The sequence below is a fragment of the Natribacillus halophilus genome, assembly GCF_900100185.1.
In the GTDB taxonomy this organism is placed as follows: domain Bacteria; phylum Bacillota; class Bacilli; order Bacillales; family Marinococcaceae; genus Natribacillus; species Natribacillus halophilus.
Genome location: NZ_FNEN01000015.1, coordinates 1 through 55,451, shown reverse-complemented (window position 1 = coordinate 55,451; position 55,451 = coordinate 1). Strand labels below are relative to the sequence as shown.

The window sequence follows — 55,451 nt, the reverse complement described above, 5'->3', positions numbered from 1 at the left end:
TGACCGACTGGATGACCGACGAAATCGACGAAGGCAACGAATCCTTAACGGAATTGTTTATGGATTCGTACGATTATAAGGAACTTGAACGGGAAGAGTGGCTGAATCTGCTCCCATTAATCGCCTATATTATTGAGTATAATTCCCAACTGGAACATATCGACCGCTTGATGGAAAGTTACTTTACTTACCATCAAGACGAATAAACTGCTCATACCAATACGCAACGAATTGTGGATCAAAAGGCCCTTCCCCTTGATCGATCCAGCTTTTAAGTTCATTAACCCCCTCGGCGATTTTTTCCTCTATCGCTCGGGGGTATTGCATTTCCTCGCGGTTTTGTTCGTATTCGTCCTCATCGAGCATCTGTATACGGCGCTCGGGCGTAACCTTGATATCGAGATCGTAATCAATATATTTCAGTACTTCAGAGTCAATGACGCATGGAGAGCTGATGTTGCAATAAAAATAAATGCCGTCCTCGCGGAGCAAAGCAATCGTGTTAAACCACTTGTGCCGATGGAAATAAAAGATGGCCGGTTCTCTCGTCCGCCAACGTTCGCCACTCGCTTCCTGCACAAGCACACGGTCGTTGCCGCCAATAATTTCCGTTGACGTTTTTTGTAAAATTGTTGACGTTTCCCAAAGACGATGAAGCTTGCCATTGTGTTTATAACTTCGTATTTCCAAGCGATAAACGCCCCCTTACAATGACATTATATCATGCATAAAAAAGGTGGGAACGATCCGTTAATGGACGTTCCCACTACTCTTTTTACAGAGTTACTGATTGTTGTTGTTTTGTTGGTTTTGTTGTCTGTTTTGTTGTTGATTTTGCTGGTTCTGCTGGTTCTGCTGCTGCTGGTTGTTCTGTTGCTGGTTGTTCTGTTGGTTCTGGTTCTGCTGATTGTTCTGTTGCTGGTTTTGGCGTTGTTGATTTTGGTTTTGGTTTTGGTTTGCCATTTCATCATCACCTCCACGTTTCTTAACATGCCCGTGCGACGTGAGAATATACATAAAAAATTCCTGATTTACCCTGAGCGTAAAAGGGAAAAGAGATCGAAAGGATATATGGAGGTGTAAACATGGAACGGAAGACATTTTATGTTACCCTGGATCAAGCGATGATGGGCATATCAGAAGTGAAAACAGAGGATAACAAGATCCAGTATGAAATCAGGGTAACCGAAAACGAAAAGGAAGAACTCGAACAATTACTGGGAAGGATCGAAGGAGAAGATATGGAAGCGCAGGAAATTTTGATACGGCCTTTTAATGAGGAGGCTGCAGATGAAGATAAAGAAGAAACGAGCGGCGACATCCAAAAGCTTTATTCCTATCTTTATGACTTCGGGACCGAGCGCACGCGATCCTTTCTCGAACAATTGCGGGAGCAAAGTTAAGCAGGCAACCTGCCATTTTTTTCAGTTATAAACCCCCTCGTGCTTTCACATCCTAAGGAAAGTCACAATGAGGGGGTATTCCAATGTCTAAAAAGACTTATTATGTCAATCTCAACCCGACGAGCATGGAGGATATTTCCACCACTAAGATCGATGATCATGAACTGATTGAATACGAAATTGAGGCGACGCCGGAAGAAGTCCAGCATTTACAACAATTGATGATGGATGTGCAAAAGCATGACATGGAGCTGGCGGATTTATTTACCTTCCGGCATTTCAATGAAGAATTCACGACGGCGGACAGCGATCGTTTCCAGCATGGTATGAATGACGTGTACCGAAAGATCTATGAGCTCGGCACGAATGACACCAGGACAAAGATGGACAGCATGCATCCTTCCCCGTTAACCAATGATGAATAACAATCAGAGCTGCTGTTGCCAAATTTTTTGATGGGAGACGGGGAATGCTAACTGTGCAGCCTCTGTTCGTGTCAGCCACCGCCCGGCTCTAGTAGGCGTTCGTGAACGGACGTGCACGCGATAGACGTGAATGTGCCAGATGAGATGGGTGAATACATGAGCAAACGTTTGCCCGGTTTCGGCCGGTTCCGCCTCGACATGATGCACATCTTCCAGGTAATCCTTAAGGGCGGTCCTTTGTGAAGCCGGTAACGCCTCGACCATGGGAAATTGCCACAACCCCGCAAGCAACCCTTGTTTCGGACGCTGTTCAACGAGAATATCTCCATCTTCATTTTCCACGACGGCGGCCGCCAGTGTCTGTTGCTTCTGCGTTTTCTTTTTGGCCTTTATCGGCAACGCATCGACCATTTCATGGTTATAAGCCCGGCACATCTGCTTTAACGGGCAGTTCGGGCAGTCAGGGTTCTTCGGGGTACAAACCAATGCCCCCAGTTCCATTAAAGCCTGATTAAATTCGGCGGGCGGCGTACCGGCCATAAGCTCGCGTACATCAGCTTCGATTTGTCGGCGCGTGCTCTGTTTTCCTACATCTGCTTCGATCAGTAACACCCGCGCGAGTACACGCATAACATTACCATCAACAGCCGGTTCCTCGCGGTCATGGGCAATACTCATGACAGCCCCTTTGGTGTACGGCCCGACCCCTTTTAAGGAAGCAAAATCTTCGGGGTCCTTCGGGACTTCGCCTCCGTAAGTGTGCATGACTTCTTTTACGGCCGAATGTAAATGACGGGCTCGGGAGTAATAGCCCAAACCTTCCCAGGCTTTCATCACCTCGTCCTCTTCTGCTTCGGCCAGGGCTTCCGGTGTCGGGAATTGCTCCATGAATTGTTCGAAATAAGGCTTTACGGTCTCCACTTGCGTTTGTTGCAGCATGATTTCGGACACCCAAATACGATAAGGATCTTTACTTTCCCGCCATGGCAGTGAGCGTTTATGTTTTTCATACCACGTTAACAATTGTTTACGAAAGGCTCGAATGGGGAAATGGGTGAGCTTCATGTTTCACTGTCTTCCTTTTCCGTTCGGTCTCGAAACGCCCAGCAGTTGACTTCCTCCAGTGGTTTGTGCATCCATTTGGCCAAATCGCCGAATACAGGATGATCCTTCGTTCGGCGAAGGTCTTTAATCTGTTCATATGTTTCCAGCGAGGGGACCGTGAACAATTCCACATATAAGCCGGGTTGATCCCAAGCCTCGAACCAACTGAAATCCCGGGCTCCGTACCGAACCAATTCCTTCGGCACTTGCTTCATCCACGCTTCATACGCGCGTTCATTACCTGCCAGTATTTTGTACTCCATAAAGACTTGCATACGTTCTGCCATGTATAAACCAACTTTCATTCGTGTATATCTAAGGCTAAACTCGTTTACTATTTAGCGAAAATTTGCTACGCTATTTTATATGAACAAAGAAATTAAAAGGAGGCAATGACCGGGAATGGACACAGCTTCCCATGTGGCTATGGGCGTCGGCATTACCGGCCTTGCCACGCTGGACCCCGGGGCTGCCGCAAGCACGGCTACGATGCAGGCCGTCGCTTTAGGCGCTATCATCGGGTCACAGGCACCTGACTTCGACACCGTTTTGAAAATGAAAAATAACGCAACGTATATTACCAATCACAGGGGAGCCACCCACTCAATTCCCGCGGTCATCTTATGGTCTGTGCTGGTCACAGCCGTCATTTACCTGTTTTTACCTGAGGCGAGTCTGTTTCATCTCTGGTTATGGACATTTCTGGCCATTGTCGTGCACGTGTTGGTTGACATTTTCAATGCCTACGGCACGAAAGCACTGGCCCCCATAAAAGATCGCTGGATTGCGATAGGCGCCATCAATACCTTTGATCCGTTCATTTTCATGCTGCATATTGTCGGCGTGGTATTCTGGATCGCAGGCGCTCACCCCGGGTATACGTTTCTGATCATTTACAGTATTATCGCTCTCTACTATGTGTGGAGAATGAAAGCCCGCAACAGGGTGATTCGTCATGCCCGCAGACTCCATCCGTACGCAACGCATATATTCGTCTCCCCGACGTATCAATGGTCGGAGTTCCATCTCGTCATTCGCACCCTGGATTATCTTCATGTCGCTACCTGGAAAAAGAACAATATACGCTATCTGGAAAGTTATCCCTTTGAACCTATTCCAGACGATCCGATCATTCAGGCCGCCCGTGACGATCATAATCTAGCGGCTTTTCTTTCTTTTTCCCCAACCTATCGGTGGGAAGTCCACCAACGGCCTTTCGGCGGTTATGACGTCGTCTTCACCGATTTGCGCTACCGCGCGGCCGGGTACTACCCGTTCGTATCAGTCGTCAGACTCGATCGCGATCTTTGTATCGAAGGCTCTTACACCGGTTGGATATACGACAAGGAAAAGCTGGAATACAAACTAAAAATCTCCCGGGATTCCAAAAAAAGAAAAAGGGCACGACTGCTGAACGCAACGTGACATCAGCGTTGTAAAAGGGCGATGGGGACTGATGTCAACGAGGTGTTCTCATCCCGGTATCCCCAGGCAAACACCCCATTCATATAAGAAATGACGAAATGACTCTCGTTCTCATCCTCCGCAATCGTATAGCGCTCGCCCGCCTTGAAATCATCGGGGTTCAATAAATACGATTGCGCGATCAGCTTTTTCCGTTCATGAATGGCGAATTCGCTGACCATTCCTTTTTGCTCGGCTTTTTTCGCCTGCTCGTTTAAGCGGGCTACCTCATCATTCAGTTCCTGCCTGCTCATGTGGCCATAGCGCTTATTATTCATTCTGCTCCTCCTCAAGATACCGGTCGATCATGGATAGTGAAAACCCTTTTTGGTAAAGGTGCTTTTTCAGTTTTTGTTTGACCACTTCATCTTCGTATTTTTTTCGCCATTTACTCGCTGCCTTCTCCGCCTGGAATTGCAAGGCCTGCCAGTCTTCATCGGTACGGTCGGCAAAGTCATGCGCTTCAAAAGCGGCGTTGATGAGCGAATAGCTAAATCCCTTGCGCAACAATACGTCGGTCAGTTTTTTCTTTTTCATGACTGCGCTTTCTCTCGGCATGGCTTTTTTGGCGATTATTCCTGTCATCGTTTCGATTTGCTTTTGCTCGTCATATTGTTCCAAAGCGTCGTTAATGAAAGCGTCCTGAATGCCTTTTTCCTGCAAATACTGCCGGATGCGGCCCGGCCCCTTGTCTGTCGTGCTCATGGTGACGCGCGTGTAGGTCTGGGCGTATTCGGCATCATTGAGGTATCCTTTCTCGGCCATCGTATCAATAACTTCTTCGATATGCTCAGCGGGCACGTCTTCTTCCCGGAGTTTGTCGCGCAGTTCTTTTTCCGTGCGCATGCGTTTCGACAAAAACTGCAGCGCCTTTTTTTTCGCCTTTTCCAGCTCGTCCTCCCGTGTCATATCGGTCAGTTCGGCGGCCGTGATCGCTTTTCCCTTCGCCAATCCCCACCGCACCAGGACCGCTTCATGCACCCCGCAAGCAAAACGTTCTCCCTGCTCATCTTCTACATACAGATTGTAGCGCTCTGCATCTTTTTTCTGCGTCGTAATTCTGGAAATATGTATATGGTTAACCCCCTTGTTTATAAAAGGTTCATGAAAGGGAATGAGTATTAAAAACAACGAAGGAGCGGATCCCGGACATGCATATCGTTATTACAGGAGGGACAGGCCTTGTCGGCAAAACGCTTACGAACAAATTGCTCGCCGACGATCACTTCGTCTCCATTCTAACAAGAAATGCGCAAAACAAACAGAATGACACCCACTTGCAATATATCGAATGGCTGGGGGACAACGAACCTGAACGGGAACTTGAACATGTCGATGCCATCGTCAATCTGGCAGGCGCCTCCATAAGTAGCCGCTGGACAAAAAAGCATAAAGAGCGCATAAAAAACAGCAGAATTGAGGCGACGAGAGAGTGTATACGTCTGCTTCAGAATCTGCCGGGCGAACGTCCGAGCGTATTCGTGAGCGCTTCAGCCATGGGATATTACGGCACATCGGAAACGGATGAATTTACTGAGGAAAGTGCTCCCGCGAATGAAAATTTTCTGCAGAAAGTGAGCGCCAGGTGGGAGGAAGAGGCTGCGCCTGCCGAAGATTTGGGGGTAAGGACGATTTATGCGCGATTCGGCCTGGTCCTTGACGCTAATGAAGGTGCATTGCCACTGATGATGCTGCCTTATAAACTAGGGGCCGGCGGCCCGGTCGGCAACGGCCGGCAATGGTATTCCTGGGTGCACCATGAGGATGCCGCCGGCGTTATCGTTCATGCCCTGGAAAATGAACATGTCGAGGGCGTTTACAACGTCACAGCGCCCGCGCCGGAACGTATGCGCGATTTCGGAAAGAAACTTTCCTCGGCATTGAAGCGCCCCCACTGGCTGCCCGCCCCTGCATTTGCCGTACGCGGTGCCCTCGGAGAAATGAGCGTGCTCGTCGTCGAGGGACAGAAGGTAATTCCGGCACGCACCGAGCAATCGGGCTATGCGTTTCAGTATGCCAGGCTGGAGCATGCGCTGGATGATCTGTTGCGGGATGATTAGAGGGGGGCGTGCTCGTTTATAGAAGGGATCGAGGAGCCAGATTTGGGTTATGGCGCCTTAACGCGTGATCGCGGAAGTCGTTAGGTCGTCAACTCTGCGTTTTGACGACCTAACGCATGACCACGGGTGGCTTTAAGGCGTCAACCCCGCCGTATGGCGACCTAACGCTAGTCTACGGCTGGGGTTAGGGCTTCAACTTCGCATTATGGCGACCTACTAGTGCGGGCGGCACTACACCGCCCGCCCGCAAATCTATTAATACAATTTCCCGTGCTTATATAAAAGCGTGATCAGTCGCTTAAGTGCAAGTTTATAGCATAAAACGCGCGCCGTGTCGTGCGTTTCGGCATAAAAATAGTGGTCATAGACCCGCGAACTTATGTGTTTCATTTTCTCGCTCATTTCCGAAATAACTTCCTCTTTTGTGAAGGGCTTGGGCATATTCGTTTGTATCCACTCCAGATAAGACACATGCACGCCGCCGGCATTGGCCAATATATCGGGGATAACCATAACGCCGTTTTCTTCAAAATATTTATCGGCGCCCATCGTTATCGGTGCGTTCGCCCCTTCCACCAGGATTTTAGCGGAAATGTCCTTCATATTGTCCTCGGTGATTTGATCTTCCACCGCGGCCAGAATGAGTACGTCACATTCACTCGTTAAGACAGCCGCCGGATCCTCTGCAATCACGGCTTCAACGCCGGCTTCAGCCAATCCCTCCTGGCTTTCCGGTAACTGCCCGTGCACGTCATGATAGGTAATGAGCTTCTCTATATCCAGGCCTTCCTCATTGCCAAGGGACACATACTTATCGGAGACGGCCACGACCATATGCTCATAATCACAATGAATCGCTTCTTCAGCCGCTATGCTCCCGACATTTCCAAACCCCTGGACAGCGACTTTAATCGGTTGCTCCCCCGTTCTTAAAGCTTCGATGTTCTGCCAGCTTTTCTTCCGCGTTACTTTTTCGGCCTCGGCCTCCTGAAACCAGCGACTGATAAGATGATAATAAGTTAAAAAAGTCCCGATTCCCGTGGCTTCTCTGCGACCGGTGACCCCGCCGTTGACGTCACTTTTCCCCGTAAATGAGTTAATATAAGATTCGCCGGGAGTGATCGTTTTATATTCGCCGACCATCCAGTCGATGATCGTTTCGTTCGTCCCCAGATCGGGGGCGGGAATGTCATTGGTCGGCCCTAAATCGGGTTTTAGGCGCTGCACATATTTTTTGCTGACCATATTCAGCTCTTTTTGGGAAAATTTCTTCGGATCGACGTAAACACCGCCCTTGGCGCCTCCGAAGGGCAGTTCATGAAGGGCGTTTTTGATCGTCATCAGAATCGCGAGGTTTTCCACTTCTTCCTCGTTAACCGCGTCGCTAAAACGGATGCCCCCTTTATAGAAGCCGCTGATATTATTGTGCTGCACACGATAGGCCGGGATGCGAGAGATGCTGCCGTCATCCCTGGCTACCCGAATGTAGCTTTTGATAATTTTATCCGTCGTTTTTAAAATCTCCGCCGCCGAATCAAAAACACCCCCGTTTTCATTCTTCTGGAATTCAGCGCTAAACGACTCCTTTTTCAATTGATTGACAACGTCCTGAATGAATCGACGCGTGTCATCGCGACTCATGTCACATCATCCTTCCTTGCTACAGTCCAATCTATAGGTCCCATTCCCATTTGCCTAGGTTATAAACCTCTTTTTTGACGAAATGATGAACTATAATATCATTAGCAGAATCGTTACCGTTGGAATGCTGATGAGCGTCGACACCAGTGTGGCACTCGATACCAGGCGCGGTTGCGCATTAAACTGGACGGCAAAAATAACGATATTCGCGGCTGTCGGCATCGCCGCCGTTAAAATGAGCACATTCGCCAGTAACGGTTCCACCGGCAGAATGCTCGTAAGGCCGACGGCAATCAAGGGAGATATCAACAAGCGGAGCGTCACACTATAGTTTATTTTTCCCCATTCAAACCCTCGCAGCGGAATTTGCGCCAACTGCATGCCGAGGATAATCATCACCGTGGGGATCGTAGCCGTACCCACAATCTCGGTGACGCCCGTAATCGCCTGCGGCAGCGCATAAGGAAGAAGCTGGGCGAGTAATGCAGCGAACAGCGCCCAGGTAGCCGGCATCGTCACGACCACTTTCAACGCCTGCCTACTTCCCTTGGAGGCGTAATACACCCCGAAACTATTCATGAACACGGACTGAATCACCATAAGCGACACCGCATAGGCAAATCCTTCTTCCCCAAAGGCGAACAGCACGATCGGCGCCCCGTAGTTACCCGCGTTCATAAATGACGTCGACAGAATCATCCCCGTCTCCGTCTCCGGGGATAACTTCAAGAAAAAAGAAATCACCTTATTGAGCATAATAAGAATAAATAAAAGCAAAAGAGCGAAGACGAGCATATACACGTATTGCATATTGAGTGTTGCATGATAAATCGTATCAAAGACTAAACAGGGCGTCATGACGTAAATGGCCACGGTCGATACCGCCTTGATATCCACCGGTTTCCATTTTTGAATGATGAATCCGAGAGAAAAGACAAGGACGACTGGAAGAACAACATCGAAAAAGATTTGCAAGCTTCTTCTCCTTTCACGTGTACATCGCTCATTTTATCAGTTCTTCTTCCCGCTGTGACGAAATATGCTGAATGATTCCGTTATTTTTACATATAAGATGCTACGCTGCCAAATAGGTTAGGAATCTTCGCTATCTCCTTATGCAAATAAAGCCAACTCGGCCTTAGCTGCTCACATCAACTTTAATCACTTTTAAAGCGATTTGAATTTTCTCGGGAGCATGCTATTATAATACACATGGTTGCAATAGCCATGAATACGTACCTGCCCTTTCTTTTAAAAAAGCAGTTTGAATTTTGCTTACACAGGGAAAAGTCAAAGGTACGTAAATACTTCAAAGGTGTGATAGGATGAGTGCAACACCAGTGTTGCATAAAGAGAAGCTTGAATTTGACAAACCAGCCGTACAAGATGGGAGTAAAATGTGGGAGCTTGCCAAAAAACTTGGCCTGGATCTCAACTCCTCCTACAAGTATTTGATGATGAGCGAATACTTCTCCGAAACTTGTGTGGTGGCCAAAGAAGAAGGAGAACTCGTAGGGTTCATAACCGCGTTCATCCTACCTGAACAAGATGATACCGTATTTGTATGGCAAGTCGGTGTCGATAGCTCGCAGCGCGGCAAAGGTTTAGCCTCGCGGATGCTGGATGAATTGCTTGAACGCAATGCTTGCCAGGAAATTAAATTTCTTGAAGCAACGGTCACTCCGTCGAACGACGCTTCGCAAAAGCTGTTCCGGCGACTTGCCCGTACCAATGGAACCGCCTGTCACGTGTCGGAATGTTTCTCCGAAGAATTGTTCCCGGAAGATCACCATGAACCGGAGCTCTCTTTCAGAATCGGCCCAATGGATCATCGCTAACTTCAAGCACTAAGGGGAGAATACCATGGCATCAACCAATGTAATGAGCGTATTTGAAGAATTGGAATCAGAGGTGCGAAGCTACAGCCGTAGCTTCCCCACCGTCTTCCATAAAGCTAAAGGCTATCAGTTATGGGATGAATCGGGCCATGAATATATTGACTTTTTTTCTGGCGCAGGTGCGCTGAATTACGGCCACAATGATGATCGTATGAAGGAAAAGTTAATCGAGTATATTCAGGAGGATGGCATTACCCATTCATTGGATATGGCTTCTAAAGCGAGAAAAGAATTCCTGGAAGCCTTTCATGAAAAAATATTGAAACCCCGTAATATGTTTTATAAGGTTATGTTCCCCGGTCCAACCGGAACGAATACCGTGGAAAGCGCCCTGAAACTCGCCCGTAAAGTGACGGGACGAACGAACGTCGTCAGTTTCACAAACGGTTTTCACGGCATGACCCTCGGCGCACTTGCTGTAACGTCCAACGAGTCCAAACGTGAAAGTGCCAGGGTTCCCCTCGAACATTCAGTCAAAATGCCTTTTGACAAGTTCATCGACGAATCCGTTGACACACAGATGAAGTATCTCCGCAGCTTCCTGGACAAGGATGGAAGCGGCATAGACAAACCTGCGGCCATCATCCTGGAAACCGTCCAGGGTGAAGGCGGCCTAAACGCGGCAAGCTTTGAATGGATCAAGGAGATCGAGCAATTGGCCCGCGACATCGGCGCCCTGCTTATCGTCGACGATATCCAGGCCGGGGTTGGACGCGCAGGCACATTCTTTAGTTTTGAACCGGCCGGTATTACACCGGATATTGTCTGTTTATCGAAATCGATCGGAGGATACGGATTGCCATTGGCTCTTACCCTCGTCCGTCCCGAACTGGACATCTGGTCCCCGGGAGAACACAACGGAACATTCCGCGGCAATAATCCGGCCTTCGTAACGGGCAAGGCTGCGCTGGAATACTGGGAAGACCCTTCCTTTGAAAAGGAAATCGCGCGAAAATCGGATAAAATCACCGACTTTCTGCAAAAGATGATCGAGAAATACCCTGCCCTGGAAGGAAGTTTACGCGGGCGCGGCTTTATTCAAGGCATTCGTTCCGACGTTCCGGACCTGGCAGAGAAAGTGTGTGAGAAATCTTTTCAGAATGGTTTAATCATGGAAACCGCAGGACCTAATGATGAAGTCTTTAAGCTTTTTCCACCGCTCATTATTGATGACGAGGGGCTGGATGAAGGCTTGCGGCGTCTCGAACTGGGTATTCGTGATGCAGTGCAATAAATCAACACCATGACATTAACTGGACACGGAGGAAAACAATCATGAAAATCGTTAATCTCGAAGATATTAAAGGATCCGACCAGGAAGTAGACGCCGGAAACTGGACGAGTCGCCGCCTGATCATGAAGGATGATGGCATGGGATACTCGGTGAATGATACGGTCATTCGCGCCGGTACCGAAACCCACATTTGGTATCAGAACCATCTGGAATCGGTCTACTGTATTGAAGGAGAAGTCGAAGTCACGACGCTCAAGGACAATAAAACATATCGGATTACACCAGGCACCCTTTATGCCCTTGATGAACATGACGAGCACCTGTTACGAGGCATTAAGGATGCACGGTTGGTATGCGTATTCAACCCGCCCTTAAGTGGGCGTGAAGTGCATGACGAGAACGGTGTTTATCCTGCTGATTTAGATTAAAAACGCAAGAGCCCCTTGATCATGTCATGACCAAGGGGCTTGTTAAATGTCGTTATTCACTTTCTGTCGTATAAAGTTCAGGTTTCTCCCAGTACTCCTCCGTGATATCCTCTATATTTTCAACCTCTACCTCATTCCATTCCACATCTTCCAATGTGTCCTGCTCCGCTGTCATGTCCATAATCGTATCGAATTCCCCGGGGCCTGATTCAGGTTCAACATAAATATCCCAGACTAAATGAATATAGTTCAGTTCATTAATTTCCGCCATCCTTTGCAAAACATGAGCGGATCGGTTTAACGTAGACGTTCGAATGAGATCGGTCGTCACGTTATCCTCAGTAATCAATTGCGCCTCCAGCACTTCTGTCTCATCATCATAGGTAATGTCCTGGACGACGTCATGATTGGTCGTTGTTACCTGACCCAGTTCGGACGTAATATGCCATTGTGCTCTCTCTTCGACCGTTTGCACTGATTCCGGCACCTCATAAGAATCGTTGGCGGTAATGGTGCTGGATGTATCCGACAACATTAAAAAAGTTCCCAGCGTAATGATGGCCGCTGCAAAACTGGCGGAAAAATATTTTGCGTGTTTATAGCGATTTTGTTTGCGTTCCGGCCAGGTGACCAACATGAGAAAAGCGGTGAATACGGAGAGTATGCCGGCAATCACAAAGGCAGTGAGTAAAACGATCGCCACTTTATTTCCCCCTGTTATACCTCATCTTTTCTCCAGTGTACACGCTGCTAAAGCTTCACTAAAGCATAAAATATGAACGTTTCATGACCAACTTATGTCTATTTTGTAGAGGAATGGAAAGGATTTTCAAGTGTATACATATCGAGCCACTGCTTTCGTTTAAAAACCGTGCCTTGCTTTTCCATGCCGAGATGACGGGCAATTCGTATGGACGGTGCATTAGCGGGATGGATTAATGACGTCAGCGCAGGAACGCCCAAATGGTCAAAGACGAATGTTCGGCAGGCCTGGGCGGCTTCTTTGCCGTACCCTTTTCCCCAATAGGAGCGGGCGATGAGATAACCGAACTCCACACGCACTTGGCCTTGAATTTTTCGCGGACGGATCCCGCATTGACCCACACATTCACCGCTGTCTCGTTTTTCGGCCATCCAAAAGCCTATGCCGAAACTTCGATAGTCCTGTATCGTTCGGTTCAGCCATTCCCCGGTTTCTGCAAATGTTTTTGTGCCCTCGGCAAAACGCATCACGGCCGGATCGGAAAACATCTCGTGTAATGATTCCCGATCAGCCTGAACCATTTCCCGAAATTGTAAACGCCCGCTGCGGAACACGTTTTCACCTCTGTTCTTTTATCGTTCACTAATCAATGGGAAAAAAGCTTTTTCCGGTTAGATGATCCAACGACTGAAATTGGTAGCCATCCGCCTCCAGGTCATCGATGACATCTGCGAGCGCCTCGGCATTATCCCGGGATACCGAATGTAACAAGAGGACTGCTCCGGGGTGAACGCGATCCAGGATACGCTCATACGCATACGACTTGCCTTTTTGCGTATTCGGGTTCCAATCGACATAGGCAAACGACCAAAAAATATGTTGATAACCTTCATCTTTTGCGATGTCCATCGAGCGATCGTTAAACGTACCCTGGGGAGGGCGTAAGTAATCCATCTCCTTCCCCGTCAATGACTCAAAAGCGTCATTGACCTTCGCCAACTCGGTCACGACGTCCTCATCTTTTAATTCCGGGAGGCTGGGGTGGTTCCAGGAGTGATTGCCGACGATGTGGCCCTCATCGTCCATTCGTTTGATTAACGCTTCCTGCCTCTCGAAGTAATAACCGGTCACAAAAAAGGCCGCGGGCACATTCTTTTCTTTTAGGACATCCAGAATGATATCCGTACAGCCATTTTCATAACCGCTGTCAAACGTTAGATAAAGGTTTTTTTTGTCCGTATCACCAATATAGTATCCATCATGGCGATCAAGCAACTCAAGGTAGTGGGGTTCAGTCGTCGGGGGTTCGTTATTTTTGGCCGGTTTGAAATTCCATTCATACACTTCCTCGCTATGGGCAAGGTTGCTCGCGAAAATAAAACAAAGCAGCGCCATGGCCATGAGCTTCACTCCTCTTCCCACGATCCGGACACCTCCTTTCAACTCCGTAAGCAACCTTTAAATCGCGAAAGTTTTAGCCGTTGCTATACTTTAACGCCACATGGTCTTTCACGGGAATCCAGCCATCAACCGCCTGCTTCTCGATATTTTTGACCTCGAGGGAGCGTTTGGTCCCTTTCACTTTCACATACACTTCTCCGTAGGTGACCGTGCCTTCTTCATGGACGGCAGGCACATAGCCGTGCAAGACGCCGAGTTTTTTGCCTTCTACCTGGTAGTTGGGGCCGACTTCTGTGCCCTGTCCGATCGTTGCGTTAAAAGAAAGCGGCAAAGACGTTTTATCAGTGGCCTTCATTCGCATCAAGTTTTTAACACCGTCGATTTGTGGTACATCGCTGTTCAATTCACCGGCGACTTCCTTGTTTTGGCCTTGCTTATACTGGAGCGAAACGACGCTGTCCCCTCCGCGGTTGTCCTGTTCGTTGGCATTAATGTTCTCGTATTCCCAGTTCACTTCCGTGTGCCCGGAATCGTAATTGAGCGCCCAGGTGCCTAAATAAATGGAAGCATTAACGCCAAACGGGATTTTCGAATCCTTGATGGTCGATTCATTCAACAATGAAACAAGCTCGGGGTTATCGATGTTTACGTCCGCTGTTTCCTGCAAATCTTTCGTCAATTCCGAAGGCTCGAGCTCAGGCAGCTCGCGGTCCGTGTGGCTGTACGTGTTCTCTCTGGTAATGTTGTAGACATGGTCCGGTTTCGTAAACGAATCGCTGTCCTCTTCAGTTTCAGCAGCCTGAATATCACCTGTGAGGACTGAAGATATACTCAAAAGCATGATTGTAGCTATGATGGCAAAGCCTTTCATTCCTAAAGCCTCCCTTGATCATTTTCGCTTATTGTTATCTGCAGGAGGCGTTTTTATCCATGGCTCGAGAAAAAACAGTGCCTCTGCACGGAAGCACTGCCTTTGACTACATTATTCCAATGTGAAAGATTCGCTGACTTTAATGGCGGGCTCGACCGATTGGACGATGGTGCAATTCTTCTTGGCAAGCTCCACCATTTTCTCCATTTGTTCCTCTTTAACGCCCGCTGCCCGGACGGTGTAATGAAGGTGGACGGTTTCGACTTCATGAGGTTCTTCGTCGTTGCGGGTAACGTCGGCACTAATGCGAATATCTCCGATATCAATACGTCTTTTCCGCATAATTTTTCGCAATACACTCCCGCTGCACCCGGCAATCGCCGAGACGAGCAGTTGATACGGACGAAAGCCGTGTTCATCCTCGCCGGAAATTTGCAATAATCCGAACGGGGCCTCTGTGCTGAATGCTTCTTCATTTTCGATCCGAAATTCCATATCATTATCCCTCCCATTTCCATTTTACCGTATAGGGCGGATTTACACAGTTGTGGCGCATTATAATCTCAGTGGAAGGACAGGGACACACGATCTTATGTAACAATTTGCGCTATGTAATCATAATGACATTCGTATCCACCCACATCTCCGATAGCATTATATGTTCCCCTCATTTCTCCTCTTTTCTAATCGCTCTTTTTTCGATTTCTCCAAGATTTCTTCAAAATCACGCTCATTCTTTTCGTGCACCGGCAAAGAACCATACAAGTCCATGATATCTTCTTCTTTCTTTACTGCGACCACGACCTCGCCTTTTTCATTCACAGACCATTCTAATTGGTCCCCGTCATGAGCTTCTAAATACTCTCGAAATTCCTTAGGTATAACCGTTTGTCCTCGTTCTGAAATAGCTCCAGCAATTTCTTCTGCGGGAGGACGTTTATTTTCGGAATCTCTCTTTAATAATGCCATTGGAGTCACCTCGCTTATAACTATAATTCTTATTCATCATCTTATCATATCTTTTCACACAATTCATACTCAGTGTCCGAACCGATTCCTCTTCCATACAGAGCTAATTTTTGTCTGTTTACTTTTACAGGAATATACATTGCGGCGGGTGAGGCCATTACAGTCAGGATATCGTTAATTTGTGGCTTCACCTATGGCCGGGTGACGCCATTGTAGGCAGGAGATCGCTGGTTTATGGCTTCACTACCCCCGAGTGATGCATCACCTGCTTACGCGTCCGGTGATTCCTCTCATTTTTTCTTCACTAAAAAGAGAGCACCCCTCAAGTGAAAAGAGCTGCTCTTGGCTTTCAGGTATCAGGAATCATTCCGTATATCATCGATAAGGTCCTGAAACGATTCGGATGTTTCGTCGCTGGCGTTATTATCCAGGCGTTTAGTGATCTCTTCGCTGTCCGTAACAAGGATTTCTTTGTCCGTCATCTCGGCTTGTAGCCATTTTTCAATCTCCTCCAGCGGTTGTCCTTGCTCATCCGTATCGGTTCGAACCCCGACCAACACGTGATGATTGTCAACGAAAACTTGAGCGTCTTCTACGTGATCCATGGTCTCAATCTCTTGCGCAATATCTTCGGATTGAGAGCCGTTTTCCACTTCATAGCGGTGGGCACGTTCTTCATTTGCCCGCCGTTCTTCCGCTGTATACGTGTCCTTATCCACGACGTCCTGAGGATTGTTATAATAAAATGAACCGCGGCCATCTCTCATATTACGGGCACCGTGACGTTCCCCTCTTTCGACGCGGTCGTCAATGGTGAACTCCGATTCATCATGTTCCCGGCTTTGATCATTCACTTGATTGATGTCTGCCGAATCGATCGGGTCTCTGCCCGGATCAGCAGCATTTTCATCCGTTGTTCCGCATCCGGCAACACTTGCTGTTACAACGAAAAACACAGCTGTCGCTACTGTAATTTTTTTCATAACTAAGATCCCCCTCTTTACACATTAAGATGTAAACATCAGGGGAATCTTACTCCTGCCATTTGCAGGAAACCGCTTATTCATGCCAACGGTCCCGGATTTTCATAATACTGTTTGATGCCCTCAACAGCACGATAAGAAAGGGCTCCTACCGTAGGTGTCGGATTATAGCCGCTGTTATGGGGAAAAGCGGAAGCGCCCACAACGAAGAGGTTTTCACAATCCCACATCTGCAAATAATTGTTGACCGCCGAGGTCTCCGGATCGGCGCCCATAATGACCCCACCCGTATTATGGGTCGTTTGATAAGGCATGATGTTATAATCGCCGATATCCGGGTTGGCGACAATCTCATTCGCCCCCATTTCTTGCATAATCTCTTCCATTCGCTGGGTTTGATGGGCGGCAAGATTCCGGTCTTGCTCTGTAAAATTATACGTCATCCGTAATAAAGGATCACCGAAACGATCCGTATAGGTTGGATCCAGATCAAGATAATTATTCACATAAGGCATACTCGCGCCTTGAGACCCGACGGATAACGTTCGAAATAAATAATAAGCATTCGCTTCTTTAAATTCACTACCCCATTGTTTCGTTCCCGGAGGGACCGGGTTGGTATTAATCGGCCGAATCCCTGTTTGTGTGAGCTGGATCGTGCCTCCGTGGATGAAATCAAGATCGCCATGATCAAAATTGTCGCCGTTGTAATCATCCAATTGCCCGGCCAAAGCGCCCGCACCCGCGTATAGATTAAACTGTTGATCAAAGTACCCTTGCGCTTCCGCCATAATTTGATAACAATAATTTTTACCAATAACACCGCTTTGCGTATCCGGATCATAAGGCGTGCCAATCTCCGACTCTAATAACAGGCGGGTGTTGTTCATCACATAAGTAGTCAGAATCACCATATCCGCCGGCTGAAAAAACTCTTCACCGGTTCGGGTATCAATGAAATAAACGCCGTCTGTGTATTCACCGTCATATGAGATGCGTCTCACATTGGCATGTGTGCGCAATTCGAAATTTCCTGTTTCCTTCGCTGTCGGAATCACCGTGATGATCGGATCTGATTTCGCCTGATAGTCACAGCCAAAACGCTCACAAAAAGAACAGTACTGGCACTGTTGAATCGTTTGTCCATCCGGATTCGTATAAGCCTCCGTCAAATTGGCAGAAGCCCCTTGATAAGGGTGTAACCCCAAATCACTTGATGCTTCCTTAAACATGCGAATGGCCGGGGTTTCGACCATCGGAGGAGTTGGATATTCCGTCGACCGGGGCGCGGTCATTTCATTGTCTTCCCCGGAGGTTCCGATCGTTGCATCAAACTGGGCAAAGTACTCTTCCATATCCTCGTAACTGATGCCCCAATCTTGAAGCGGCATATCGTCAGGAATTTTATCTTCGCCGTAGCGGTCAATGGTCTGTGAGCGAATCTCAAAATCATAAGGGAGAAAACGCGGGCACTGTCCATTCCAGTGAACCCCCGCCCCACCCAGATCTGTTCCCAACAAAAATGAGCCCATCTGCCGCATCGGCAGCGCACGCATATCCCGATCGTTTCGAAAGGTGAGCGTCTCTTTCGATAAATCCTGCATAAGGTCATAACGCACCGCGTACCTTAATTCATCCTTTTGCATAATAAAATCATCAACCGTCCGCTCAGCGCCGCGTTCCAGTCCGATAACCTCGATGCCGTCTTTCGCCAGTTCCGAGGCAATAATCCCACCGGCCCAGCCAACCCCGATGACGGCTGCCTCTTTTCTAGGTAACTCTGTTGCCATAATCGCTCTCCTTTTTAAGCCATTTATTTATTCGTGATGGTCATGTAAACTGACCGGGTCCATTTCCACAAATTCTTCTTCCTCAATGACATTCGTATAAGACATTTGGGAGCCTGGGTAGCCAATTTGCCTCCAGCCGTCCATATTGAGGTTTCCGCCGTAGACAGGGTCAGAATATGCGCCTTCGATGGTGGCCGTCCGCAACTTGGAAAAAAATTCATCGGAAGCAATGCCCGTCATGTCCACTTCCCCTTCTTCAAAGGCCTCTAAAATTTCATCCTGGGTCTCTGATTCCAGATCAAAAAAAGATTCATCAAAGTGATCTTCAGCTATGTTTTGGATCGTACGCACCCCATGAAGAAAAGCATCCCTGCGAAGCAATCCCGTCTGCGGCCCTTGCGTCGGAGCGCCTTCAAAGAAAGGCCCCTCCATATACTCCCGGGAATTAAAGCCGTATTCACCGGCCAATTGCTTGTCTATGAAATAGGGAACGGCCAGACTTATAGCCCCCGGTCCGGTATCGTCATCAGGAAAAATGCGTTCTACGGCTGCGCTTAACACATCAAAATCTTCCTGGCGTTTAAAAAACATGCGTGCCTGCGTCAGTTCTCCGGGAGAAGTAGTGTCGACCTCGTCATCCGTATCGATATCCGGGGCATCCGTTGTGCCGAGAAAATTTTGTGCAAAAACGCCACCCAGGAGCCCTCCACCGACGAGTCCGCCGGCAATATAGCCACTATTTTTAAGAAACTGCCGGCGTGAAATGCCACTATTTTGTTCATCGTTTTCGTCTGCCATTGGTTATCCCCCCTTTTTCTGTGAGTACAGGAAAGAATTCTTTATTCTTTTGCCCAAAAGGGGTGGCTTATATGCAACATTAAACCGCCGGCATTTATCCGCCGACGGTTCGGTTATGACGATTTCTTCGAGGTCGTTTTCTTTTTTTCCGATGCCGATGTTTTCTTCGTGCGATCGACGGAAGCCTGCAAGGCGTCCATGAGGTCGGTGACATTGTCCGGTTGCTTCTCTTTTTCGGGGGTGACGATGTTTTCGCCGCTTTGTTTCGATTCGATGAGCGCGAGTAAATTCTTGCGGTATTCATCTTCATACTTTTCCGGGTCAAAGCTGGCTGTCAACTGATCGATGAGCAGAACCGCGGTGTCCAACTCTTTTTTCTCGATATTTTCGCTTGAAGGTACGTTCGGCACATCGGCGCTCGCGCGGATTTCATCCGGGTAATGCAGCGTCTCCATCAACAGCGTCTCTTCGCGAATCCGCAAAACAGCCAGTTGTTCCTTGGAACGAATGATAATCTTCGCGATCCCGACTTTTCGGGTGTCGGAAAGCGCCTTGCGAAGCAGAGCGTACGCTTTCGTGCCTCCTTCATCAGGCCCCAGATAATAACTGCGGTTAAAATAAATCGGATCAATCTCATCAATATGGACGAAGTCGAGGATTTCCACGGCTTTCTCCGTATTCGCTTCTTTTAATGATTTCAGTTCCTCGTCATCGACGACGACGAAACGCCCGTCATTCATTTCATGACCCTTGACGATATCGTCGTTTTCCACCGATTCCTCACAAACCGGGCACACTTTCTCGTACTTAATCGGGGTGTGGCATTTTTTATGCAGGTTTCGAAACGAGACCGCTTTATTTTCCGTAGCAGCATGCAATTTAATGGGGATAGACACGAGCCCGAACTGAATACTTCCTTTCCAAATCGTGTGCAAACGACTTCCCTCCTTTTTAAGCCTAGTTTGGCATTAAAAACAAAGAGAATACGTTGAAAAACTTGGGATCATGCTAACAGCGGAGGTGTTCCCATGTCGTTCATGTTGGCATTCAGCCGTGACGAAATCCCTAAAGGAGCCCAATGGCAATATGAATTAAAATACGACGGCTACCGCGCGCAGCTTATCTGGGACGGCTCGACCTGTTCGTTGCTCAGCCGCAATCACAAAAACCTGGCTTCGCAATTTCCAGAGATCGTCGCTACATGCAAGCATCACTTCAAGGACAAATCCTCCATTCACCTGGATGGTGAAATCGTTCTGTTGGAAAATCCGGGGCTCGCGGATTTTCATACCCTTAAACGCCGTCACCGCCTGCGTTCCCAGGCAAGCATCAACACTTCAAGCCATGAGCGCCCGGCCGCTTTTCTCGTCTTCGACATGCTTTCTGTAAAAAATAAACCTTATAGCGAGCGTAAACAGGAACTCGCACGAATACTGAAAAACCATCACCTTCCCACCATCCCGGCGCCCCATGATGAACGTCGCATTCAATTAATCCCTTCCACCCAGGATGTAGAAGACATTCAATATCAGACACATCTGTACCGCAGCGAAGGGATCGTCGCCAAAACCTCCTCGCACACCTATAAAGACGGGCGATCAGAATCCTGGCTCAAAATAAAAACCCCTCGCCTCCTCACCTGCTTCATTCAATCCTATAATCCCGAGAACGGTTATTTTGACGTCGGAGTCTATAAAAACGGCGAAGCGGTCACGCTTGGACAATGTGCGCACGGATTTTCAAAAGCTGAAAAAGAATCGCTCGTCACGATCATCAAAAACAACGGGGAATGGGTTCCGGCGCGTCGTAAATATGACATCGAGCCTTCCATTGTTGTAAACATGGCGTTCACCACTTATTCGGAAGATTTTCGTGAACCACGCTTTCAGTCCTTTCAATTCGATACCCCAGCGCGCCAGTGTACGTGGGAGCACTGGCAAAACGCTGCGCTCAAATGGCCGGAACGTGTGTCGTTAACACATCCCGAGAAGCCGTTGTGGTCCGATCCCGAGATTTGCAAGCGTGACTTCCTGGAATACACACGCACGATCGCACCATACGTATTGCCACATCTTGAGTCTCGTTTATTAACGCTTGTGCGCTATCCGCACGGCCAGTTCGGTGACGCTTTTTTCCAAAAACAGTGCCCCGAGTACGCACCAACATTTGTGGAAGCGGAAACTTTCGAAGATACGGATTACATCGTTTGTCAGCATGTCGATACACTGCTCTGGCTCGCCAATCAACTCGCGATCGAGTGGCACATTCCTTTTTCGCTATCGTCGAGCCGTTACGTCGAGGAAATCGTCATCGATCTCGATCCGCCGGACGCGGCCGCCTTTTCATTGGCGATTGAAGGCGCGAACCTGCTCAAAGAGGTCTTCGACCAATTACAACTGGAGAGCTTTGTGAAATTTTCCGGAAACAAAGGACTGCAAGTGTATGTGCCTCTTGCGAAAAACCAATACACGTATGAAGATACACACCCATTCACTGAAGCCATAGGCGCCTATTGCCTGCAAAACCGCCCCGATTTATTTACACGGGAACGTCTAAAGAAAAAGCGCGGACGTAAACTCTATATCGACATCCCCCAACATGCCTTTGGCAAAACGATCATTGCACCTTATTCGCTCCGAGGCAACAAAGAAGCACTTGTCGCTTTACCCCTGTTCTGGGAAGAGGTTTCATCTGACCTTGACCGTACGCGCTTTACGCCCCGCGGCGTACAGCAAAGGCTCTTGTATGAAGGGTGTCCGTTCGCTTCCTATGGAATGACAGCCAATCGGCTTCCGGATTTCAGCGCGAAATGATATATGGTAAAATATAGAGATACGAATGATTGCTTTTCCACCAGGAGCTGTCCGCCATGAATGAAGGAAAAAAAGCCAATAAATGGGGCGTGCTCGTCGCGACTTTGCTCGGCGGGTTTATGGTAATTCTCAACAACAGTCTGATGAATGTTGCCTTGCCATATTTTATGCAACTCTTCGACATTACCGCCGTTGAAGGGCAATGGATCGTGACCGCCTTTGCCCTCGGCATGGCGATTGTGATGCCGCTCACGAGTTATTTAAGTAAACGCGTCGGCCGGAAAAAAATCTTTTTGCTCGGCACGCTTATTTTTTTTGTCGGCTCTTTGGCCGGTCCTTTTTCCTGGGATTTTACGAGCATGATCTTTTTTCGCCTGCTGCAAGGATTTGGCGGCGGTTTGATTATGCCGCTGACGATGATGCTGATCTTTAAGCATTTCCCCAAAAACGAGCGGGGACTGGCCCTCGGTATTTGGGGGATCGCCGCGATGGTGGCACCGACGATCGGGCCGACGCTCGGAGGGGTGCTTTTAGAATTTTTTTCCTGGGACATGCTTTTTTATATCAATCTTCCCACTGCTGTTGTAGCCGCCGGTGCCGGCCTTTATTTTCTGGAAAAAGACGGGGAGCCAATGATGCTTAGGTTCGATTGGATCGGCTTCCTCTTTATTAGCTTTGGACTCGTGGCAGCCATGATCGGGATTGACCTTTTACAGGCGTATCCGGGTGAACTTTGGGTTTACGGTTTGATCGCCGCCGGTGTGAGCGCGCTCGTCTTGTTCATTTGGCAGGAACTCCGCAGTGATGAGCCCCTTCTGAACATACGGATTTTGCGAAACACGGTCTTTAGCGGAAGTCTGATTGTGATTTGTTTCAGCGTGATGGCGATGTTTTCCGTGTTATTGCTCGTTCCCATTCTCATTCAGGACATCTACGGGTACTCCCCGCTGTTCGCGGGGTTGCTCCTCTTCCCGCAAGCGCTGTCGATGGGCATTGCCATGACGATTGGCGGCAGGGTGCTGGATAAAAAAGGGCCTTATATCGTGATAATGACCGGTGTCGTGACGACAACGCTGTCCACGTTTGCCATCGGTTTCTCCATCGGGGAAGTCGGTGTCGTTATGCTCACCACTTTCCTCGTCTTTCAGGGTATCGGGAACGGCATGATCAACACGCCTGCTTCCACGGCCGGGTTGAACGCTTTAAAAGAAGAACACGTACCTGCCGGCTCGGCGTTTAACAACGTCTCCCGGCAATTAATGAAAGTGATCTGCATCGTATTCATCTCGATCTTTTTTGAATATCGCCGCGGGACGCATTTAAGTACGAACGAGTGGGCAGCCGCCGGAGAACAAGCGGTCCAGGAATCCTACTTGCTCGTCGCCGTTTTCTTGCTCGCGTCCATCCCCCTCGTTTATTATTTGCGAAAGCGGTGGTGAATTTAGCAGCGATCTCCCCCACCCTAGCGGCGAAATTTCCATTTCTAGCGGCGACTTCGCTGTTTCTAGCGGCGATCTCCCCACCTTTACCGGCGACCTCCCCCGCCGACCGCTGCCATTTGCCTCTCTCTCCAAAAAATGCCATACTATGTGAACGAAGAGAGGGCGTGGAGGTATGATCGTAGAGCTCACTAAGCGCATGGTTCGGACGACCTGGGAACATCGCTTATTCGATATCGCGGCCCAGATGGCTTACTACTTCCTGTTGGCGTTATTTCCCTTACTGATCGTTCTGCTCGGTATCCTGAATTTTTTACCTGTTGGTACAGCGGATGTTATGGATCTCATCAGCCCTTACGTTCCGGAAGAATTGTTATCGTTTATCGCCGTGAATTTAAGTACCATCCTGGATGTCAGGAATGCGGAGGCGCTCTCCATCAGCACGCTTGCGACGATCTGGATCACGTTGATGGGGGCATTCGCGGTCATTCGCTCGGTTAATCGCGCTTATCAGCTTCCGGAGCCGACATTAAAGAGAATGATCCTCGTTGGATTCGTGCTCGTTTTCACATTGTTATTCGCTGTGATTATATCGCTGTTATTGCCGGTTTTCGGGGAACCTATCGGAGAATTTGTGTTCCATATTCTCGGGCTGGGAGACATAATGACCGCCATCTGGTCAGTTAGTCGGTGGGGGATCAGCTTTCTCGTCGTCGGGATCGTGCTGCTCATTCTTTATATCATCGTGCCCAGCCAACGAATGAGCTGGCGCGATACGTGGCCGGGAGCCTTATTCGCTACGGTGGGTTGGCAAGCTGCTTCCCTGGGCTTTTCTTATTTTAACCAATGGAATGATTACACGCTGATCTACGGAGCCCTTGGAACTATCATCGGTTTGATGGTCTGGTTTTTTTTAACCGCCTTTATGATTTTACTGGGCGCCCAGCTCAACGCCCTCTTGATGGACATGCACCACACGGTAAGAAAAAAATAAACCCCCACATGGTGGGGATTCTCATTCCTATCTGACGTTTTCTCCATACACCTGGTTGACGATTTCATGAGCCGGTTTAGATCCCAGGTTTTTCGCGATTTTACCTTTTATATAGGAATCACTGATATGCTGGGTGAGCTCGGAGACCGTCTCTTTGCTGCCGACGAAATAGGAACCGGTTAAATTTCGTTTCTTGAGCTCTCTCGTTAATACGGGGGCCAACTTTTTATACCAGCGCTGCTTGTTTTCCTCGAAGCGTCGCTGAAAATCATCGACGCTTGTATCTGCTGCCGACGGTGGTGAGGCTTGATCTTCATAATCCACCCAGTCTTCTTTTTCCAGATCCCAGCTGAACTTTTTCTCATCGCGAACTTCACCGAGCGCGGTATCGATGAGGGTGACATCCCGTTGTTGGGTCACGATGACGCCCGTGGCCGGGTATCTTTCTTGCAAGTCTTCCAGCTGTCCGGTGTCTGCTTGTTTTTCCCAGTGGAATGACGTTTCCACGGGAACCTGGAGCGTCCGTGCGATCCATATATCCCCGTCTGCGGAGGCGATAAGGACGAAACTTTTTTGCATATTCATCTGCTGATCATGAATATGAGTATTGGCTTCTCCCAAAAGTTTTTTCAGCGCCTTTTTGCTCTCCTTGTCATCGCTTTTCTCCGCGTACTCCTCCAGTCGCTTTGTTCCGTTCTTGAGACGGATTTTCCATTCGCCCTGTTCACTTTCCGTGTTTAAGTAAATCGTCAGCACACCCAGGTCGTCGGTTTTGTTATTAATCCTGTTCAATTGTTCTGTTAATGCCATCTGTCTCGCCCTCCTCAACCGTCTTTATTCTTTGTATTTCCGAAGAGGATGAAGCTTAAACCTGACATTTTTAATCAGCGCCCGGAAGCCGTTGCTCTGTCTGGCCTTCACGAATTTTATAGGCTTGTCTCTGTCGTTGAATATCCTGGCCTGCTTCCTTGGCCGTGTCAAGCACATCTGTCGCTGTATCTTTTAAATGGGCCGAATGCCTGGCGATTTGTTCGATATCTTCACCGGCCACTTGCACGAGTTCATTGACCCTTTCTGTCGTGCCTTTCACCAAATCACTGATCTCCTGGCGATTCTCTGTCACAAAGGCGCTGGCATCGCTGACGAATGCTTTGCTCTCTCTGACGCATGACACCGTTTTACTCCGTGCCCTTTTATTGAAAAGTAAATAACTCACAAGCGCCGATACACTACCGGCCGTCACGTAAATCGCCCACTTTTTTTCTTTATTTGCCAACATAATCCCTCCGTTCACTTTGCTCCTAGTTTACCACAAACATCGACATTTTATCTCGAAGCGGAAATAATACGAATACTTCTTTAAATTGTAACATTTTGTTCATGTTTTATTTTGCATAAATCGGGTATACTAAAAATACAAGAAAATGTTCATTCGGTAAATAGACAGAAAAATTTTGAATGTCATTTTCTTAAATTTCTAAAGGAGAGAGAGAAGCATATGCGCAGACCATTTCGTACTTCATTTTCAGAGTTAGTGGATCAAAATAAACAGGATCTCGAACGAGATGCGGAGATGCTCGACCATATCGAAAGACGTGTGGAGGACAAGCAGCTTCGCCGTCTCAAGAAAAATAACCGCAAAAAAGAGGCGCTTTCCTAAGCCGCCTCTTTTTCGGAAGAAAATACTTTTTGAGCAGATAAGCTTATCATGCATAAGTGCAACTAAGGCTTTCGCCAGGCTTGGCGATAAGCCAAGTTTGCTTTAGGAAGCCGGGAGTCATCTCCCGGCTTCCAATGTTAATCCAGTTGGCTGATACTGCGATGAATCAAGTGATAGACGATGGACCGAATCGGTTCACCTTCGTTGAAAAGCTGGTGTTTGCCGTCTTTAATCAAAGAGATCGTCGCATTCGGAAATTTTTCCCGGAAAAAACGCACATTATGTTCCCAGGCCACGGTGCGGTCATCCGTCCCCTGGAAGATGTCAATATTCAGCGGATGGGCGGGAAGTTCGCGAAAGCGCGCTTCCCATTCAAACATGGCTCGTACCCAGGCGAGGGGGATGCGCGAGGCTTGCAGGGGATCTGTCCGTTGCTGCTCCAGATAGGCCTCATCCGATGAATTCGGACGATAGCGCCGCGGGACATCTTTTAAAAATGAGGAGGCGGCATACATCCCCAGCTTCGCCTGCCGCCAGCCGCGAAAACGGGCCAAGGGGGCTACGAGGATGAGTTTTTGCATATCCAGCTCCCGCCGGGCCAAGGCATAATGGGCTGCTACCCCTGCCCCGGTGCTATGGCCAATCATGATACGGGGGTTTATCCCCTCTTCAGCCAGCCTCAAAAGCGCGCTTTCCAACGTGGCTTCGTACTCGCTGAAATTGTCAACGCGATATCTTTGCCCCCCTGATAAGCCATGCCCCTGAAAATCAACCGCAGAGACGCTGTATCCTTCAGCGGTCAATGAACGAATAAAAGGGGCGAGGGGGCCAATATGCTCCATAAAGCCGTGCAAAAGCAAGATCTCTTCCCTCGGTGCTTGCACGGGCGTAAAGCGCTGCATAAAAACAGCGGCACCGGCAACGTTCAACCGAAAGTGACGATAATGAAGGTCGGTGGGCAGCCCGTAATAGTCTAAGTAGTTTTGCAAACGCTCCACGGTCTATGCTCCCTTCATGAAGCAACAGGCGGAAGCTGACCTCCCGCCTGTCGGCGTCTTTATTTTTCCTCTGTGAAATGCGCCTTATACTCTCCATATCCTTCTTTTTCCAGTTCATCGACGGGGATAAATTTCATGGCCGCCGAATTCATGCAATAACGAAGCCCGGTCGGGCCGGGACCGTCCGGGAAAACGTGCCCCAAATGGGAATCTGCCTCTTTACTGCGCACTTCCGTACGGCGCATGCCGTGGCTCGTATCCAGGTTTTCCTTAACGTCATCCTCTTCGATGGGATTCGTAAAACTCGGCCACCCACAGCTCGATTCGAATTTGTCCCTGGACGTAAACAGCGGTTGCCCGGAGACGATATCCACGTATATCCCCTCTTCAAAATGGTTCCAGTATTCATTTTCAAATGGGCGCTCCGTCGCATCATTTTGCGTCACCTCATATTGCAGCGGCGTCAGACGTTCTTTTAAATCTTTATGATCTTTTTTTTCGGCGCTCATTTAGACTCACTCCAATACGTTTTAATAAACTTCTCCCGGCCGGAACCCTTCTTGTAGAGCTGATAGTGAAAAGGGTTTTTTAGATGGTAATCCTGATGTTCAGCTTCCGCGTCGTAGAAAGTGTCTGCCGGCCGTATCGGGGTAACGATCGGATCCTCGAAAGGCCCGTTTTCCTGCAGGTCACGGCGCGAGGCCTCGGCCAACTGCTTCTGCTCATCATCGTGATAAAAGATCGCCGTCTCATAGGATTCCCCGCGATCGGCAAATTGCCCGCCTGCATCCGTCGGATCAATATTCTGCCAGAAAATCTTTAACAAACGTTGATAACTGACGGTTTGCGGGTCATACGTCAACTGAATGGCTTCCACATGGCCGGTTTGATCAGTGCCCACTTCCTCATAGGTAGGGTTCTCCGTATGGCCGCCCGTGTAGCCTGATTTCACATTCAACACACCGTCTTCAGCCTGAAAAGGGCCGACCATACACCAAAAACACCCCCCGGCAAAGGTGGCGTGTTTCTTCGTGTCACTCACAATTCATCATCTCCTCCTAGAAACAAAGTTCCGCCTCGCTTAAAGGCGGAACGCCATGTTTTCGTTATACCGATTGCTTCAGCGCATTAAGCGATGCTTCCGTGAAGGCCGGTAAATCATCCGGCTTCCGGCTCGTCACCAGGTTGTGGCAGACGACGACTTCTTCATCGTGTACGTTAGCTTTCGCGTACTCGAGGTCGGTGCGGATGTGAATCGCGCCGGTGACATGCCGCCCTTCCAGCGCTTTTGCCGTGATGAGCAGTTGCGGACCATGGCAAATCGCAAATACCGGCTTGTTTTCATCCATAAAATGTCTGGCAAAGGATACGAAGCGCTCATCGGCACGAAGCTGGTCCGGGGAAAAACCACCTGGAATGAACAAGGCGTCGAAGTCTTCCGGCTTCACATCATCGATGGCCACATCCACCGTAACACGCTCCGTGCCCTGTTTGCCCGTAACACTTTTGCCGCTTTCTTTTTCGATTGTCGTTAATCGATGGCCTGCGCTTTTGAAGTCTTCGGCAGGCTTAGTATATTCAACGTCCTCAAACAGATCGGTAAGTACAACAGCGATATGACTCATGTCGTAAGCACTCCTTTATTACGGTAAGGCTTTCGCCAGACTTGGCGATAAGCCAAGTCTTCTAATAATTTACCCCGTAGGTCGAGCTCATAAACATAGGTTGTTATTTGCGATCATAGTCCGCTTTGATCTCACCCCAAGCCTGTGTATCCCACTTTAATACCGGAGCGGTAAGGTCATTGTGATGAAGCCAGCTTTCCGCTCGTCCGATGGCTTGCCAGATCTCTTCGGTCGTTTCATCGCGTGCAAGCGTCGGTTTCGCTTTTTTCTTTTTCACCCAGCCGATGGCTGTTTGTGAATCAGAATAAATGGGAAGGGCCATACCTTCTTGCTTTTGCCAGGCGAGCGCATGAACGATGGCAAGAAACTCCCCCATATTGTTCGTCCCTTTTGCAAAAGGTTCGACGGCGAACAAAACATGCCCATCTTTCGTATAGACGCCCTGGTATTCGACAGGGCCGGGGTTGCCATGGGTTCCCGCGTCGACAGAAATGCTTTCTTCTATGTAAGTCTGTTCCTTATGGGAACTTTCTCCGTCCGTATGTTCCGATTCGTATGCGCGCTCAGCTTCCTGTCTCGATGTAAAGGATTTGAAACGCGCCCCTTTAAACCCATTGACCTGCTTCTGACACTCCGCCCACGTCTGATAGATGCCGGGCGTGCGCCCGTGCCACACGACATAATATTTATTTTTCGCCATTTTATCCTCCCGCTTCTAAAGAAAACTTGGCTTATCGCCAAGCCTTTAAGGCGATAAGCCTTAGTTGCACTTATGCAGGATAAGAAAGTGGTTTATACTTTCTTACCTGCCAAAAAAAAGAGCCCGAGGCGCCGGGCGCAACACGAGCTCCTTTTTAACGGTTTTAAAACTTACAGATCCTCTTCCTCATCGTCCATGCCTTCGTCCATTTCTTCGCCGCCGTCGTCCATGCCATCGTCGCCGTCTTCCATTTCACCGTTGCATGCGGCGAGCATGCCAACAGCGAAGATTCCGGAAAGCGCACCGTACAAGAGTTTCTTGTTCATTGTAAATCCCTCCATAATAATCCTTGAATCGTCGGCTTCTTCATTTATAACCGACTTTCTACTGCCAGCATATTCCCTTTTGCGTCCTATTTAAACCGGTAAACCCGTTTTTGCAATATTTCTCATAGAGATGCGACAGAAATGAGACTTTCTTTTTATAAAATTACATTTTTTAAGATGGAAAAGAACCCGTGACGATCACAGGCTCTCAGTTCTGTCTACATGTCATCGTCTTCGTCATCCATGTCGTCGTCCAAATCATCTTCCATGTCATCTTCCATGTCATCTTCCATATCATCGTCACCGTTTTCTTCCATTTCGCCGTTGTCGTCCATACCGTCGTCCATGTCGTCGCCGCCATCATCCATTTCACCGTTGCAAGCCGCCAGCATGCCAACGGCAAAGATTCCGGAAAGCGCACCGTACATTAATTTCTTATTCATCTCAATTTCCTCCTTAATGTTTTGATTCGCCAGATTTGTACTGGCCTCCTGGTTATGGTTATTCCTTTCATCCGATCGCTTAAAACGAATTTTATGACTTTCTCATCTTTTTACATACTTCTGCGATAGTATGAAAAAAAGAGCCCTTTTACAAAGGCTCTCTCTTGTATCCAGACAGCAAAATCAGTTGCCTTCTTCTTCCATACCGCCATTATCCTGACCGCCCCCGCCGTCGTCCATGCCACCGCCATTACAAGCTGCCAGCATTCCAACGGCGAATACGCCTGATAACACACCATACAATAATTTCTTATTCATTGAAATACCTCCTTCAAATATATCTGATACAGGAAATTGTCTTGCCTGTTTGTGATTCTTCCTCATTTCGCTATCGTTATACAGCACAAATGGTTTTCACATACTTTTTCATGTTCCGACTTCTAAAGAAAACTTGGCTTATCGCCACGCCTTTAAGGCGATAAGCCTTAGTTGCACTTATGCAGGATAAGAAAGTTATACTTTTATCTGCCAAAGAAAAAAACCGGGCATCACGCCCGGCTTCCTGCAAAGATACGCTCAATACCGATATATATCGAGAAGAGTACCAATGAAACAAATGTAAACCCTAGATAAAAGCGAATGATCCAATTCCGGCCCACTTCAAGTACTTCATTCGTATAAATACCGGCACCGACCGCGATCAGAAGAATGATGAATGCAATCAGGCATTCCAGCTTCCGCTGCTGGATCAATGTGATAATTTCTCTCATGGTCTTTCCCCCTCGTCCCAACTTAGTGCCTTAAGTATATCACATCGATAAGGGCTATAAGTGCTTAGCGTGCAATCTCCTCGCTGATTTTATACAATAAGGGCAGTCCCATTTTTAATTTCTTGAGGGAGGTCACGCAAATGATATTTGTAGATAATGGGGGCGTCACCGACCCCAGTATAAATCTTGCCATTGAAGAGTACGTTCTCACGCAATTTCGTGAGGCCGATCGTTATCTGCTTTTTTATGTTAATGAACCTTCGATTATCATCGGCAAAAATCAAAACACGATCGAAGAAATTAACACCGATTATGTTGAAGACAACCGCTTGCACGTCATCCGACGGTTATCCGGCGGCGGGGCAGTCTATCATGACCTCGGAAATTTGAATTTCAGCTTCATCAGTGAAGATGACGGCAACAGTTTCAACGACTTTCAAAAATTCACCGAACCTGTTGTGGACGCCTTGCAACAAATGAGCGTTCCGGCGGAAATGAGTGGTCGCAATGATCTGCAAGCCAACGGGTACAAAATTTCCGGCAATGCGCAGTTTGCCACGAGAGGCCGCATGTTCAACCACGGCACCCTGATGCTGGATTCCGAACTGGAAAACGTCGTCTCCGCCTTAAATGTCAGCGATGAAAAAATCCGCTCCAAAGGGATCAAATCCATTCGCAGCCGCGTCGCCAACATCAATGATTTCCTTGACGAGAAGCTAACGATGGATCATTTTAAGGAAACGTTGTTGCATTATATTTTTGCAGGCGACAGCGACTTTGAACGCTATACCCTTACTGACGAAGACTGGAAACACATTATGGAGATCTCGGAAAATCGCTATCGAAAATGGGACTGGAACTACGGGAAATCTCCGAAATACGATATCAAAAAAGCGAAGAAGTTCGATGCCGGATTGGTCGATTTCCGTTTTAAAGTGCAAAAAGGTATCATTGCCGATATGACCATCTACGGGGACTTCTTTGGGACAGGCGATGTGAAAGATATCGAAACACGGCTGGACGGAACAAAATACGAACCTGAGGCCATTGCCCATGCTCTGGGTGATATCGACACACGAACCTATTTTGGACCCATTGCCAAAGAGGACATCATTGCTTTATTGTATTAAATACTGGGAGGCTAAGTTATGAGAGACTACGTTTACGGAAATACACCCACCTTTCTGGAATCAACATGGGCTGTCGATAAAAAACCACGCGGGGCGGATGTCATCGTCTATGGCGTACCCTGGGAAGGCGGGGTCACCTGGGGAGATTATACCGGCGTTGAGCTCGGCCCCAAGTCGATGCGCCTGGCCTCAGCGCGCTATAGTGGATACCTTCCCGAACTCAATCATATGGATGTTTTTGAGCATTTACATTTAGCTGATATGGGAGATGTTGATGTCGTTCCGGCCGAGATCGACAAAACGATGGAACGCATTACTTCGTTTTCAGGAAATGTTTGGGAAAGCGGAACGTTTCCGGTGGCCCTCGGCGGCGATCACAGCATAACGTATCCGATTATCCGCGCGTGGAGTAACCAGAACCCGGGTCAGCGTATGGGCATCATCCACCTGGACGCCCATTACGACAATATGCCCCATTTTAACGGGGATAAGTATGCCCGCAACACGCCTTTCGCACGACTTTATGAACTCGACGCGGTCCGCAACGAAAGTTTGTTGCATGTCGGCATCCACGGTCCGCGCAATAAGCCGGAGAGCGGTCGTTACGCCCGCGATGCGGGGGCCAAAACGCTCACGATTAATGATGTCCGCGAAGGCAGCGACTTGCGTGCCCTCGCAAACGATATTTACAAGCAGGCCAGCGAAGGCACGGACGCGGTTTATTTGTCCATTTGCAGCGATGTTCTCGATCATGCGTTTAATCCGGGTGGTCCCGTTGACACCAACGGTTTATCCTCTTATGAGTTATTGACGATGATTCACGAATTCGGGAAACTGGGCTTATGCGGCATGGACTTCGTCGAAGTCTATCCCCAGCAAGATGCGAACGACTTGTCGTCCCACCTTGCTTCTACCGTTGTCCTTTATGTCCTTGCCGGGCATGCATCGCGACAATCCTAAACGTACAAAACCGGGGAGCTCCCCGGTTTCATTACATAGACGAGCAGCTTCACGCGTAGTATGATATACGAATCAAACAATGACGACGAGGCGTTAGCAATTCTGCCCCAATCAATACGGAAAGGGCGAAAACGACATGACAAAAGAACATGCCCACATTATTGGGCGAGCAGTCATTGTTATCGGGAGCATCATTCTCATCTTGTGGGCTACGGGCTATTTATTTACACTTACCTATCCTTTCATCATCGCCGCAGTCATCGCCTGGATGCTCTCGCCACTTCTTAAATATTTAAAAATAAAACTCAAATTTCCATCCGGGGTGGCTTCATTTATATCTTTGCTCGTCGGGATGTCATTATTAGGCGGTATCATTACCGGCCTTACTTTCCTGGGCATTTACGGTTTCCGGCAACTCTCTGAACAATTGCCCGGTTGGATCGAGCAAGGCGCCGAACAGTTACAGCGGATATTCAATGAAACCATTCTGCCGATCTGGACGGAAATGACCGGGTTTTTCGATAACCTAACCGCAGCCCAACAACAAACCATGCAGGAAGGCATTACACAGCTGGGCAATCAAATCGGAAACATTTTAGGTAATCTCGGCCAAACGATTGCCGACGGACTGGGGAATATATTTACGGCCATTCCTACATTTTTGCTCGTGATTATTTTCGTCTTTCTGGCCGTATACTTTATCGGCAAGGATATGGGAGCGATTAAAGTTGGCTTGCAACGCCGAATTCCCAAGTTCGTACAAGCAAAATTCGTATTGTTTATCCAACAAATGCGCGTGCGGGTGTTCGGATTTATCCGCGCACAATTGATTTTGATGTTCATCACTTCTGTGCTTGTGCTGATCGGATTACTGATCCTGGGCACTGAAAACCCACTCATGATGGCGATTATTATCGGGGTTGCCGAAATCCTTCCCTATCTGGGAACCGGGACCATCCTGATCCCCTGGGCAATTTACAGTTTTGTTACAGGAGAAATTTTCATGGGCATCGCTCTGTCGATTCTCTATATAGTCGTCGTCATCGTTAGACAGAGCCTGGAACCGAAAGTTTTATCCTCCAGCATGAATTTGAACGCCCTTGGTGTATTGCTGTCTTTATTCATCGGCTTACAACTTTTCGGCGTCATCGGCTTGATTATAGGCCCCGCCCTCCTTGTCATCATTACTATTCTGAATGATATCGGCGTTGTCGCTGAGATTGAAGATTTTATTTACCACGGATTCAGGAAAGAGTGATATGTTGCGCTCGATCATCATTTCTCAACAAATGAGCGTAATATGTGAGTTTATTACAGCCAAATTTGTCGCAAACCCCCTTTATTACAGGGGGTTTGCAGTTTGTTTAAATCACCCGTGATCCCCTTGCCTCCTTTTTCAAAGCTTGCTAGGATGCTAGTGGTTGTAGATATGTACAACTACGCTTTAATTTCTACCAAGAGGAGGCGTTTGCTACATGCGCAAAATGCAAACACCTAAATGGGTTAAAAATTACGGTTTGTCTACATTGGTAGCTGGATTTGTTTTCCTTCTTTTACCGATGGCGGCAGATGCCAGCGACTTTGGAGACGAACTGTTATCCGACGGGATAGAGAATGAGCACGTTGAACAGCTTCAGGATCTACTTATTGCTGAAGGGCACCTGGATCAAGCCTCAGCTGATGGTCTCTATAATGAAGCCACTTCGGAAGCGGTCAAAAGTTATCAGGAAGAAAACGACCTGCTCGCTGATGGTCTGGCCGGACCACAAACGCTCGGGGCATTGAAAACACTCGAAGAAGGCGATGAAAATGCGCTCGTCACCGATCTGCAGGAAACATTGGATGCAGCGGGGCATTATAACGGATCTGTAGATGGCTATTTCGATGAGGAAACGTATGATGCCGTAAAAGACTTTCAAGCGGCTACTGATATTGCTGTAGATGGCCTCGCCGGTCCTGAGACATTCTCTACGCTGTATTATAGTACGACAGAGGATGCCAAAGAGGAAGAGGAACCGGAGAGCGAGGGAGCTGCTGATGATGAGGCAGCGAACGAGGAAACAGCCGAAGCCGCTGACGAAGCCAGTGTAGAACAAGAGACTAACGCAGAAGCAGGCGCGGACGAAGGCAGCACTGAAAGTGACGAAGCAAGTGCCGAAACAACGGAAGAAACAACGTCCAACGACAACGAATCTTCTTCCGAAAGCCCGGAAGGTACAACATATCAAATGGAGGCTACCGCCTACACAGCTGAATGTAACGGTTGCTCCGGCATCACAGCAAACGGCACGGACCTTCGTAACGATCGAAACGCAAATGTCGTAGCTGTGGACCCTAATGTTATCCCGCTCGGTACCACCGTCCATGTGGAAGGCTACGGTGAAGCTGTCGCCGCGGATACCGGAGGCGCCATCAATGGTGAAAAAATTGACCTGCACGTTCCCACCAAAGAAGAAGCCATGAACTTCGGCCGCCAAAACGTTGAAGTGACCGTCCTGGATTAAGCAAGGACAAAAATCAGCACGGAATGAAAGCTGATTAGCGATTGTTGTCATTTTTTGCAATATTGCGTGTGCGGTCTTTTCATTGAAAACTAGGGTTATTGGGATCGTTACGCGTGTTGAGGGACTTAGGAGCAATATATTGCACAGCAGCAGGTGATAAACACCAACGTTGACGACCTAACGACCTCAGCCACAAGGCGTTAGGGCATCAAAAGTCATTGTTGACGACCTAACAGCTTCCGACACATTACGTTAGGGCGCCATAAACTATTGTTGCTGCTCCTTGATCGTCATGATAAATATTTTTAGACAAAATTTTCATTATTTATGCCTGGAATTATCTTTTTCGACACATATATTTGATATGGGACGTTTTATGTGGTTTAATGTCGTTTCATGGCGGCTCTTGTAAAATTGCCTGCTTGTCTTCTTTATACTATGCTACGGGGCAAGGAGGTGCAAGCAATGAAAAAAACTCTCTTTGCATCCGCACTCATCGGTATGGTCATGATTGGAAGTGTTAGTCTCGGAGGTTCCCTGACCGGATTGGAAAGTTATGGTCTGCCTTTCGCACATGATGTCTCACCACTAAGTCTTCCATTTGCACATTAAACACGTGCAAAAGCAAAGGGATCTCCCCCTTTGCTTTTTCTATTCTTTATTATGCTCCATCTCTTTTTTGGCCATTTCTGCAAGGTGTTCTTTCTTTGCCACTTCGAATATACCGATGGCTTGTTCAAAGTGACGTTTCCATAATTTAACATCTAATTTCCTTTCACAAAACCCTTTTTGAAAAAGTAACTCCCCCAGTAAATACATCATTTCTTCACGCACGCAAATTTGAATTCCGCGATCAGCTGCCTGCAGCGATTCTTTATAACGATTCTCCATTGTAAGAATGTTAGAGAGATTATACCACATTCTAACTTTAATATGGGGTTTTAATGCAGGTACGAAAACACTTGCATTGATTGCTTTTAAAAGGTTTTCATGTGCTTCTTTGCAATTTCCTTCTGAGTACTGGATGATCGCCATACTATTCATAATTTCAATTTCTCGTTCCGTATATATTTTACTTCCGCGATAAGTAATGGCTAAACTTTCGTTGATATATTCCATTGCTTTATTGTAGTTCCCGTATAAATGGTAAACACAAATACCCAGGTGCCATAAGTGAAACTGCTGTAAATAAATAGTGTTAAAAAATTTTTCGTGACTTTGCAAAGTTTCCATAGCATCCTTATAATCATAGTCACGAATTTTTTTCCGGATTTCATCTTTAAGTTCTTCTATGTAATCAAGCCGCTCGTGCTCCCCGATCTGAAAAAAATAATTGACATCAATGTCCAGCTTTTTGGCAATTTCATACAAGGTGGAGGATAAAGGGATAATGTCTCCTTTTTCAATTTTACTGATTTGGGCCTGTGTGCAGATGTCTTCTGCGAGTTGCTTTTGCGTCAAGCCTTTCATCTCACGATAATAACGAACATTAAAACCTATGGTATCGTATTGCATTTTCTCCCCCTCTTCCATCCCTTTCCATCGTACACCTTTTTAAAAAATAAGTAAAAACAACTGATCATAATGATCAGCTGTCTACATTTCAATCGCCTTTTCAGAACGGTAAGCATCGATGAGCAACAAAATTGCTGTGATCGTATGCATCGTCCAGCCTACCCCGGGAATAAATCCAACACAGGAGGTGATAATACCGAGAATACTGCCGTGTTTGGTTTTACCTTCACTGATACTGAGCAGCAACGTAATAATGTGCAGGACCAACATAATGATAAGCGGTGTCCAATTTAAAGAAAGAATGATCGTGCCGCCAATGAAGGGGATTGCCCAAAACCCTTCCAGGGCACCCGTGATCCATTTCATAATCGATGATCTATTCACGAATCCATCCTCCTCTCCAATAGTATTACTAAAATATACATTATCATACACTACATTACACGGGAAAGGAACGGAACTGTGTACGATTCCTGGCATAATTTCAAAAAGGTTGAATATTCATGTTTTACAATGACCGGTCAGTGGAATAGACATATAATTCCGTAAAAGAAAGAGGGATTTCATGGCAACCGTTGATTTGTTTGCAATTATTGGATTCTCGGCTTTATTGGTCGGAGTGAGCATTCTCATGACATTCATCCTCTTCAAACTTTCTGCAAACGAAGGCAAATGAGGCTAACGAAAGCCGGTCCCTGTTACCAACAGGGCCCGGCTTTGCCTATCACGGCTCAACGATATGACTTTTCCTCTCACCATCTGTACTGTTCATAAAACTGAGCGCATCCAGAAACCGTTGTTGAAAGGTGCCGACCCCGTCTTCCTTCGCTCGGGCAAAGGCCTCCTCGCTGGCGACGCCATATTGGGCGAGACCGGCCGCTGACGCTTGCACGATCCCCTTTTCCTGCCCGGAAGCGATGTAGGCCAGTATGACAGCGCCCAACAAGCAGCCTGTCCCGACGACGCGCGCGAGCCATTCATGTCCATTTTTTATTTGGTACGTCCGTGTGCCATCACTGATCGCGTCGACTTCCCCGGTGACGCAAACGGTCGTCCCCAACACTTTGGCGGCTTCTTTTGCCAACGTTTCCGCCGCTTGGTCGCTCTGTCCCTCCACGCCGTGCATTTGGGAATGCATGCCGATGAGCGCGGCAATTTCTCCGCCGTTCCCGCGAATAACGTCTGGCGTAACCTCTTGCAAAAGGTCCTTAACCACTCTCGTGCGATAGGATGTTGCACCGACAGCCACAGGGTCCAATACGACCGGTGTTCCGCTCTCGTTAGCGGCCCGGCCGGCGAGGCGCATCGCTTCATATTGATAGGGCGTTAACGTCCCTGTATTCAGCAACAAGCCATCCGCTATCTGGGCCATCTCCTCCACTTCTTCATGATTACCCGTCATGACCGGGGCCGCTCCAACGGCGAGCAATCCGTTTGCTGTGAAATTCGTTACGACTTCATTCGTGATACAATGAATGAGCGGGTTTTTTTTCCTTACGTCATCAATCATGGCTTTCACTGCCCCTTGTTAATTCGTTTCAATAAATCTTCCCAAAAATGATTGCAAACGCTCACTTTGCGGATTTTCGAGAACGTTGCGGGGATGACCTTGCTCTGCGATTTTGCCATTATCGAGAAACAACACGTGATCGGCCACGTCACGGGCAAATTCCATTTCGTGGGTTATGATCATCATCGTCGTATCCCCTTCAGAAGCAATATCTTTGAGGACTTCGAGCACCTCGCCGACGAGTTCCGGGTCAAGGGCGGCGGTAACCTCATCGAACAGCATGACTTTCGGCTGCATGACGAGGGAGCGGGCAATGGCCACGCGTTGTTGTTGTCCCCCCGACAATTGCGCAGGGTACTGATCAACTTTATCGCCGAGGCCCACTTTATCGAGCATTTCCTGGGCCCTTGCCTTCGCTTCATTCTTGTCGACGCCAAGTACATGCACCGGCGCTTCCGTACAATTGCGCATGATCGTCATATGCGGGAAAAGATTATATTGCTGGAACACCATGCCGATACTTCCCCGCACTTTTCGTAGATGTTTTTCGTCGGCAGGAACGAACTCCCCCTTGACTTCCTTGTGCCAAAGCATTTCCCCATCGACTTCGATCGTCCCTTCCGTCGGTTGCTCCAGCGTCATGAGCATGCGAATGATCGTCGTTTTCCCCGAACCGGACGGGCCGATCAACGCCACCTTCTCCCCTTGGTTCACATTGAGGTTAAGATCGTTTAAGACGACCGTATCACCGAAAGCCTTCTTTACATTTTTATAACTGACGATCGTATTGGCATTGTCTTCACCTGGCGTTTCCACTGTTTCTTCCCTGGCTTCTTCTGTCATGTTTTCACTCCCTTTTCTGCACTGCCGGGCAACTTACCGGACCGTTTCTCCAGATATCGGATGAATAATGCCGACGGATAACTGAGAACGAGGAACAAAAAGCCGACAATCGTAACCGGTTCGAGAAAGCGGTACGTATCTGAACCGATTTGTTGCGCCACCGCCAACATTTCCAGAACATAAATCCCGGACAACAACGGTGTTTCCTTGAATAGTACGATCAAGTAGTTGCCCAACATCGGGATGACCGGCGGAATCGCTTGCGGCAAGACGACCTTTTGCCACGTTTGCGCCCGCGAGAAGTTTAATGCCTTGCTCGCCTCCCATTGACTGGAAGGTACAGCTTCAATGCCCGAGCGATAAACCTCCGATACATACGTGGCGTAATGAACCCCGAGCACAATCGCTCCGGTTACAAATGGAGACATATCAAAGGCAAAATAAACAAAGAACAGTTGCACGAGCGGCGGTGTCATCCTGATAAATTCGATGACTCCCGCGATGAGCAGAGATAACGGCTTGAAGCTCGACCGGCGCAACAGCGTCAACACAAGCCCGAGCGTAAGTGAAATAAAATAAGCCGCGACAGTTGCTCCGATCGTTATCCCAATCGCGCTTATAATGTCCGGAAAAACTTCAAAAGCAAATTCCCAATCCCATGTCATGCCGTACTCACCCCTTTAGACGCCTGTTTTTCCAGCCACCGTGTCAAAAAGACGAGGGGAAGGGCGATGACAAAATAAGTGAATAACAAATACGTATAAATTTCCACCTGATCGCTCAGGGCTGTATTCGCTCCTCGCAGGATATCGGCGCGATAGGTCATATCGGCAAGGGAGATAAAATAAACGAGCGACGTCCCTTTTAATAATTCGATCGAATTATTGCCGATACCCGGGAGCATGATACGGAATGCTTGCGGCAAAATCACAAGACGCATCCGTTGGAAATTGGACATATTGAGTGAAATGGCGGCCTCTTTTTGTCCTTCCGGCACGGCCAGAACCGCGCCCCGAACCACCTCGGATGCATAAGCACCGTAGTTAAAACCGAGCGCGAGACCCCCGGCCAGGAAGGTCGAGATCGTAAACGGTGCCAGCGACGGGAAGACGAACGCGAAGAAAAACATTTGCACAAGCAGGGACGTCCCCCGGAAAAGCTCGACGAATATCGTCGCAATCACCCTTACAATCGCGAGTTTCGAAGTTCGAGCCAGGCCGGCGACAATCGCGATGGAATAGGCCAACGCCGCGCCAAACAGAAAGGCCTGTACGGTTATCGTTAAACCTTGCAATATAAAAGGTAAAAATTCCCCTATGTTCGTAAACACTGGCATCTCCCCTAAGAGCTGACGCTCCAACTATGTAAAGAAGCACGGTGGCGTTTGCGGACACCGTGCTTTATTTTTAGCCTTCACCTTCACAACGCTCTTCCGTTGTCATCTCGTCAGTGACGACATCATCCTCCTCGAAACCGAATTCTTCGATGATCTCCGCAATTTCACCGGATTCTTTTAATTCCTGCAGGCTTTCGTTATAGGCATCCCGCAATTCTTCGTCTTCGTCACGGAAAACAGCTGCCCCGTAAGAAACCATTTCTTCTCCGTCAATCACCGGGTCTGTAAAGTCTTCCGGTTGTTCGATGGCATCTGTATCAGCGTTTTCCATCGCAGAGTTCATCGTCGCGCCCGTCATGACGGTCGCGTCAACATCTCCGGCTTCAAGGGCGGCAATGTTGCCCGGAATGTCATCGGAATGCTGAATATTATCTTCATCAATGCCGAGATCCTCGAACATATCGAGCTGATTCGCCCCCGACATGACCGATACGGTCGCGTCTTCCTCTACGATATCCTCATAGCTGTGTAAATCCATGGGGTTTCCGGCTTCTACAGCCATGCCCTCGCCATAGCTGTATTCAAGATCTCCGAAGCTTGCATTCTCACACCGTTCCGGTTGAACGTCCATCCCCGCGGTGACCACATCAAAGTTGCCGGCATTCAAGCTGGGAATCAGGTTGCCGAACTCCGTGACCGTCGCCTCGACATCATCGACGCCCATATTCTGGAAAACGGCTCTGGCCACTTCCGTACTGGCACCGGTGGCTGTTTCGCCATCAAGATAACCGTATGGCTCTTCATTGGCAACCCCTACCTGAACGACACCTTCTTCTTCAAGATCTCCGACCGTCGTTTCGCCTCCGCAGGCGGCGATGAGCATACCGACTCCTGCCAGCGCACTAAGTAATCCCATTTTCTTTTTCATATGTTTTTTCTCCCCCTTAATAATCTTGACAATTTTTTATAATAGCTTTTTATTATTCTATCATATATAAAATTTGGTTCAAACATACCGAAAATTTTATAAAAGCATGATAAACGATTTAATCCTGTTATTTTAGATAAGATGCTTGTATCTTACTATACAAGCATTTTCTTAGTTGATACTCATATTTTTGCCCTTTCTACCTATCTTCTTCACCGGATTCTATCCGTTGATGGCGAAGATAAACATTCACGTTCACAACGATTAACGCTATGGGATAAAACGCTGTAAACGGGAACACATCCGGCTCGGCATTGATGATGCCAACCAGTTCCAAAATGCCCACCAGGATGAGAATAACCCCGACAACCCATAAGCTGCTGCGTAAACTTAATCGATAAGATGCAAAGGTGTTGGGCGCCAGTCGTCGTTCAATATCGAGCAAATCGCGATAAAATGGAAACAGCCGTTCCACAATCGTCCTTTTCCCGCGTCCCTCGCTGAGAGCCCACAATATAAAAAACCCACCAAGTAGAGGAACGATGATCGTAAACGGGAGGTAAATAAACAGATACATATAGACAAAAAAAGCGACAGTAAAAAGAATGCTGACAAGAAAGTGATCCATCTTTGCTTTGCGTCGATACGCCTGTTGTAGCTCCATCTCTGTCCGGTCACCTCTGCTGCCAATCTTCGCGTAGCAAACTAAATTGCACGAGATCGTGGTAATGGTCGTAAAGCCACTCCCCGTCCCGAACGATCCCTTCAAAACGAAACTCTAATCTTTTCGGAATGGCCTGGCTTTCATAGTTGTTCACGCCACATTGGATTTGGACCCTGTTTAACTGATATTCATCGAATACTATGGATAATACCGCCTGCGTCGCTTTCGTCATAATTCCCTGTCCCGTATAGTGCTCGGAAAGCCAATATCCCAGGCTTGTCCTTCTGTTGCCCCAGTCGATATCATGCAGGCCGATCACGCCGACAAGCGCTCCGTCTTTGCGAATGCCCGCCTGAAACCCTCTCCCTTCCGCGTATTGTTGCAGCCAGGCATCGATGACCGGCGGATAATCGTGCACGGACTTCATCGCATCGACCCAGGGCAGCCATCGTCGCAGATAATAACGGGAGTGGTGAACAGCGGCAAATAATTCGGAAGCATGGTGCCTTTCAATAAGATGTAAGTATAAATCCTCTTCCAACGGTACCTTAAACATAATATCCCCTTTGTTTTCTTTAAAAAAAAGCGGTTCCCGTGCGTAAGTCATACACGGAACCGCTCCTTTCCGATGATTCTCTATTGACGTATAACGTTAGCCGCTTGCGGGCCACGATCGCCTTCGACAATTTCAAATTCTACCGTTTCACCATCATCCAACGTTTTGAATCCTTCGGCCTGGATCGCGGAAAAATGAACGAATACGTCGTCTCCGTCCTCCCGTTCGATAAACCCAAACCCTTTTTCTGCGTTAAACCATTTTACTGTGCCTTTCATTTTGTACAAAGGCCTCCTTAAACTAAAATTCTGAAGTGATACACGAAATAAAGCCTGTTGGATCTTCCTGATCGAGCAGAGGCCTGTTGTTCACAGTTCGTTCATCACTTTCACACTAACAAGGTAACACGTTTCATTTCCCATTGCAACCAAATGTCAGAGTGATTACCGAATTTTTTTAAACTTATAACACCCTCGCATTTTTTAAGGTATTTTTCTCCGCGGTCGTCCATACTATGATATTATGAAAGCGATTTCAATATTTTAGAAAGGATGTGAAAGATGTATGCCGGGCTTAGGCGTAGCTGCCATTGGACTCATCATATTCGCACTGGGATACTTCTACTATTCCAAGTTTGTCGCCAAAAAAATTTACCGTCTCGACCCTGACTTCGTCACTCCGGCCCATCAGTTTAACGATGGCGTCGATTTTGTTCCGACGAAAAGGAGCGTCGTCTGGGCGCACCATTTCACCTCGATTGCCGGTGCCGCCCCGATCATGGGTCCGGCCATTGCCGTTTACTGGGGCTGGCTTCCCGCTTTTATCTGGGTCGTGCTTGGAACCGTCTTCGCAGCCGGGGTTCATGACTTCGGAGCGATCGTGTTGTCCGTACGCAATAAAGGACGATCCATCGGCACGCTTGCCGATCGCTTAATCGGCCGTCGGGCAAAAATGTTGTTCCTGTTCATCATCCTCATTCTCGTGTTGATGGTTAATGCCGTGTTCGCCTGGGTGATCGCCAACTTGTTCGTAACATTTCCGGCGAGCGTATTATCGATCTTTATTCAGATTCCACTTGCCGTCATCATCGGCCTTTACTTTCTCCGGCGCGGAAAAGGACTGCTTTTCCCGTCCATCATTGCCATCATTATTATGTATGGAACAGCCGTGCTTGCAAGTGGTATTCCTGCCTTGCAAATCGATCTTGTCAGTTACTTCGGAGGTGAAAATACGACGGTCGCCTTCGGTCTCGATGCCGTATCGATGGCGTTTTTCATCTGGATCGTCATTCTGATGGCGTACGTTTACATCGCTTCGACGCTGCCCGTCTGGAAACTACTGCAACCGCGGGATTATATTAACGCGCATCAACTCATCATTGGGCTTGCCCTTTTATACCTGGGGTTGTTGTTCACCAACCCGGAAGTCAATGCGCCGGTGGCGCGTACCGTTGATGATGTCTCCTGGTTCCCGCTTCTTTTCATAACGATTGCGTGCGGGGCTATATCCGGTTTTCACTCGCTCGTCTCCTCGGGAACGACGTCCAAACAATTAAACAAGGAAACGGATGCTCGCGTTGTCGGTTACGGAGGGGCGACCGGCGAAGGCATCCTCGCTCTCCTCTCGATCGTTGCCGTGGTGACTTTATTTTCGTCGCAAGAGGAATTTGTCGCCACTTATTCCAGTTTCACGACCGCCAATGAAATTGGCTTGAACAATTTCATTGAAGGTGCCGGCAATCTCGCGAACGGTCTCTTGATTCCGGAAGCGGTCGCCCAGACGATCGTCGCGGTCATCGTCGTTAGCTTTGCCGCCACGACGCTGGACACTGCCGTTCGCTTAATGCGCTACATCATCTCCGAGATCGGCCGTGAGTACAAGGCTTTTGCGCTGACGAAGAAACATGTCGCTACGGCCATCGCTGTCGGCTCAAGTATGGCGCTCGTCCTTATGCCCGGCGATGAAAGAGGCTTCGGCGCGGGCGGTTATCTGCTCTGGCCGCTGTTCGGCACGTCGAATCAGCTGCTCGCAGGCATTGCGCTCTTGCTGATAACGATCTGGCTGCGCAGGCAAGGGCGAAACTTTCTCGTCACCTTTATTCCGATGGTGTTTTTACTCTTCATGACCTTATGGGCGATGATCTCGCAAGTCTGGGGGCAATGGGCCTGGTACGGAGATGAAGCCAACATTCTCCTCTTTGTCCTGGGAGCCATCATCCTCATCTTTGCGGTCTGGATTTGTCTGGAAGCTTACCTCTTGTTTAAAAATGATAAAACGCAAGGGCTGGAAGATGACGAGCAGTAACAACCGCTTCCGTGGGATCGTATTAGGGTTCATCATCCGGGGTTGGAGACCTAACGGTTCCGCGGGTTGCGGGTTAGGTCTTCATCGGCCACGGTTGGCGACTTAACTCCCTCCGCGGTATAGCATTAGGGATTCATCAATCGAGGTTGGCGACCTAACAGCTTCCGTGATCCGGCGTTAGGTCTTCATAAACCAGGGTTGGCGACCTAACTACTTCCGCACTACGGCGTTAAGGGTTCATTACTCATGAAACAATTTCGTCATCGTGTCTTCATCTGCTACAATGACGTAAAGAACGTTGAAATGGAGGGTCGCCATTGGGTTTTAAAGATCAACTGATGCGTGCCCTGGCATTTTATGATGAAGTGCTGCGCATGCCGCATCGCGCGGAGATCAAACGGGAGCTTCGGGATGAAAATGATATTTTTTACCTGCTTTGTTTTTCCGAAATGCTCGGTCTTCCGAACCCGGTTTCCTATTATACGCTAGAGTTATATCCGGAAATGGTTGAAGAATTTCATGATTGGCATTTGCGCATGGGCATGGAAAAGTCACCGATCGACGGTATTCGTTGTTGCTAAAAAAGCAAGCTTTACGCTTGCTTCTTTTTTAGCAGGTAAGAAAGTATAAACCACTTTCTTATCCTGCATAAGTGCAACTAAGGCTTGTCGCCTTAAAGGCTTGGCGATAAGCCAAGTTTTCTTTATTCCAACCCAAACCTTGTAATTGCAAAAATAATAGCGGATTCCTATAATGGACGCTGAAACGCTTACAATATTTTTGGTAGGATGTGATCATCTATGTCAGGCATCTTGTTGGCGATCATCGGTATGATCATTCTCGCCCTTGGTTACCGCTTTTATTCCAAGTTTATCGCGAGACGTATTTACCGTTTGGATCCGAAATTTCAAACACCCGCGCATCAATTTAATGACGGTGTTGACTTCGTTCCTACGAGAAAAAGCGTCCTTTGGGCCCATCATTTTACTTCCATTGCCGGAGCCGCACCCATTATGGGGCCGGCCATAGCCGTTTACTGGGGCTGGCTGCCCGCTTTTCTCTGGGTCGTGCTTGGAACCGTTTTCGCCGCCGGTGTCCATGACTTTGGCGCCCTTTTCCTTTCGCAACGAAACAAAGGGCTGTCCATAGGCACATTGGCCAACCGTTTGATCGGGCGGCGGGCAAAACTGCTCTTTTTATTTATCATTCTCCTGCTTTTGCTCATGGTCGTCGCTGTCTTTGCCTGGGTGATTGCCTCATTATTCATTGACTACCCGGCCAGCGTCATCTCCGTCCTTATTCAAATTCCCCTTGCTGTTCTTATCGGGATGTACTTTCTGCGCCGCGGAAAAGGAATACTTATTCCATCGATCATCGCCCTGGCTGTTATGTATGGAACGGCTGTCATCGCCAGTTATATACCGGCCCTGCAAATCGATCTCGTGCAATATCTCGGCGGTGAAGACGCAACCGTCGCTTTCGGGTTGGACGCAGTGACCATGGCCTTTCTAATCTGGATGCTTATTCTGTTCGCGTATGTTTACGTGGCTTCCACACTCCCCGTGTGGAAATTGCTGCAGCCACGTGATTACATTAACGCCCATCAGACATTTATTGGTATAGCCATCTTTTTACTCGGCCTGCTGTTTTTAAATCCGGAAGTAACAGCGCCGACCACGCGTTCTGTGGATGATGTTTCCTGGCTGCCGCTTCTCTTTATTACCATTGCTTGCGGCGCCGTATCCGGTTTCCACTCCCTTGTGGCCTCAGGCACGTCGTCCAAGCAATTGGACAAGGAAACGGACGCCCGCCTCGTCGGTTATGGAGGCGCTGTAGGTGAAGGGTTGGTGGCGCTTATATCGATCATCGCCGTCGGTACCTTGTTCGCCACGACAGACGATTTTCTGGCGGCTTATCCCAGTTTTAACGTTGCCAATGAGGAAGGGCTCGGCAATTTTATCGAAGGCGCCGCCCAACTCGCGACCGGTTTGTTCGTACCCGAGGCCATCGCGACAACGATTGCAGCGGTTATCGTCGTCAGCTTCGCGGCGACAACGATGGATACCGGGACACGCTTAATGCGCTACATTATCTCTGAGATCGGCCGTGAATACAAGGCTTTCGCCCTGACGAAAAAACACGTCGCAACGTCCATCGCCGTCGGTGCAACGCTCATACTCGTCCTCCTTCCAGAAGATGAAAGAGGCCTTGGGGGCGGCGGTTACATCCTGTGGCCGCTTTTCGGCACGACCAACCAGTTACTCGCCGGCATCGTCCTTATGCTCATTTCGATATGGTTGGTTCGAAAAGGAAGGAACTTCCTCGTTTCGTTTATACCGATGGTCTTCCTCATCGTAATGACGATTTACGCCTTGTTTACCCAACTGGCCACCGAATGGTGGGGCGATTCGCTGCTCGTCGTTCTCGGGTCCATTGTGCTCGCGTTTGCCCTGTGGATTATCCTGGAAGCTTATCTCCTGTTTAAAAATGAAAGAGGAGATAAGCTTGAGGATGACCAATAACTGCAGAGGAGGAATCGCTTATGCGTGACCATTCAGTTGTCTTTTTCGGCGGAAAAGGCGGCGTGGGCAAATCAACCTGCTCCGCTGCTTTCGCCCTATCCGCCGCCCAAAACGGCAAAAAAGTGCTGCTCGTCTCCACCGATCCCGCCCACAACCTTGAAGATTTATTCGCGGTTAAGATCGGCAATGACATCACGAAGTTGCAAACGAATGTGTATGGCCTGGAAATTGACGCGGAAGAAGAATCCAAACGGTATATCGCCGGCGTCAAGGAAAATTTACAAGGGCTTGTCCACGCGCATCGCGTAAGCGAAGTGCACCGGCAGATTGACATGGCGGCCAACACACCGGGCGCCGATGAATCAGCCCTTTTCGATGCGCTCGTCAATGTGGTCCTCGAGCAAACGGAGCACTTTGACCTCATCGTCTTTGACACTGCTCCCACCGGCCATACCCTTCGGCTTCTTTCCCTGCCGGAAATGATGGAAGCGTGGATCGACGGGATGTTAAAGCGCAGACGCACCGTGAATGAAAATTACAGCCAACTCTTAAACGACGGTGAACCTGTGGAAGACCCCATCTACCAAACGTTAATGCAACGAAAGCAAAAGTTTGTTGACGCGCGGGAATGGTTGCTCGACAGGAAAAAAACCGGCTTTGTCTATGTCCTTACGCCTGAACGTCTTCCGATCGAAGAAACGTCGCGGGCCGTCGAGCAACTGGCAGAGGCGAAGATGAAAGTCGAGACATTAATCGTCAATAAATGCCTGCCCGAAGAAGCTGAAGATTCGTCTTTTTTCCGAAAAAGACGCGAACAGGAACAGCAGTATATACACATGATTCATGACCAGTTCAAAAAACAAAAGAAAGTCTTCCTGCCTTTATTGGCGGAAGATATTTCCACAGAGGCGAACCTACGGGAAGTATCTGAACACTTGTATTCATTATAAGTGCAACTAAGGCTTATCGCCTTAAAGGCTTGGCGATAAGCCAAGTTTTCTTTACTAGTGCACTTGCCCAGGATTACTCTGCTTGATGTTGGCTTGCGAAGGCTCATAGCCGTGTGTCATTTTATCCATATCGGTTTGCTGTAATTGGGGCACTTGATAATAGCCATGTTTGTTTTGATAGAGAAAGAGTTCGTATGACATTTCGATAAAGTCGGGAATGCTATCGGCGATCACCCGGCGAAGCACCGAGTTGGTCACTTCCGCTGCTGACATCGCAAACATGGATGACGTTGACTTTAACAAGCCGAGCATATGCGATGATATGCCCTGTTCGTTCACTTCCCCTAAATTGTTGGTCGGTTTCTGCGGTGGCGAAGGCTGCAAGCCGTATGTGATATCGCCCATCGTCGGAATCTCGTACGGCTGAATATCCACGGACGGTTTTTGGCCGGTGCTAAAAGCTTCTACCATCCGGTTGTACTGGGTAGTGATGTAATCATACTGCTGATCGAGGATGCCGAGCAACTCCTGATCCTGCACATAGGGGCGGAAAATCATGTACTGATCGAGGACGTTAATCGCCGTCGTCAGCGTTTCATGCACGTCAAACATTTCATGTCCGCCATGGTCCTGCATCGGTTGCATCTGATCGGATCGTTGTGCGCTCGTGTTCATCTGCCCTTGCTGATTTTGCATAAGCAATGCCTCCTTCATTTCTTCTTCAAAAGGTAGTATGCAAAGAAGAAATGAAAAAATGCATGATCCGTCGCAATCTTCGCTATGTAAAAATGCGCGATTGTCACTATTTTCAGCCAGTAGTGATAGCCTCGCAATCACTGTTCGACAAAAAAGCTCTAAAATTCCCTATTGTTTATTACAAATTTTAATTTTTTTCTACCGATGAATTTTATAGAATGAGAGAAACGAGTTGAAAGGAGCTATATTTATGGAAGACAAAATGAGTAAATTTGAAAGAATTGCTAAACGACGGACAGAGGAAACGGTGAAAAAAATTCGCTTGATCGGTAATTTATCCAATAAAAATAATTATGAGTATACAGACGAGCATCTGGATAAGATTTTTACCGCGCTGGAAGCGGAACTTAAAGCAGCCCGTCGCAAATTCCACGGCCACCATAGTTCACCGGAGTTTCACCTGAGCTTTGATCCGATACGTAAACGTAAAAAAACAAGCTAATGTAAACGGGGTTTTAGCCAGTAGGCTAAAACCCTTAGAATTTGTAAGTCCATTTCCGCCACAATGCTTCCAGCGGGCCCTGGTTGAAGGTTTGCAGATAAAGGTTGCTGAGAATCATTTGTCCAGCGTATATAATGACGGCGATCAGCAAGCCCATACCACTTGATATTTGCCCAAACATGCCTAAGCCAAATCCGTAGAAAATAAAGACCGCGATGACGGTTTGCAATAAATAGTTGGTCAGCGCCATGCGGCCGACCGCGGCAAACGGCATGAGCCACTTCCTCCGGGATTCCGCCCGCAGAAACAAAACGAGTGCCGATACGTAGAAAAGCATAAGCAATGGACCGGCCGCAAAGTTCAAGCCTTGGGACAGCCCGAAAGTAAGATAAGTCGGGAGCGCGATAACATCATAGTGGAGCGCGGTCACGAGCACCGTTAATAACCCCCCGCTCCAAAAGCTATGGATGCAGAGTTTTTTCCAGCTCCGCCTATAGCGATCCATGTCGTGGAACATGCCTTTTTTCCCCATATAAAGCCCAATGAGAAAAAGGGGCAAGACAGAGATAACCATAAATACGGCTTGCATCAGCATCGGGATCACCTCGTTGACGAGGCGGTACTGTAATATTTCCCCGTACGACCCGTTGGCCATCACGGCCGTTCCCGTCTCCACGCTGTTTTCAAATTCAGTCAAAGAACCGAAGCCACTTTCCACTTTCAGTTGTAAACCAAGACCTGTAAAGCCGATAAAAAGCAGGGCGAAAAGCGAAGACACCCCCAGCAACGCCACGGTCCAGATCATGATTGTTTTCGGTTGCCGGTGGATGAATAACACCAGCAAAAAGCCGGCAAGGGCATACGTATGTAATATATCCCCCGTCCACAGAAAGACGAGATGAACCAAGCCGATGACTAACAAAAACAGCAATCGTCGCACAAAGACCCGATCGGCATTGACATCTTTTTCAAGCAGGCGATTGTAAAAGATAAAAAAGCCAAGCCCGAAGAGTAAAGAAAACATCGGGTAGAACTTCCCCTCAACAAAGACAGTGTTCAAAACATCAGCAAACTGGTTAAATGCTCCCTCCGGCATAGTGCCGCCTTCAATGTAGGGACGGACGTCTGTTAATGCCAAAGCCTTAAAAACGTACATGTTGGCAATCAAAATGCCAAACACGGCTATGCCTCGAATAATATCAAGCGTGTGCAGGCGTTCCCCCGAGGTTGTCGCGCTCGCGTTCATATAAGAGCTCCCTTTCTCTTTCTCCACTGTTTCCCTTTAAAATTATTCTACACCTTTTAAGGGTATGTTGGAAATACTTAGTTATAAACGATGCAAGGTAAAGTCAAAGTAAAACGATTTTTAAGGGAAATAAAAATCGCCTTTCTAAGACGAGCCCGAGGGAGATCACATCGCCCTCTCGGATTGGTTCGATCCCCGTCGTTGAGGGATGACAACGTGATTCTTGGTCCCTCTCGGAGCGAGATACCCTGCCTTTGGGGGATGGCAACGTGCTTCTGGTCCCTCTCGGAGTGAGATACCCTGCTTTTGGGGTATGGCAACGCGCTTCTGGTCCCTCTCGGAGACAGATACTCTGCTTTTGGGGTATAACAACGCGCTTCTGGTCCCTCTCGGAGTGAGATGCCCTGCCTTTGGGGTATAACAACGCGATTCAAGTGTCATAAAGATCGCAGCAATCTCCGTTCCCTCGGATATCCGCGAATATATTTGGACTTTGACGGAACCGTGATAAACGATGCACCCCTTTTATCGTTGCTCGTATCGATATAGTCTATGAAAAGAGGTGAGCCTATGACTCCGGAAACGACGAGCCTGCAACTAGTGTTTGAAGACGGTGTGGACGAGCTTGGCAATCCGATTTTTTACAGCCGACGTTTTAACAATATCAACGTTGAGGCGAGCGATGATGACATTCAGACGATTGCCTCCGCACTCGCTTCATTGTCGGCCGATGCTTTGAGTGGGGCCACCCGCAGAAACGACTACAGCCTATTGCCAGTAGAAAGCGACTAATTAATAAGGGGGGAATGGAAAAATGAACGTAGAGTTGCAATTGCGTTTTCGTAACGAGGAAGAACGGATGCCGACCATCACTGTGAACAACCCTGATGAAGGGCTGGAATCCGAACAGCTCGAAGACGTTATGGATCAAATCATTGACCATAATGTATTTTACACATCCGGGGGAGAGCTCGTAGAAAAAGTCGACGCGAGAATTGTTTCACGCTCTGTTGAGCCGATTTACGAAGCATAGAGATTTACGAAGCATAGAGAGGAAGTTTAACCATCATGGAGGAATGGATGTCGCTCGTTTTTAACCATGGCTTTGCCGCCGTAGTCGCCTTCTACCTGCTGCATCGCATGGAAAAAAAGCTCGACCTGCTGATCACTGCCGTTGGTAACGACCCGTCAAATGAATGACAAAGAGAGCCCCCCTTCAGTGAAGCGGGGGTTCTTTCTGCCATTATATGGACAAGCCGCTCGGAGGATCCTGTATAACGACGACGACCGCCCCTTTGTCCAACTTGGCTTCCAGGGTATCAGCCTCTCCCGCGGAAAAACCAAGTTCTTCGAATTTTGCTCGCAGCTCGTCCCCTTTTTTGCGGAAGACATTTTTGACCTGGACGCCAAAGCCGGTTTCACTCATCCCGACCGTGTTGGCATCTGCCCGCTCAGCCACGTGACTCGTATGGCTGCGGTCATGGGAAAGGACGTAAATATTATCCTCACTCACCTCTCCCTTTATCCTTTCGACCGCGGCTACTACTTCATTATCGTTCATAAATTCTCTATAGATCGGTGCCATATCTGATCATCTCCTTTCATTCAAATGCTTATGAATTTATTTCCCTTTCGATTTCTTTCTTAAACAACATCCCGATAGGCAAGTGAATGTGCTAAAATGGACGAAAAGAAGTCTACGCTTAGGCCATCCACTGAATGCAGAATGAACTGCGAAGAGGAGCATGACGAATGGGGAAATCAACGATAAAAAAAAGACGTAAACGCCGCCCCCTGCTAATCAGCTTAGGATCCATTTGCGCGCTTCTCTTTCTTACGATCGGCATTTTTATGATCGCGCAAACACTCAATGAGCAGCAACTGGATCGTTTTTTTGATGGAGGGCTATCCGGTTACAGCAATGATGAAGTCCCGGCAGAATATTATCCGATATATCAAGAGGCGGCCGAAACGTATGACATTCCCTGGCAAGTGTTGGCAGCCGTTCATCGGATCGAGACGAAATTTTCAACGATGGATCCGATGGTTTCACCCGTCGGCGCGGAAGGACACATGCAGTTCATGCCCTGTACATGGCACGGATGGAGCCACCCAACTTGCGATGATGTCGGGGAAGGGGATATTCCCGAGGATGAGCTCACCGATCCGGACTTGATCGACTCGAACGGGGGATACGGGATAGACGCGACCGGAAGCGGTGACGCCGACCCGTGGGATGAACGAGATGCCATTTTTTCCACCGCCAATTTTCTGGCTTCCAACGGCGCCGATGATGGCGAGCTGGAAAGCGCCTTGTACATCTATAACCAATCTGAATGGTACGTAGATGAAGTGATGACCTACTACGACATCTATACGAACGAAGGTTATCAAGTTAGAAAATAATGAAGAGGCAGCAAGCGTCAATGCTGCCTCTTCATTAACTGCTCCCATCAAAATCGATGTTGACGACCTAACCTCTTCTGCACCCTCGCGTTAGGGCGTCATAAACCTCGGTTGACGACCTAACGCCTTCCGCGGATTCGCATTAGGGCGTCATCAAACGGGTTTGGCGACCTAACGACTTCTGTGATCTCGCGTTAAGGTGCCATATTGTAGACCGGGAACGACTAAATCAACCGGTGTCCGCCTTCGACATGAAGCGTTTCCCCGGTGGAAAAGCCGTTACGCAGTAAATAAATGACGCTTTCAGCCACATCTTCCGGTTGGCCGACACGGTTCATGGGCAATTGTCCTCCAACTGCATCATAGAACGCTTTCCGATCCTCTTCGGCCATGCCATAGCGTGATGGTGTATCGATAACCCCAGGGGACACGACATTTACTCGTTTCGGCGCCAATTCCAGTGCCAACGTTTGACCAAGCGTAGAAACCGCAGCGTTAACGGCGCTCAGCGCAGAAGCCCCTTCCATCGCCTTATATGCAACGACTCCGGAGAAAAAGATAATGGAGCCATCTTCAGCGACATTTGGTGCACCATATTTTGCGACGTTATACTGCTCCCAGAATTTACCTTCAAACAAATCACGATCCTGAGACGTGTCGGTTTCAAGGAAATTACCGTAAGTAGCAATGCCTGCCGTCATTACCAATGAATCGAGTTTTCCGATCTTATCAAAAAATACTTGAACATCATTTGATCAAGAAATTGTTTGACTTGCCCGGGGACGTTTCCGAAGCGGGTTGGCGTACTGAAAATAAAGGCGTCTGCCCAATCAAGATCATCCGGTGACGCTACAGGAACATCTTTCGTTTCTTCCAGATATTGCCCCCATGCGGGGTTTTGTGCAATAGCTTCCGCCGGTGCGAGCTCTTGTGTCCGAACGACTTTAGCTTCATGCCCCGCTTCTTTTAAGGGTTCTTCTGCCCATCGTGACAATTGGTAATTGGTGCGTTGACTGTAGTAAATAATAGCGACGTTTACGCTCATGTCAATTCCTCCTTATGTTGATCATCGTTTCCTTTTCTTCCACGTGATAAAAGCAACAAACTGTATTAAAATATATTACAGTATCGGCGAAAATGAAAAAAAGCTATCAAACGCGCTCCTTTTTTATTAAATCTAACACGTCACTGATGGAGTATTGCCGCAAATAAGCGATCACTTGTTCTTCGGTATCAGATAAAATATTATCCAATACAGTTTCAATATTAGAACCGATGAAACAATGATCCCCGCCACCGGGCACTTCGGTTTCAGTGTTTCCATTGCTGTTAATCGATACATCTCATCCAGTGAAATGTGATCAGGATCCTCCTTCAATATGAAGCCACCGCCTGATCCTTCCTTGGAATCGATAAACCCGTGTTTTTTTAACTCTGCCAATACTTTCCTAATTCTTACCGGATGCACACCTGCACTGCCTGCAATGACATCACTCGTCGTTATTCGACCAGGAGCGTCTGCAAGCATTGCCAGACTAAGCACCGCCAATGAGAATTCACTTTTCATTTACCTTCCCCCTCGAATATCTGTAATTATAAACTCGAGTTTCGCACCTTGATAAACCAAGAAAAAATGGCCTTTGAATCCGCATAAAATCCATAAAAAACCCGCATGAACACAGGGCTTTTGGTATAATTAAGGTACCAATCCAAATCATGCCAAAAGGACGTGTTATCACATGCGGGGAAAAACCAAAGAGATTGAAAAAGTAATTCAAACTCATGGATTTTCAATTGATTCTATTGTAAGGGATGTTATGAAATCGTTCAACTTCCGCTCCCTTTGTCATAAGGTTGGATTCAAGAAACAGCAAGGATATCCCGTCACCGACATCATCACGTTAATGTTGGTGTTTCCGCTAATGCTTTTAAACAGCAT

Annotated in this window: 66 protein-coding genes and 5 pseudogenes (1 of these 71 running past the window's edge); 27 read left to right on the top strand and 44 right to left on the bottom strand. The window is 48.1% G+C overall.

What is annotated here, in order from left to right; genetic code table 11:
* Positions 1–206 carry the 3' portion of an FUSC family protein gene (locus tag BLS58_RS13900; RefSeq protein WP_090399400.1) on the top strand. Its footprint begins 850 nt before the window's first position, so 206 of the gene's 1,056 nt are visible here — the last part of the coding sequence; its start codon lies off the left edge, out of view; the stop codon is at positions 204–206.
* Here BLS58_RS13900 and BLS58_RS13895 read toward each other — a convergent pair.
* The gene (locus tag BLS58_RS13895; protein ID WP_090399399.1) at positions 184–690 is read right to left on the bottom strand and encodes a DUF402 domain-containing protein; all 507 of its coding nucleotides are present in this window, start codon (positions 688–690) and stop codon (positions 184–186) included. The two genes, BLS58_RS13900 and BLS58_RS13895, sit on opposite strands and share 23 nt — an antisense overlap.
* Before the next feature lie 93 nt (positions 691–783).
* Positions 784–963, bottom strand: coding sequence for a hypothetical protein (locus BLS58_RS17855; RefSeq protein ID WP_090399398.1), 180 nt, complete (start codon positions 961–963; stop codon positions 784–786).
* Positions 964–1,085: 122 nt separating this feature from the next.
* Here BLS58_RS17855 and BLS58_RS13885 point away from each other — a divergent pair, with 122 nt between their 5' ends.
* Positions 1,086–1,403: a hypothetical protein gene (locus tag BLS58_RS13885; RefSeq protein ID WP_090399397.1), complete on the top strand. Its 318-nt coding sequence runs from the start codon at positions 1,086–1,088 to the stop codon at positions 1,401–1,403.
* Positions 1,404–1,486: 83 nt separating this feature from the next.
* A complete protein-coding gene (locus BLS58_RS13880; protein WP_090399396.1) occupies positions 1,487–1,828 on the top strand; it encodes a hypothetical protein in 342 nt (113 codons plus the stop codon).
* Between the two features lie 3 nt (positions 1,829–1,831).
* Here the strand turns inward: BLS58_RS13880 and mutY are convergent, their stop codons facing one another.
* Together mutY and BLS58_RS13870 are read right to left on the bottom strand one after the other, a co-directional pair.
* Entirely contained in the window at positions 1,832–2,893 is a 1,062-nt protein-coding gene (mutY, locus tag BLS58_RS13875; protein ID WP_090399395.1) for an A/G-specific adenine glycosylase, read from the bottom strand.
* The gene (locus tag BLS58_RS13870; RefSeq protein ID WP_245723182.1) at positions 2,890–3,219 is read right to left on the bottom strand and encodes an MFS transporter; all 330 of its coding nucleotides are present in this window, start codon (positions 3,217–3,219) and stop codon (positions 2,890–2,892) included. The genes mutY and BLS58_RS13870 overlap by 4 nt, the downstream gene beginning before the upstream one ends.
* Positions 3,220–3,334: 115 nt before the next feature.
* On the opposite strand from BLS58_RS13870, the gene BLS58_RS13865 reads away from it, so the two are divergent.
* On the top strand, positions 3,335–4,357 hold the full coding sequence (locus tag BLS58_RS13865; RefSeq protein ID WP_090399393.1) for a metal-dependent hydrolase: 1,023 nt from the start codon (positions 3,335–3,337) through the stop codon (positions 4,355–4,357).
* Between the two features lie 2 nt (positions 4,358–4,359).
* On the opposite strand, the gene BLS58_RS13860 is transcribed toward BLS58_RS13865, so the two are convergent.
* Together BLS58_RS13860 and recX are read right to left on the bottom strand one after the other, a co-directional pair.
* Positions 4,360–4,674 carry a YfhH family protein gene (locus tag BLS58_RS13860; RefSeq protein ID WP_090399392.1) on the bottom strand — a complete coding sequence of 105 codons (315 nt, stop codon included), beginning with the start codon at positions 4,672–4,674 and terminating at the stop codon, positions 4,360–4,362.
* Positions 4,667–5,527: a recombination regulator RecX gene (recX, locus tag BLS58_RS13855; RefSeq protein WP_090399391.1), complete on the bottom strand. Its 861-nt coding sequence runs from the start codon at positions 5,525–5,527 to the stop codon at positions 4,667–4,669. The genes BLS58_RS13860 and recX overlap by 8 nt, the downstream gene beginning before the upstream one ends.
* 20 nt (positions 5,528–5,547) lie before the next feature.
* Here recX and BLS58_RS13850 point away from each other — a divergent pair, with 20 nt between their 5' ends.
* A complete protein-coding gene (locus BLS58_RS13850; RefSeq protein ID WP_090399390.1) occupies positions 5,548–6,456 on the top strand; it encodes a TIGR01777 family oxidoreductase in 909 nt (302 codons plus the stop codon).
* A 255-nt stretch (positions 6,457–6,711) separates the two neighbouring features.
* Here the strand turns inward: BLS58_RS13850 and BLS58_RS13845 are convergent, their stop codons facing one another.
* Positions 6,712–8,097 carry a Glu/Leu/Phe/Val family dehydrogenase gene (locus tag BLS58_RS13845; protein ID WP_090399389.1) on the bottom strand — a complete coding sequence of 462 codons (1,386 nt, stop codon included), beginning with the start codon at positions 8,095–8,097 and terminating at the stop codon, positions 6,712–6,714.
* 90 nt (positions 8,098–8,187) lie between these two features.
* Positions 8,188–9,072: an AEC family transporter gene (locus BLS58_RS13840; RefSeq protein WP_090399388.1), complete on the bottom strand. Its 885-nt coding sequence runs from the start codon at positions 9,070–9,072 to the stop codon at positions 8,188–8,190.
* 350 nt (positions 9,073–9,422) lie between these two features.
* Here BLS58_RS13840 and ectA point away from each other — a divergent pair, with 350 nt between their 5' ends.
* The 3 genes from ectA to BLS58_RS13825 are packed head-to-tail and all read left to right on the top strand — an operon-like array spanning position 9,423 to position 11,657.
* On the top strand, positions 9,423–9,935 hold the full coding sequence (ectA, locus tag BLS58_RS13835) for a diaminobutyrate acetyltransferase (RefSeq protein ID WP_090399387.1): 513 nt from the start codon (positions 9,423–9,425) through the stop codon (positions 9,933–9,935).
* A 25-nt stretch (positions 9,936–9,960) separates the two neighbouring features.
* Positions 9,961–11,229 carry a diaminobutyrate--2-oxoglutarate transaminase gene (gene ectB / locus BLS58_RS13830; RefSeq protein WP_090399386.1) on the top strand — a complete coding sequence of 423 codons (1,269 nt, stop codon included), beginning with the start codon at positions 9,961–9,963 and terminating at the stop codon, positions 11,227–11,229.
* Between the two features lie 41 nt (positions 11,230–11,270).
* Positions 11,271–11,657: an ectoine synthase gene (locus BLS58_RS13825; protein WP_090399385.1), complete on the top strand. Its 387-nt coding sequence runs from the start codon at positions 11,271–11,273 to the stop codon at positions 11,655–11,657.
* A gap of 52 nt (positions 11,658–11,709) precedes the next feature.
* Here BLS58_RS13825 and BLS58_RS13820 read toward each other — a convergent pair whose 3' ends face one another.
* From BLS58_RS13820 to ku, 10 genes are all read right to left on the bottom strand, one after another.
* Positions 11,710–12,360, bottom strand: coding sequence for a hypothetical protein (locus BLS58_RS13820; protein ID WP_090399384.1), 651 nt, complete (start codon positions 12,358–12,360; stop codon positions 11,710–11,712).
* Between the two features lie 98 nt (positions 12,361–12,458).
* Positions 12,459–12,974, bottom strand: a complete 516-nt coding sequence (locus BLS58_RS13815) for a GNAT family N-acetyltransferase (protein WP_090399383.1) — start codon at positions 12,972–12,974, stop codon at positions 12,459–12,461.
* A gap of 28 nt (positions 12,975–13,002) precedes the next feature.
* Positions 13,003–13,782, bottom strand: a complete 780-nt coding sequence (gene pdaA / locus BLS58_RS13810; protein WP_245723181.1) for a delta-lactam-biosynthetic de-N-acetylase — start codon at positions 13,780–13,782, stop codon at positions 13,003–13,005.
* A 52-nt stretch (positions 13,783–13,834) separates the two neighbouring features.
* Entirely contained in the window at positions 13,835–14,632 is a 798-nt protein-coding gene (locus BLS58_RS13805; RefSeq protein WP_090399382.1) for a YfkD family protein, read from the bottom strand.
* Between the two features lie 111 nt (positions 14,633–14,743).
* On the bottom strand, positions 14,744–15,127 hold the full coding sequence (locus BLS58_RS13800) for an OsmC family protein (protein ID WP_090399381.1): 384 nt from the start codon (positions 15,125–15,127) through the stop codon (positions 14,744–14,746).
* Positions 15,128–15,286: 159 nt separating this feature from the next.
* The gene (locus tag BLS58_RS13795; protein WP_090399380.1) at positions 15,287–15,601 is read right to left on the bottom strand and encodes an AbrB/MazE/SpoVT family DNA-binding domain-containing protein; all 315 of its coding nucleotides are present in this window, start codon (positions 15,599–15,601) and stop codon (positions 15,287–15,289) included.
* 356 nt (positions 15,602–15,957) lie between these two features.
* Positions 15,958–16,584 (bottom strand): YhcN/YlaJ family sporulation lipoprotein, encoded by a 627-nt coding sequence (locus BLS58_RS13790; RefSeq protein ID WP_090399379.1) that lies wholly within the window; start codon positions 16,582–16,584, stop codon positions 15,958–15,960.
* An 80-nt stretch (positions 16,585–16,664) separates the two neighbouring features.
* Positions 16,665–18,374: a GMC family oxidoreductase gene (locus BLS58_RS13785; protein ID WP_090399378.1), complete on the bottom strand. Its 1,710-nt coding sequence runs from the start codon at positions 18,372–18,374 to the stop codon at positions 16,665–16,667.
* 27 nt (positions 18,375–18,401) lie between these two features.
* Positions 18,402–19,172, bottom strand: coding sequence for a gluconate 2-dehydrogenase subunit 3 family protein (locus tag BLS58_RS13780; protein WP_090399377.1), 771 nt, complete (start codon positions 19,170–19,172; stop codon positions 18,402–18,404).
* 113 nt (positions 19,173–19,285) lie between these two features.
* Positions 19,286–20,107: a non-homologous end joining protein Ku gene (gene ku / locus BLS58_RS13775; RefSeq protein WP_090399376.1), complete on the bottom strand. Its 822-nt coding sequence runs from the start codon at positions 20,105–20,107 to the stop codon at positions 19,286–19,288.
* Between the two features lie 93 nt (positions 20,108–20,200).
* On the opposite strand from ku, the gene ligD reads away from it, so the two are divergent.
* The 3 genes from ligD to BLS58_RS13760 all read left to right on the top strand — a co-directional run bounded on the left by ligD (position 20,201) and on the right by BLS58_RS13760 (position 24,418).
* On the top strand, positions 20,201–21,985 hold the full coding sequence (gene ligD / locus BLS58_RS13770; protein ID WP_090399375.1) for a DNA ligase D: 1,785 nt from the start codon (positions 20,201–20,203) through the stop codon (positions 21,983–21,985).
* Between the two features lie 56 nt (positions 21,986–22,041).
* A complete protein-coding gene (locus BLS58_RS13765; protein ID WP_090399374.1) occupies positions 22,042–23,424 on the top strand; it encodes an MDR family MFS transporter in 1,383 nt (460 codons plus the stop codon).
* Positions 23,425–23,599: 175 nt separating this feature from the next.
* Entirely contained in the window at positions 23,600–24,418 is an 819-nt protein-coding gene (locus BLS58_RS13760) for a YihY/virulence factor BrkB family protein (protein ID WP_090399373.1), read from the top strand.
* A gap of 27 nt (positions 24,419–24,445) precedes the next feature.
* Here the strand turns inward: BLS58_RS13760 and BLS58_RS13755 are convergent, their stop codons facing one another.
* The gene (locus tag BLS58_RS13755; RefSeq protein WP_090399372.1) at positions 24,446–25,228 is read right to left on the bottom strand and encodes a VLRF1 family aeRF1-type release factor; all 783 of its coding nucleotides are present in this window, start codon (positions 25,226–25,228) and stop codon (positions 24,446–24,448) included.
* A gap of 70 nt (positions 25,229–25,298) precedes the next feature.
* On the bottom strand, positions 25,299–25,694 hold the full coding sequence (locus BLS58_RS13750; protein WP_143018922.1) for a hypothetical protein: 396 nt from the start codon (positions 25,692–25,694) through the stop codon (positions 25,299–25,301).
* A 222-nt stretch (positions 25,695–25,916) separates the two neighbouring features.
* Between BLS58_RS13750 and BLS58_RS17280 the strand changes: the two genes are divergently transcribed.
* Positions 25,917–26,078 carry an FbpB family small basic protein gene (locus BLS58_RS17280; protein ID WP_143018921.1) on the top strand — a complete coding sequence of 54 codons (162 nt, stop codon included), beginning with the start codon at positions 25,917–25,919 and terminating at the stop codon, positions 26,076–26,078.
* Between the two features lie 137 nt (positions 26,079–26,215).
* Here BLS58_RS17280 and BLS58_RS13745 read toward each other — a convergent pair whose 3' ends face one another.
* From BLS58_RS13745 to BLS58_RS13720, 8 genes and pseudogenes are all read right to left on the bottom strand, one after another.
* Positions 26,216–27,076: an alpha/beta hydrolase gene (locus BLS58_RS13745; protein ID WP_090399370.1), complete on the bottom strand. Its 861-nt coding sequence runs from the start codon at positions 27,074–27,076 to the stop codon at positions 26,216–26,218.
* Between the two features lie 59 nt (positions 27,077–27,135).
* A pseudogene (msrB, locus tag BLS58_RS13740) lies at positions 27,136–28,067 on the bottom strand (peptide-methionine (R)-S-oxide reductase MsrB).
* A gap of 115 nt (positions 28,068–28,182) precedes the next feature.
* Positions 28,183–28,701 (bottom strand): type 1 glutamine amidotransferase domain-containing protein, encoded by a 519-nt coding sequence (locus BLS58_RS13735; protein ID WP_090399369.1) that lies wholly within the window; start codon positions 28,699–28,701, stop codon positions 28,183–28,185.
* 103 nt (positions 28,702–28,804) lie between these two features.
* Positions 28,805–29,401, bottom strand: coding sequence for a ribonuclease H (gene rnhA, locus BLS58_RS13730; RefSeq protein ID WP_090399368.1), 597 nt, complete (start codon positions 29,399–29,401; stop codon positions 28,805–28,807).
* Between the two features lie 170 nt (positions 29,402–29,571).
* Positions 29,572–29,727 (bottom strand): hypothetical protein, encoded by a 156-nt coding sequence (locus BLS58_RS17625; protein WP_176764757.1) that lies wholly within the window; start codon positions 29,725–29,727, stop codon positions 29,572–29,574.
* A gap of 218 nt (positions 29,728–29,945) precedes the next feature.
* Entirely contained in the window at positions 29,946–30,170 is a 225-nt protein-coding gene (locus BLS58_RS13725) for a hypothetical protein (protein WP_090399367.1), read from the bottom strand.
* Between the two features lie 183 nt (positions 30,171–30,353).
* Positions 30,354–30,488, bottom strand: a complete 135-nt coding sequence (locus BLS58_RS18210; protein ID WP_281241015.1) for a hypothetical protein — start codon at positions 30,486–30,488, stop codon at positions 30,354–30,356.
* A 230-nt stretch (positions 30,489–30,718) separates the two neighbouring features.
* Entirely contained in the window at positions 30,719–30,940 is a 222-nt protein-coding gene (locus BLS58_RS13720; RefSeq protein ID WP_090399366.1) for a hypothetical protein, read from the bottom strand.
* Between the two features lie 140 nt (positions 30,941–31,080).
* Between BLS58_RS13720 and lplA the strand changes: the two genes are divergently transcribed.
* The 5 genes from lplA (at position 31,081) to BLS58_RS17620 (ending at position 36,146) form a co-directional block, all read left to right on the top strand.
* Positions 31,081–32,070 carry a lipoate--protein ligase gene (lplA, locus tag BLS58_RS13715; protein ID WP_090399365.1) on the top strand — a complete coding sequence of 330 codons (990 nt, stop codon included), beginning with the start codon at positions 31,081–31,083 and terminating at the stop codon, positions 32,068–32,070.
* 18 nt (positions 32,071–32,088) lie between these two features.
* Positions 32,089–33,030, top strand: a complete 942-nt coding sequence (locus tag BLS58_RS13710) for an agmatinase family protein (RefSeq protein ID WP_090399364.1) — start codon at positions 32,089–32,091, stop codon at positions 33,028–33,030.
* A 136-nt stretch (positions 33,031–33,166) separates the two neighbouring features.
* A complete protein-coding gene (gene ytvI / locus BLS58_RS13705) occupies positions 33,167–34,288 on the top strand; it encodes a sporulation integral membrane protein YtvI (protein ID WP_090399363.1) in 1,122 nt (373 codons plus the stop codon).
* A gap of 217 nt (positions 34,289–34,505) precedes the next feature.
* Entirely contained in the window at positions 34,506–35,534 is a 1,029-nt protein-coding gene (locus tag BLS58_RS18205) for a peptidoglycan-binding protein (RefSeq protein ID WP_090399362.1), read from the top strand.
* Positions 35,535–35,999: 465 nt separating this feature from the next.
* Positions 36,000–36,146 carry a hypothetical protein gene (locus BLS58_RS17620; protein WP_176764756.1) on the top strand — a complete coding sequence of 49 codons (147 nt, stop codon included), beginning with the start codon at positions 36,000–36,002 and terminating at the stop codon, positions 36,144–36,146.
* A 39-nt stretch (positions 36,147–36,185) separates the two neighbouring features.
* Here BLS58_RS17620 and BLS58_RS13695 read toward each other — a convergent pair whose 3' ends face one another.
* From BLS58_RS13695 to BLS58_RS13650, 10 genes are all read right to left on the bottom strand, one after another.
* Positions 36,186–37,049, bottom strand: coding sequence for a helix-turn-helix domain-containing protein (locus BLS58_RS13695; RefSeq protein WP_218126233.1), 864 nt, complete (start codon positions 37,047–37,049; stop codon positions 36,186–36,188).
* Positions 37,050–37,130: 81 nt separating this feature from the next.
* Entirely contained in the window at positions 37,131–37,433 is a 303-nt protein-coding gene (locus BLS58_RS13690) for a hypothetical protein (RefSeq protein ID WP_090399360.1), read from the bottom strand.
* A gap of 340 nt (positions 37,434–37,773) precedes the next feature.
* Positions 37,774–38,559, bottom strand: a complete 786-nt coding sequence (gene thiM / locus BLS58_RS13685; RefSeq protein ID WP_090399359.1) for a hydroxyethylthiazole kinase — start codon at positions 38,557–38,559, stop codon at positions 37,774–37,776.
* An 18-nt stretch (positions 38,560–38,577) separates the two neighbouring features.
* On the bottom strand, positions 38,578–39,402 hold the full coding sequence (ehuA, locus tag BLS58_RS13680; protein WP_090399358.1) for an ectoine/hydroxyectoine ABC transporter ATP-binding protein EhuA: 825 nt from the start codon (positions 39,400–39,402) through the stop codon (positions 38,578–38,580).
* Entirely contained in the window at positions 39,399–40,067 is a 669-nt protein-coding gene (gene ehuD, locus BLS58_RS13675) for an ectoine/hydroxyectoine ABC transporter permease subunit EhuD (RefSeq protein WP_090399357.1), read from the bottom strand. The genes ehuA and ehuD overlap by 4 nt, the downstream gene beginning before the upstream one ends.
* A complete protein-coding gene (gene ehuC / locus BLS58_RS13670) occupies positions 40,064–40,732 on the bottom strand; it encodes an ectoine/hydroxyectoine ABC transporter permease subunit EhuC (protein WP_425433697.1) in 669 nt (222 codons plus the stop codon). The genes ehuD and ehuC overlap by 4 nt, the downstream gene beginning before the upstream one ends.
* A 76-nt stretch (positions 40,733–40,808) precedes the next feature.
* Positions 40,809–41,666: an ectoine/hydroxyectoine ABC transporter substrate-binding protein EhuB gene (gene ehuB / locus BLS58_RS13665; RefSeq protein WP_090399355.1), complete on the bottom strand. Its 858-nt coding sequence runs from the start codon at positions 41,664–41,666 to the stop codon at positions 40,809–40,811.
* 199 nt (positions 41,667–41,865) lie between these two features.
* Positions 41,866–42,330 (bottom strand): hypothetical protein, encoded by a 465-nt coding sequence (locus tag BLS58_RS13660; protein WP_090399354.1) that lies wholly within the window; start codon positions 42,328–42,330, stop codon positions 41,866–41,868.
* A gap of 10 nt (positions 42,331–42,340) precedes the next feature.
* A complete protein-coding gene (locus tag BLS58_RS13655; protein WP_245723180.1) occupies positions 42,341–42,937 on the bottom strand; it encodes a GNAT family N-acetyltransferase in 597 nt (198 codons plus the stop codon).
* Between the two features lie 29 nt (positions 42,938–42,966).
* A complete protein-coding gene (locus BLS58_RS13650) occupies positions 42,967–43,164 on the bottom strand; it encodes a cold shock domain-containing protein (RefSeq protein WP_090399353.1) in 198 nt (65 codons plus the stop codon).
* 286 nt (positions 43,165–43,450) lie between these two features.
* Between BLS58_RS13650 and BLS58_RS13645 the strand changes: the two genes are divergently transcribed.
* The 4 genes from BLS58_RS13645 to BLS58_RS13630 all read left to right on the top strand — a co-directional run bounded on the left by BLS58_RS13645 (position 43,451) and on the right by BLS58_RS13630 (position 48,662).
* The gene (locus BLS58_RS13645) at positions 43,451–45,190 is read left to right on the top strand and encodes a carbon starvation CstA family protein (RefSeq protein WP_090399352.1); all 1,740 of its coding nucleotides are present in this window, start codon (positions 43,451–43,453) and stop codon (positions 45,188–45,190) included.
* Between the two features lie 338 nt (positions 45,191–45,528).
* Positions 45,529–45,771 (top strand): cory-CC-star protein, encoded by a 243-nt coding sequence (locus tag BLS58_RS13640; RefSeq protein WP_090399406.1) that lies wholly within the window; start codon positions 45,529–45,531, stop codon positions 45,769–45,771.
* A gap of 219 nt (positions 45,772–45,990) precedes the next feature.
* Positions 45,991–47,712, top strand: coding sequence for a carbon starvation CstA family protein (locus BLS58_RS13635; protein ID WP_090399351.1), 1,722 nt, complete (start codon positions 45,991–45,993; stop codon positions 47,710–47,712).
* Positions 47,713–47,732: 20 nt separating this feature from the next.
* The gene (locus tag BLS58_RS13630) at positions 47,733–48,662 is read left to right on the top strand and encodes an ArsA family ATPase (RefSeq protein WP_090399350.1); all 930 of its coding nucleotides are present in this window, start codon (positions 47,733–47,735) and stop codon (positions 48,660–48,662) included.
* Positions 48,663–48,716: 54 nt separating this feature from the next.
* On the opposite strand, the gene BLS58_RS13625 is transcribed toward BLS58_RS13630, so the two are convergent.
* Complete coding sequence (locus tag BLS58_RS13625; protein ID WP_245723179.1) at positions 48,717–49,358, bottom strand: spore coat protein; 642 nt, start codon at positions 49,356–49,358, stop codon at positions 48,717–48,719.
* 250 nt (positions 49,359–49,608) lie between these two features.
* Here BLS58_RS13625 and BLS58_RS13620 point away from each other — a divergent pair, with 250 nt between their 5' ends.
* Positions 49,609–49,860, top strand: a complete 252-nt coding sequence (locus BLS58_RS13620) for a hypothetical protein (RefSeq protein WP_176764755.1) — start codon at positions 49,609–49,611, stop codon at positions 49,858–49,860.
* Between the two features lie 34 nt (positions 49,861–49,894).
* Here the strand turns inward: BLS58_RS13620 and BLS58_RS13615 are convergent, their stop codons facing one another.
* Complete coding sequence (locus tag BLS58_RS13615) at positions 49,895–51,106, bottom strand: DUF418 domain-containing protein (RefSeq protein ID WP_090399348.1); 1,212 nt, start codon at positions 51,104–51,106, stop codon at positions 49,895–49,897.
* 570 nt (positions 51,107–51,676) lie between these two features.
* On the opposite strand from BLS58_RS13615, the gene BLS58_RS13610 reads away from it, so the two are divergent.
* The 3 genes from BLS58_RS13610 to BLS58_RS13600 are packed head-to-tail and all read left to right on the top strand — an operon-like array spanning position 51,677 to position 52,306.
* Entirely contained in the window at positions 51,677–51,898 is a 222-nt protein-coding gene (locus BLS58_RS13610; protein WP_176764754.1) for a DUF1659 domain-containing protein, read from the top strand.
* Between the two features lie 22 nt (positions 51,899–51,920).
* A complete protein-coding gene (locus BLS58_RS13605) occupies positions 51,921–52,139 on the top strand; it encodes a DUF2922 domain-containing protein (protein ID WP_090399346.1) in 219 nt (72 codons plus the stop codon).
* A gap of 35 nt (positions 52,140–52,174) precedes the next feature.
* On the top strand, positions 52,175–52,306 hold the full coding sequence (locus BLS58_RS13600; protein ID WP_090399345.1) for a YvrJ family protein: 132 nt from the start codon (positions 52,175–52,177) through the stop codon (positions 52,304–52,306).
* A 43-nt stretch (positions 52,307–52,349) separates the two neighbouring features.
* On the opposite strand, the gene BLS58_RS13595 is transcribed toward BLS58_RS13600, so the two are convergent.
* Positions 52,350–52,691 carry a YflT domain-containing protein gene (locus BLS58_RS13595; protein ID WP_090399344.1) on the bottom strand — a complete coding sequence of 114 codons (342 nt, stop codon included), beginning with the start codon at positions 52,689–52,691 and terminating at the stop codon, positions 52,350–52,352.
* Between the two features lie 167 nt (positions 52,692–52,858).
* On the opposite strand from BLS58_RS13595, the gene BLS58_RS13590 reads away from it, so the two are divergent.
* A complete protein-coding gene (locus BLS58_RS13590) occupies positions 52,859–53,512 on the top strand; it encodes a lytic transglycosylase domain-containing protein (protein ID WP_090399343.1) in 654 nt (217 codons plus the stop codon).
* A gap of 224 nt (positions 53,513–53,736) precedes the next feature.
* Here the strand turns inward: BLS58_RS13590 and BLS58_RS13585 are convergent.
* The 3 pseudogenes from BLS58_RS13585 to BLS58_RS13575 form a co-directional block, all read right to left on the bottom strand.
* Positions 53,737–54,258 (bottom strand): annotated as a pseudogene (locus tag BLS58_RS13585) (SDR family oxidoreductase); the annotation flags it as partial.
* A gap of 8 nt (positions 54,259–54,266) precedes the next feature.
* Positions 54,267–54,557: pseudogene (locus BLS58_RS13580) on the bottom strand (flavodoxin family protein); the annotation flags it as partial.
* 106 nt (positions 54,558–54,663) lie between these two features.
* A pseudogene (locus BLS58_RS13575) lies at positions 54,664–55,079 on the bottom strand (Rrf2 family transcriptional regulator).
* 172 nt (positions 55,080–55,251) lie between these two features.
* Here BLS58_RS13575 and BLS58_RS17850 point away from each other — a divergent pair.
* Positions 55,252–55,451: pseudogene (locus BLS58_RS17850) on the top strand (IS4 family transposase); the annotation flags it as partial.

Bases quoted from the DNA above. Each gene is read 5' to 3' on its own strand.
- BLS58_RS17855 (WP_090399398.1), bottom strand. From the start codon at position 963: ATGGCAAACCAAAACCAAAACCAAAATCAACAACGCCAAAACCAGCAA.
- BLS58_RS13885 (WP_090399397.1), top strand. From the start codon at position 1,086: ATGGAACGGAAGACATTTTATGTTACCCTGGATCAAGCGATGATGGGC.
- BLS58_RS13880 (WP_090399396.1), top strand. From the start codon at position 1,487: ATGTCTAAAAAGACTTATTATGTCAATCTCAACCCGACGAGCATGGAG.
- mutY (WP_090399395.1), bottom strand. From the start codon at position 2,893: ATGAAGCTCACCCATTTCCCCATTCGAGCCTTTCGTAAACAATTGTTA.
- BLS58_RS13870 (WP_245723182.1), bottom strand. From the start codon at position 3,219: ATGGCAGAACGTATGCAAGTCTTTATGGAGTACAAAATACTGGCAGGT.
- BLS58_RS13865 (WP_090399393.1), top strand. From the start codon at position 3,335: ATGGACACAGCTTCCCATGTGGCTATGGGCGTCGGCATTACCGGCCTT.
- BLS58_RS13860 (WP_090399392.1), bottom strand. From the start codon at position 4,674: ATGAATAATAAGCGCTATGGCCACATGAGCAGGCAGGAACTGAATGAT.
- BLS58_RS13850 (WP_090399390.1), top strand. From the start codon at position 5,548: ATGCATATCGTTATTACAGGAGGGACAGGCCTTGTCGGCAAAACGCTT.
- BLS58_RS13845 (WP_090399389.1), bottom strand. From the start codon at position 8,097: ATGAGTCGCGATGACACGCGTCGATTCATTCAGGACGTTGTCAATCAA.
- ectA (WP_090399387.1), top strand. From the start codon at position 9,423: ATGAGTGCAACACCAGTGTTGCATAAAGAGAAGCTTGAATTTGACAAA.
- ectB (WP_090399386.1), top strand. From the start codon at position 9,961: ATGGCATCAACCAATGTAATGAGCGTATTTGAAGAATTGGAATCAGAG.
- BLS58_RS13825 (WP_090399385.1), top strand. From the start codon at position 11,271: ATGAAAATCGTTAATCTCGAAGATATTAAAGGATCCGACCAGGAAGTA.
- BLS58_RS13805 (WP_090399382.1), bottom strand. From the start codon at position 14,632: ATGAAAGGCTTTGCCATCATAGCTACAATCATGCTTTTGAGTATATCT.
- BLS58_RS13800 (WP_090399381.1), bottom strand. From the start codon at position 15,127: ATGGAATTTCGGATCGAAAATGAAGAAGCATTCAGCACAGAGGCCCCG.
- BLS58_RS13795 (WP_090399380.1), bottom strand. From the start codon at position 15,601: ATGGCATTATTAAAGAGAGATTCCGAAAATAAACGTCCTCCCGCAGAA.
- BLS58_RS13790 (WP_090399379.1), bottom strand. From the start codon at position 16,584: ATGAAAAAAATTACAGTAGCGACAGCTGTGTTTTTCGTTGTAACAGCA.
- BLS58_RS13785 (WP_090399378.1), bottom strand. From the start codon at position 18,374: ATGGCAACAGAGTTACCTAGAAAAGAGGCAGCCGTCATCGGGGTTGGC.
- BLS58_RS13780 (WP_090399377.1), bottom strand. From the start codon at position 19,172: ATGGCAGACGAAAACGATGAACAAAATAGTGGCATTTCACGCCGGCAG.
- ligD (WP_090399375.1), top strand. From the start codon at position 20,201: ATGTCGTTCATGTTGGCATTCAGCCGTGACGAAATCCCTAAAGGAGCC.
- BLS58_RS13765 (WP_090399374.1), top strand. From the start codon at position 22,042: ATGAATGAAGGAAAAAAAGCCAATAAATGGGGCGTGCTCGTCGCGACT.
- BLS58_RS13760 (WP_090399373.1), top strand. From the start codon at position 23,600: ATGATCGTAGAGCTCACTAAGCGCATGGTTCGGACGACCTGGGAACAT.
- BLS58_RS13755 (WP_090399372.1), bottom strand. From the start codon at position 25,228: ATGGCATTAACAGAACAATTGAACAGGATTAATAACAAAACCGACGAC.
- BLS58_RS17280 (WP_143018921.1), top strand. From the start codon at position 25,917: ATGCGCAGACCATTTCGTACTTCATTTTCAGAGTTAGTGGATCAAAAT.
- BLS58_RS13735 (WP_090399369.1), bottom strand. From the start codon at position 28,701: ATGAGTCATATCGCTGTTGTACTTACCGATCTGTTTGAGGACGTTGAA.
- rnhA (WP_090399368.1), bottom strand. From the start codon at position 29,401: ATGGCGAAAAATAAATATTATGTCGTGTGGCACGGGCGCACGCCCGGC.
- BLS58_RS17625 (WP_176764757.1), bottom strand. From the start codon at position 29,727: ATGAACAAGAAACTCTTGTACGGTGCGCTTTCCGGAATCTTCGCTGTT.
- BLS58_RS13725 (WP_090399367.1), bottom strand. From the start codon at position 30,170: ATGAATAAGAAATTAATGTACGGTGCGCTTTCCGGAATCTTTGCCGTT.
- BLS58_RS18210 (WP_281241015.1), bottom strand. From the start codon at position 30,488: ATGAATAAGAAATTATTGTATGGTGTGTTATCAGGCGTATTCGCCGTT.
- BLS58_RS13720 (WP_090399366.1), bottom strand. From the start codon at position 30,940: ATGAGAGAAATTATCACATTGATCCAGCAGCGGAAGCTGGAATGCCTG.
- lplA (WP_090399365.1), top strand. From the start codon at position 31,081: ATGATATTTGTAGATAATGGGGGCGTCACCGACCCCAGTATAAATCTT.
- BLS58_RS13710 (WP_090399364.1), top strand. From the start codon at position 32,089: ATGAGAGACTACGTTTACGGAAATACACCCACCTTTCTGGAATCAACA.
- ytvI (WP_090399363.1), top strand. From the start codon at position 33,167: ATGACAAAAGAACATGCCCACATTATTGGGCGAGCAGTCATTGTTATC.
- BLS58_RS18205 (WP_090399362.1), top strand. From the start codon at position 34,506: ATGCGCAAAATGCAAACACCTAAATGGGTTAAAAATTACGGTTTGTCT.
- BLS58_RS17620 (WP_176764756.1), top strand. From the start codon at position 36,000: ATGAAAAAAACTCTCTTTGCATCCGCACTCATCGGTATGGTCATGATT.
- BLS58_RS13695 (WP_218126233.1), bottom strand. From the start codon at position 37,049: ATGCAATACGATACCATAGGTTTTAATGTTCGTTATTATCGTGAGATG.
- thiM (WP_090399359.1), bottom strand. From the start codon at position 38,559: ATGATTGATGACGTAAGGAAAAAAAACCCGCTCATTCATTGTATCACG.
- ehuA (WP_090399358.1), bottom strand. From the start codon at position 39,402: ATGACAGAAGAAGCCAGGGAAGAAACAGTGGAAACGCCAGGTGAAGAC.
- ehuD (WP_090399357.1), bottom strand. From the start codon at position 40,067: ATGACATGGGATTGGGAATTTGCTTTTGAAGTTTTTCCGGACATTATA.
- ehuB (WP_090399355.1), bottom strand. From the start codon at position 41,666: ATGAAAAAGAAAATGGGATTACTTAGTGCGCTGGCAGGAGTCGGTATG.
- BLS58_RS13660 (WP_090399354.1), bottom strand. From the start codon at position 42,330: ATGGAGCTACAACAGGCGTATCGACGCAAAGCAAAGATGGATCACTTT.
- BLS58_RS13655 (WP_245723180.1), bottom strand. From the start codon at position 42,937: ATGACTTACGCACGGGAACCGCTTTTTTTTAAAGAAAACAAAGGGGAT.
- BLS58_RS13650 (WP_090399353.1), bottom strand. From the start codon at position 43,164: ATGAAAGGCACAGTAAAATGGTTTAACGCAGAAAAAGGGTTTGGGTTT.
- BLS58_RS13645 (WP_090399352.1), top strand. From the start codon at position 43,451: ATGCCGGGCTTAGGCGTAGCTGCCATTGGACTCATCATATTCGCACTG.
- BLS58_RS13640 (WP_090399406.1), top strand. From the start codon at position 45,529: ATGCGTGCCCTGGCATTTTATGATGAAGTGCTGCGCATGCCGCATCGC.
- BLS58_RS13635 (WP_090399351.1), top strand. From the start codon at position 45,991: ATGTCAGGCATCTTGTTGGCGATCATCGGTATGATCATTCTCGCCCTT.
- BLS58_RS13630 (WP_090399350.1), top strand. From the start codon at position 47,733: ATGCGTGACCATTCAGTTGTCTTTTTCGGCGGAAAAGGCGGCGTGGGC.
- BLS58_RS13625 (WP_245723179.1), bottom strand. From the start codon at position 49,358: ATGCAAAATCAGCAAGGGCAGATGAACACGAGCGCACAACGATCCGAT.
- BLS58_RS13620 (WP_176764755.1), top strand. From the start codon at position 49,609: ATGGAAGACAAAATGAGTAAATTTGAAAGAATTGCTAAACGACGGACA.
- BLS58_RS13615 (WP_090399348.1), bottom strand. From the start codon at position 51,106: ATGAACGCGAGCGCGACAACCTCGGGGGAACGCCTGCACACGCTTGAT.
- BLS58_RS13610 (WP_176764754.1), top strand. From the start codon at position 51,677: ATGACTCCGGAAACGACGAGCCTGCAACTAGTGTTTGAAGACGGTGTG.
- BLS58_RS13605 (WP_090399346.1), top strand. From the start codon at position 51,921: ATGAACGTAGAGTTGCAATTGCGTTTTCGTAACGAGGAAGAACGGATG.
- BLS58_RS13600 (WP_090399345.1), top strand. From the start codon at position 52,175: ATGGAGGAATGGATGTCGCTCGTTTTTAACCATGGCTTTGCCGCCGTA.
- BLS58_RS13595 (WP_090399344.1), bottom strand. From the start codon at position 52,691: ATGGCACCGATCTATAGAGAATTTATGAACGATAATGAAGTAGTAGCC.
- BLS58_RS13590 (WP_090399343.1), top strand. From the start codon at position 52,859: ATGGGGAAATCAACGATAAAAAAAAGACGTAAACGCCGCCCCCTGCTA.